Raw genomic sequence first — 57,274 nt, forward strand, 5'->3', positions numbered from 1 at the left:
GGCAGGGAGACCCCGCCCCGAGGCTCCCAGGTGTCCAGCGCGAGGCACCCCGCGCACTGCACCGAGCAGCCCTGGGTCCACACGCCGAGCCGCCGCCCCGGACCGAGCGCGGTGACCGGGAAGTGCAGCCGGTTGACGGCCAGCGGGGCGCCCGTCAGCTCCATACCGGTCTCCAGTCGTCCTCCGGGAACAGGTCGACCAGGGTGATCCGGGCGCCCTCCGCGCGCGGTGTGTCGAACAGCTCGCGGCTCAGCGGATTGACGACCGCGCTCTCCACCAGGTTGAGGACGCCGCGCGCCCCGAGTCCGAGGTTGCTCGCGGCGGCGTCGCGCAGGCTGTCGCGCGCGTCGGCGCCGACGACCAACTCGGCTTTGTGCACGGCTCGTACGCGCGCCGCGACGGAGGCGAGGGACCGGTCCAGGACCTCGACGGCGGCCTGCTCGTCGATGAAGCCGAGGGTCACGTAGTTGTCGCCGAGCCGGTTGCGCAGCTCGGGACGGCCGATGTCCTGGTCGAAGAACTTCTCGTAGGCGCCGCGGAAATGGGCGAAGTAGCCCGAGGGGTCGTCGGTGAACTGCTTCAGCAGCTCCTCGGCGCGGTGCGCGGACGCCGCCGGGTCGTTCTTCTTGTCCTCCTCGGACACCTGGGTGCCGATGTTGGAGGTGAAGATGATGAAGCACTCGGAGAAGTAGACGGTGCCGCCCCGGCTGTCGGTGAGCCGTCCCTCGTCCAGGATCTGGAGGAAGAGGTCGAGGATGCGCTCGTGCGCCTTCTCGATCTCGTCGAAGAGCAGCACACAGGCGGGCTGCGCCCGTACGGCGTTGGTGAGTTCACCGCCGGAGTCGTAGCCCACATAGCCGGGCGGGGCGCCGATGAGGCGCTGGCGGCTCTCGTCGACGCGGAACTCCGACATGTCGAAGCGCACCGGCTGCGCCTCCTCCCCGAGCAGCAACTTCGTGACCGAGCGCGCCAGTTCGGTCTTGCCGACACCGGTCGGACCGGCGAGGAAGAGCACCCCGCGCGGGCGGTTGCGGGCCGCCGAGGACTGGGCGCCGCTCATGCCGACCGCCGCGCGCGTCAGAATGTCCACCGTCCTGCCCACCGCCGAGGGCTGCCCGAGCACGTGGTGGGCCAGGTACTTCTCGGCACCGGCGAGCCGCCTGCGCACGGTGTCGCCCGCCCACGGGTCGTCGGTGATGCCGACCCGCACCAGCCGGGCCGCGTCGGAGAAGACGGTCGGTCCCGGCGGCAGCGTGGCCGCGGTCAGCACCGTCGTGCGCACCTGGCGCCCGGTGAGCCCGTCGGTGGCTCCGGCGACCGACTCCAGCTCCTCCTGCCGCGCCTCGGCGCCGAACGCGGAGCGGATGAAGCGGGCAGCGAGCTGGGTGCGCAGCTCCAGGTTGGGGCGCAGCAGCCGGATCACCCGCACCGAGTCGCCGGACACCGGGAAGGCCGGGGCGAGTTGGTCCTGCTGCTCGCACACCCAGATCAGGGTGAGCCCGAAGGTCTCGTGCTCGGGACGCCCCGGCATCGCGACCATCGGAGCGGCGTGCCCCAGCGCCTCGATCGCGGTGAACAGCGCGCGGTCGGCGCGCAGTACGGCGTCGCCGGGCAGGGTGCGGGCGGCGTACGGCACCACGAGCGCGACGGGCACGGTCAGTCCCTCGGCGCCGCTGTACAGCTCGTGCAGCGCCACCAGCAGCTCGCGCAGCAGGTCGGAGTCGAACTCCGCGCCGGAGTAGCGGTCGACGAGCGCGGCGATCCGCCTGTTCTCCTCCGCCTCGGGGTCCTGCGGCGAGTCCAGCCGGTAGAGGCCGCGCAGCGGGTCGAGGACCAGCAGGGCGGCGTACCCCCGGGCGCGGCACACCTCCCACAGCACCTCCGGCACCCGCAGCAGGCGCACCCGGCCGCCGGTCACGGGGACCTGGTGGCGGTCGCGGACGTTGCCGGTGAGCAGCAGGTGCGGGGCCAGGGACAGCGAGAGGTCGACCTCGCGCATCCACGCCTCGGGGAGCGCGGGAGGGGTCTCGGTGCCGGTGCCGGTGCCGGTGCCGGTGCCGGTGCCGATGCCGGTTTCGGTCCCGGTCCCGGTCTCGGGGAGAGTGCTCATCGGCCACCTCGCGTCCGGTCGTCACGGTGAGCGGTCGCCTGCCGGGGCGCCTGCCGCGCCGACTGGCGGGCGCGCGCTGCCTCGGCGGCCTCGGCCTCCTCGCGGCGGGCCGCGTCGGCGGCGGTGTCCGCGCGGGTCGCGCCGGTCGTGCCGCCCGTCGCCGCGGCCATGGCGGCGAACGCCCCCGCCGGAGCCTGCTCGCGCCAGGTGGTCGCGAAGCCGCGCGCGGCGAGGCGTGCCGTCAGCTCGTCCATCTCGGCGCACATGTGCTCCTGCGCTGCCCGGTCCGCCGCCGGATCACCGCCGGGCAGCCGGACGACCTCCGCCGTCAGCGCGTCCGCGTCGTCCAGTCCGAACCGGACGGCGTGGTGCGGGAACGCCTCGGGGAGCGGGACGACGACGCTCGCGCCCTCGGCGGCGGTCGGCGCGGCAGCCGAGGCGGTCGCGGTCGCCGGAGCCGACGCGTCGGTGAGCGACCACGACGCGCCCATCGCCTCGTGCACCACCGCGATCAGCTCCGCGCGGCTCTCGGCGGCGGTGAGCCGCCCCAGCACCTCCTGGGCGATCCCCAGCACCTCGGCCAACTGCCCCGCGTCGTCCCCGCAGCCCGCCTCGCGCTCCCGCAGCACCGCCGCGTACGCGTGCGCCTTCGGGTGTACGGCCTCCTCGACCCGTTCCGCCATGAGCGCGATCCGCTCGCGCAGCAGCGCTGCCTCCTCGCGGGCCCGGGCAGCCCGGGTGGCGTCCCGGCCGGTGGCGACGAGCAGCGCGAAGGTCTCCTCGGCGCCGGGCGCCCCGGCCAGCACCGCCCGGGCTACCCCGTGCACCTCCGCAGCCCGCTCGGGCAGCGCCTCGGCCAGTTCGGCGGCGCGGGCGAGCGTGGTCGCGGCGGTGCGCTCGGCCGCCTCGGCGCGTGCCTGCCGCTCGGCCGCCTCGGTCGCGGTCCGCCGCCGCTCGTCCTCCTGCGCCCGCCACGCGGCGAGGTCGTCAGCCGCCGTGGTCCGGGGTCGGGACGCCGGGGACGGCGCTGCCTGCGCGGCCGGACGAGCGGAAGCCCGCTCCCGCGCGAACGCCAGCGCCGAGGAGTCCAGTTGCTGCTCAACGGCGGTCAAGTTCCGGCGCAGCGACTCCAGTTGCTCCGCGAGAACGCCCGAACCCTCCTCGATCCCTGGCATGACGACCAGGGGGACGGTGATCCGCACCCCGGTGACCGCCTCGGTCGCGGCGCAACGGCGGTTCAGCGTACGGACGTACGCCCGGACCTCGATGAACTCCTGCTGCAGGCGCAGACACCGGGCGCGCTCCTCCGCGGCGAGCCGCTCCCAGTCGATGATCACCGACGCGCTCATGGATTCCCCCGGATCTCGTGCCACGCACAGGTGCGGTACGCGAAGAGCACACCGTATCGGATGGAACGTCAAGATCGTTTGGTACGAAGGGATTTGGGGTGACGTGAGGGAATTCGTAGGTCATGATGGAGCGCCCGTCCTCCGTCGGCGGCCCTCGTGGCCACCGGTGAGCCGCGAGCCCCCGCCGTCACCGGGACGACGGCCCGAGAGAGCCAGGACGACCATGTACGACGCCACGCAGCCCTCCGTGAACGGTCCGGGGGACGACGACTTCGACGCCCTGTTCGCCGAGGACGCCGCCGACTACGACCTCGACGGCGCGCACTCCGACCTCGCCTCGACCTTCCCGCCCGCCGCGGGTCCCTCCCTGGCGCACGGGTACGCCTGGCGCTGCCGGGGCACGGACACCTCCGGCTGCGACCAGGCCCACAGCGGCACGGTCGACGGAACCGACACGGACATCGAGGAGTGCCCCCGGCACCACCTCAAGCTGGAGTACCGCCTGCCCTGACCGGGGCGCGACCAGGGGCACGACGAGGGGGACAGGGTGGAACTGCTCGGCAGCTTCGCGGTGGGCCGCGCCAAGGGCTGGCTCGCCCGGATCAGCGGCGGCGCCCTGGTCTTCTGGGCGATCGCGGGTCTCGCGGTGCGCTCCTGGCTCCCGCCGACGCGCGGCTGCTCCGGGGCGCGCGGCAGCGCGGACCTGTGGTGCCAGGGCAGCCGCTTCGACGTCGTCACCCTGTGCGTGTACGGCGTCCTGGCCGTCGCGGCGACGGTGGGCTCCACGCTCGTGGTGTCGGCGGCGTCGACCCCGGTGATCCGCTTCCTCGCGGGCACGACCTGGCCGGTGCGGACGTGGGCGCGGTACTGGACGGCGTGGCGGGTACGACGCCACCGGGCGCTCTTGGACGGGCTGTTGGCGGCCGACCCGGTGACCCCCGCCGTACCCGCTCAGGCAACGAGCGCCACGACCACCGGCGTTGACTCCACTCTCTCTCGACTGGCCCTGGCGCACGCACGGTCCCGGCGCCGCCGCTATCCGCGCCCCGCCTCCGTCGCCCCCACCCGGATCGGCAACAGCCTCGCCGCGATGACCGAGCGGGTGACCGCGCGGCACGGCTGGGACCTGGCCTGGTGCTGGGAGCTGATCGACCTGGCCCTGCCCGAACCGCTGGCCAAGCGGCTGCGCGGCGACTCCGACCGGCTCACCGCGCGCGGGCAGAATCTGCTGTGGGCCCTGCTGACCTGCCCGGTCGCGCTGGCGGGCGCGGGCGTGACCGTGGGGCGGGACGACGGCGGACCGCTGGTGCTCGGCGCCTTCGCGGTGGCCGCCGCTGGAGCCGCCCTCGCCGTGTTCCTCCTCTTCCGGGGGCTGTGCGCCGCCGTCGACGTGTACTGCGACAGCGTGGAGGCCGTCCTGGTCGCCGCCCGCCCCGACGTCTACCGCGCCGCGGGATGGCCCGCCCCGGCCACGCCCTCGCAGGAGCGCGTGAGCGGCGCCGAACTGAGCGGATACCTCAGCCGCCGGGGTGCCCAGGGGGCGCAGACCGCGTTCGTCGCGCCGGACCCACCCCCGGCGACGGCGTTCGCGCTCGCCCCGCTGCCGGTGCCCGACGCCGGAGCGCAGTCCTCGGGGCAGGCGCCGTGACCGACCGCCCCGCCACCGCCTCCGCCGTCAACCACACCCCGCTGGGAGGGGCGATGGCCGACGAGGACGACGCCTGGGAGGTCATGGAGATCCTGACCCGCGCGCGGACCGCCGGTCCCGACGCCCCCGGCATGGCCGCCCGGATGACGGACCTCGCGGTGCTGGTCGCCGCCGAGGTGGACCAGCACGAGCGGACCGCGCCGCTCCCGCCGCCGCTGCACCGGCTGCGCCGCGAGACCGTCGCCCTGCTGCGCCGCGCCGCCCCGGACCCCGCCGTGGAGGACCGCGTGATGCGCCAGACCTCCCTCGCCCTGCTGCTCTTCCACTCCGGCGGCGCGACCGGCGACGACACCGGGAACGGCGCGCCCATGGCCCGTATCGCCGAGTGTCTGGAGGCTCTGCGTCTGCTGGAGGACGCCTACGACTCCGTACCGCCGGAGTCCACCGCTCCGCCCGAGCCCGTGGAGATCCTGCACCTCCTCTTCCAGCTCCACGGCCGCCTGGACGATCTCCTGGACCTGGCCCAGGAGTTCCGCGCCCAGCGACCGGAGGAGCAGGAGGCGCCCCGCTCCACGGCCCTGCGCAAGCTCGCGGGCAAGATCCGGCTGCGCAGGCAGTACGTGCTCACCGAACTGCGGCGGCTGACCGCGTCCGACGACCCCGACCTCGGACTGTTCACGGCGGCGGACGTGCTCACCGAGCTGCAGCGGATGATGGAGGACACCGGGGCGATGGTCTCGGGCCGCGTCCCCGAGGTGCTGGACCGTGCGCGCCGGGTCCGCGAACAGCCCGGTCTCGACGCGGACACCGCCCGTCTCGTGCGCCTGCTGGAGTCCCGCGTCGAGCTGAAGTGGAACCTGGAGCACCGCCTGGACAGCCCCGAGGGCCGCTCCGCGCTGCTCGCGACCGTCGACTACCTGGACGGCGTGCGCGTCCGGGGCGACGAGACCGCGCTGCGCGAGTCCGTGCTGTTCGCGGAGGCCGCCATCCACGCGGTCAACGCCGGTCTGCTGGCGGTCTCCCGCACCCCGGACATCGTCGAGGCGTGCGACACCGCCGTCGCCGGACTCCCGCCGCACGACGCGGAGTACCCCGGCGCGCTGCTGGTGCGGGGTCTGGCGCGCGCCCTCCTCGTGCACTACAGCCTCTCCACCGACGCCATCGCCGGTGCCATCGAGGACGTGAGCCGGGCCCTGCCGCTCGTACCGCCCGACCATCCCGGCGTGCCCAACGCGCTGCTGGTCCTCAGCCAGTCGCTGCTGCAGCGCAGCCACACCACCGGCTCCGTCGCCGACATCCGCAAAGCCCTCGCCCTGCTCGACCGCTACGCCTCGGACACGCTCCCGGACGGCACGGCCACCGTGGTCATGCGCCTGCTCCAGGCGCTCACGCACATCGTCTTCCACCGGCGCGCGGGCAGCGAGGACGTGGACTGCGGCACCCCCATCAGCCCGGGAGCCAACCACGTCGACGTGGCGCTCCGGACGGTCCGCCGCACCATGGAGCGGGCACAACTGGAGCCGCTGGGGGAGACGCTCACCGGTGTCGCCTGCCGCATCGCCGCGCAGACCCTGGCACTGGCCGCGGAGCTGCCCGGCCGGGACAGCGCCGCCCTGGCCGCCGAGGCGCTGCCCTGGGCGGACCGCGCCTGCGCGGTCGCCCGGCCCAACTCCACCGACCGCCACCACGCCCTGCTGCTGCGTGAGTTGCTCCACATCGTCGCCGGAGACGACGCGGACGCCGCCCGGGAACGGCTGCTGTCCTACGCCGAGACCCTCACCGAGGCGGCGGACTCCACGGGCCCGGAGGCAGGGCTGGCCCAGATGCTGCGCAGCCTGATCGGTCTGGCCGGGGCGGTGGCCGCCGACTCCACCGTGGCCGAACTGCGCGCGGCCGCCGAGGCGGCCCGGCACAGCCCCCTGCGCGAACTGCGCGTCGAGGGCGCGATGCGGCTCGCCGGGGGACTGCGCAAGCGCGCCCTCAGCCAGAGCTGGACCGCCCGCATGGACGCCTTCGACGCCGCCCTGCCCGCCGGGAACCCGCCACCCGGACTCGCCCCGCTGCTCGACCAGACCCGCTCCCGCTTCGACCAGGTCCGCGCCGCGCGGATCGCCCAGCCCGACGCCGGGGGACCCGACCCCGACGCCGACTTCGAGGAGTCGCGCCGCATCGCCCTCGACTGCCTGCGCGAGCACGCCCGGACCGTCATGGGCCAGGACGACACCGCCGACGCCCTGATCATCGCGCGCGACGCCGGAGCACTGGCCCGGCGCGCGGCACGCTGGGCGGCGTACGACGGCGCCTGGGACGACGTGGTGCGCGCCCTGGAGACCGGGCGCGCCATCGTCGAGCAGACCAGGCTGCGTCCCGACACCGCCGCCCGGCTGCGCGCCCTCGGCGAGCACACGCTCGCGGACGCCTGGGAACACCGCGCCCCGTCCGCCCCCGGCGCCCTCGCCTACCGCCCCGGCGATCCCGGCCGCGGACTGAGCATCCCGGACCAGCTCACCGCGCGGGTGGCCCGGGTGCTCGACGCCGACGCCGAGGGACGCGCGCGGGACGTGCCGACCGTCGCCTCCGTCGCCGCCGCGCTGCGGACGGTCGGCGCCCACGCCCTCGTCTATCTGCTGCCCTCCCCGCCGCAGGACGGCCAGGACGCCCTGGAGCGCGGCGCCGTCCTGGTCACCCCCGACGGCACCGCCGAATGGGTCGCCCTCCCGTCCGCCCCCGGCGACGACGAGGCGCTGGCCGCCTACGTCGACGCCCTGTGCGCCCGTACCCGCCCCACCGAGGACCCCGACGAACGCGCCGCGGGCGTCGCGCGCTGGCGTACGGCGCTGGGGGACCTGTCCGAGCGGACCGGACGCAGCCAACTCACCCCGCTTCTGCAGGCGTTGAACCGGCGCTGCGGACGGCGCACCGACGGACGGCACCGGGTCGTGCTCGTACCCGTGGGCGACCTCGCCTTCGTGCCGTGGGCGGCGGCGGTCCTGGAGCGGGGCGTCCCTGCCGTGGACCGGCTGGTCATGACCACGGTCTGCGGCGCCCGCCAGCTCATCGCCGCCTCGGCTCTCCCCCCGGTCGGGTCCGCCCGGGACGCCCTCCTGGTCAACGGTCTCGGGGGCAAGGAGGCGGCGTGGGCGGCGACCCGTCTGCTGCGCGAGGGGGTCTATCCCGACGCGGTCGTGCCCGCGCGCGGGGAGGCGACCGGACCCTGGCTGCTCGGTCAACTCGCGGACGCGCGGGGGAGGTTCGGGGTCGTGGACATCGCCGCGCATCTGGCGGCGGACGTGACCGAGTCCTGGCGGGCGTACATCGCGCTGCCCGGCGGGGGGCTGCGCATCGACCGGATCGGGGCGCTGGATCTGGCCGGGGGTGGAGGCGGAGGCGGCGAGACCGGGTCCGGGTCCGGTCCCGGCACCGGTCCCGGTGCGGAGGGCGCGCGCGGTGTCTGCGTCTCGCTGGCCTGCTGCGCCAGCAACATCAGCCTCAGCCACCCGGACGAGGGCTTCACCGTCGCCTCGGCGTTCCTCGCCGCCCGCGCGAGCGCGGTCATCGCCTCGCTGTGGCCGCTGACCAACGCGACCACCGGTTTCCTGATGACCGTCTTCCACTACCACCTGAGCGTGGGCCGCGAGCCCGCCGAGGCGCTGCGCCGCGCCCAGCGCTGGATGCGCGATCCCGACCGCAGGGCACCCGGCGGCTTCCCGGAACCGCTCGCCCGCGCCTTCGAGGACCGGGTCGCCCGGGTCGAGGCGTCCCTGCGCGAGCGGGGCGACAGCATGACCGCACCGGCGCACTGGGCGGGCGTCGTCCACCTGGGGCGCTGAACACGCGCCCCGGAGAACCGGACGCCCGGACCGCCGCACGCCCCCTCGCGCGCCGGACCGGGTCGCCGCACCGGTCAGCTCGCGGCAGGTCGCAGCCGCACCGGCAGGCTCTGGTGACCGTTGCTGATCAGCGAGTGGACCGGCTTCAACTCGTGGGCGGGAACAGCCGGTTCCATGTCCGGGAAGCGCTCGAAGAGCTGCCGGAGCGCGGCGGCGATCTCCATGCGGGCCAGCGGGGCGCCGATGCAGAAGTGGACGCCGTGTCCGAAGGCGAGGTGCTCCTTGGAGAGGCGGGTCACGTCGAACTGGTCGGCGGTCGGACCGTGCCAGTCGGGGTGGCGGTTGGCCGCGGCGTAGGAGGCGAGGATCGCGTCGCCCTCCGCGATGACCTGACCGTCGGGCAGCGTGACGTCCCGGACGGCGTAGCGCAGCGGAAGGTGCTTGACCGAGGGCTCGAACCGCAGCGTCTCCTCGACCACGTCCTCCCACGTCGCGCGCCCCGCCCGCAGGTGCTCGAGCTGCTCGCGGTCGGCGAGCAGGGCGGTGACGGCCTGGTCGATGGCATTGACCGTGGTCTCGTACCCTGCGCTGATCATCAGCAGCAGGGTGTCGCGCAGCTCCTCGTCCGTCATGCCCTTGCCGTCGCCCTCCTCGTCGCGGGTGGCGATCAGCAGGGAGGTCATGTCGTCGCCGGGCTCGGCGCGCTTGGCCGCGATCAGCTCGTCCAGCGCCGCGTAGAGACCGGCCGTGTTCTTCATGGCCTCCTCGGTGGTCAGCGTGGTGTCGAAGACACCGTCCACCGTGGTGCGGAACACGGCGGTCTGGTCCACAGGCACACCCATGAGCCGCCCGATCACGGTGATCGGCAGCGGGTACGCCAACTGCTCGCGCAGGTCGGAGACTTCGTCGGCGGGCCGGGCGTCGAGAGCGTCCAGGAGATCCTTCACCGTCTCCTCGACCACCGGTTTGAGCACCGCGATGCGGCGGGCGCTGAAGGCGGGCGCGACCATGCGGCGCAGCCTGCGGTGGTCGCCGCCGTACGCGGTGAACATGTTGCTGACCGCGACCCACAGCACGAGCGGCCAGGAGGTCAGCGCGTCCTGGAAGCCGGGCCAGTGGGCGCGGGCGTCCTTGGACACGTCAGGGCTGGTCAGGAGCTGCTTGAGGAGGTCGGGGTCGGTCACGGACCACGCGGTGACACCGAGGATGTCCACCCGGGTCGCCGCACCCCGGGCGCGCAGCGCCGTCAGCTCGGCGTGGTGGTCGGCGCCGGTGGGGTCCAGGACGAGGACGGACTGCTCGGTCGCGGATATCGACTGTTCGGGCACGCGGGCTCCTTCAGCGATGGACGGGGAACAGGACGGGGAGGGCTTCCAGGGCACGGTGGAACGGACCGGGGCGCCACCGCAGATCGGACGCCGGGACGGCGAGGTCCATCTCCGGGATGGCGTCGAGGAGATGGCTCAGCGCGGTCTCCGCGATCAGATACGCGTGCGAGCGCGCCGGACAGGTGTGGGGACCGATGCTCCACGCCAGGTGGGCGCGGTTGCCGCTGACGCTCGACGCGGGCATGCCGAGGGTGAGTTCGGGGTCGTTGTTGCAGGCGGACAGCGAGATCACCACCGGCTGGTGGGCCGGGAGCAGATACCCGTCGATGTCCGTGGGGTACGGCGGATAGCTGATGCAGTAGTTCGCCATCGGCGGGTCGCTGTAGAGGACGGTGTCCAGCGCGTCGCGCAACGTCGACTGCCCGGCGTGCAGTTCGGCCGAGAAGTCGTCGTCGGTGAGGATCTTCAACTGGGTGTTGGCGATGAGGTTGGTCAGCGGCTCGATGCCCGCGCCGTAGAGGGTGACGAGCTGGTGGGCCATCTCCTCGTCGTCCAGGGCGGCTTCGTGCGCGATGAGCCGGGAGGTCACGTCGTCGCCGGGTCGTTCGCGGCGCAGTCCCACCAACTCCCCGATGGCCTGGGCGAGCAGCGCGTTGCCGTGGTCGGCGTCCTTCGCCTCGAAGATCTTCGCCATGCCGTCCGCGATGCGCGCCCCGATGTCGTCCGGGCAGCCGAGCAGCGCGCTCAGCACCCGGAAACTGATCGGCCACGCGTACTGCGTGAGCAGGTCGGCCCGCCCGGTGTCGCCGAACCCGGCGATCGCCTCCTCCGCGATCGTCTCGACCAGCGTGCGCAGTTGGTGCTGGTCCACCGCGTCCAGGCTCGCGGTGTTGGCGCCCCGGTAGCGGGCGTGCTCGGTGCCGCCGCTGCGCAGCGCGTTGGGCCGCCACTCCATCATCGGCAGCACCGGACAGGTGCGCGGCACCGCCTTCTGCCACACCCGGGGGTCGGCGGGGAAGCGCAGCGGGTCGTTGAGGATGCGGCGCGCGGCGTCGTAGCCGATCACCAGGGTGGCGGGGATGCCGGGGGACAGCTCGACGGGCACCAGCGCGCCGTACGTGGTGCGCATCCGCTCGTAGGCGGCGTGCGGATCGGCCGCGAACTCCGGTGTGTACAGCGGGACGCGGGCCGGGGCTTCGAGATCGGCGGAGGTCATCGCAGGGGCTCCAGGGACGCGGCGGGCCGGAGCCCGACCAGGTGTTCCGTGAGGGTGATCAGGGCGCGCAGGGAGGAGTCGCGGTCGCGGGCGTCGCAGCTCGTCAGCGGGGTGCCGGGGTCGAGCGCGAGTGCCTCGCGCAGCTCCGCCTCGGCGTAGGCGGGGGCGTCCGGGAAGGTGTTGATCGCCACCGCGTACGGCGTGCCCCGGTCCTCCAGGAGCCCGAGGGCGCCGTGGCTCGCGTCCAGGTCCCGGGTGTCGGCCAGCACGAGGCAGCCGAGCGCGCCCTCGGAGAGGTCCTCCCACAGCGGCTTGAAGCGCACCTGCCCCGGCAGCCCGAACAGGTACAACGCCAGGGCGCCGTCGGCCAGATGGATGCGGCCGAAGTCCATGCCGACGGTGGTGGTGGTCTTGTCCGGGGTGCCGCGCATGTCGTCGATGCCGACGCTGACCTCGGTGATGGGTTCCTCCATGCGCAGCGGACGCACCTCGGACACGCTGCCGATGAAGGTTGTCTTGCCGACCCCGAACCCGCCGGCTATCACGATCTTTGCCGACTGCGTCACCGTGTGGGGCACGTAAGTGACGGGCGGGTCAGAGGAGTTGTCGAAGTCCATGGAGCACCCTTACGAGAATGTCGTCCTGCGGCTGATCGGAGTCGGCGGCGACCGGGCTGGTCAGTCGGCCGGTGTCCATGAGGCGGGAGACGAGAATGCGGACGGTGGAGGGCGGCAGTTGCAGCGCGGCGGCGATGTCGGCCACGGCCAGACCCCCGCAGCCCGGTGAGAACAGGCTCATCACCCGGCGTTCGTCCGTGGCGAGTTCACCGGCGGAGCCGGTCGCGGCGATGACCACGCTCTCCCAGCGCACGTCGTCCCGTGGGCGGATCTGACCGCCGGTACGGACGTAGGGCCGGACCATGTCCGGGTCGCGCCGCGGCCCGCTCATGCCCCGAGACTCCCGTCGCGCTGGGGGACCGGCGTGCGCTCGCCGGTGGAGAGCTGCGTGCCCAACTGCACGGCCAGGCGCACCATGTGGTCGGTGATGAGACCGACGTCCGCCAGCGGTCCGGTCGTACAGACCATCAGCGTGGTGTTCTGCCCGGCGGCCGTCGTCAGGCAGAAGTTGTTCGCGCACTCCACGAGGTGCTGGCGCACCCCGCCCCCGCCGGTGAAGTCGTCCCACGCCTTGGCCGAGGCCCGCAGCGAGGCGGTCAGGGCGGCCAGCTTCTCGCCGCCCTCCTGGTCGATGGTGTGCGTACGTGCCTTGAGCAGGCCGTCGCCGCTCACCAGCACCGCGTACCGGACCCCCTCGACCGAGCCGAGCTGTTCGTCCAGCAGCCAGCCCAGGGAGTTGGCGTGAGTCTCCGACATGGTGTTCAACGTCCTTCTTCAGTGCGGGGGGTGCTGCTGTGGTGGTCCCGGCCGCGCCGGGTGCCCGCCATCCAGGAGGCGGCGACGCCGGGGCTGCCGGGCTGGACCGAGGGGGCGGCGGGCTGGGCGGCGGGGGCGCCCTGCGCGCCCGGCTCGGCCGAAGCAGAGGCGGAAGCGGAAGCGGAGTCGGCGCCCGAGGTCGCGGTGCGCGGGGCGCGCTTGCGGACGGTGAGACCGCTCGCCGTCGTGGCGGACGGCTCCGGCCGGGTCCGCTCCGGCGCGCTCCGCGTCTGCTGCGCGGGGAGGACGGCTTTGGTGCGGGCGGCGGCGCGTGCCTGTGCCGTCCTGACCGACTCGGGGCTGGTCAGCAGGTTCTGCGGGAGCACGATGACGGCACGGGTGCCGCCGTAGATGTTCGGCGTGGTGATGTCGACGCGGAAGCCGTAGTCCTTGGCCAGCGCGGCGGCCACGCGGAGCCCGGTCTGCGGGTAGGCGCCGAGCGCGGTGATGTCGTCGCGCTGCTCGCCGGAGAGCACCTTGCGGGCCCACAGCACCCGCTCGTCGTCCATGCGCAGTCCGGCGTCGTCGACGATGAGGAAGGCCGCGTTGTGGCCGTGGTCGAGGGTGACGTGCACGCGTGCGGCGGGCGGCGAGTAGCGCAGGGCGTTGCTGAGCAGCACGGAGAGGGTGTGGATCACGGCTTCGACGGCGCGGCTCTCGACCGCGAGCGTCTCCATCTCCGGGTGCTGGACCCGCTCGTACCCCTCGACGCGGCCCATGGCGGCGCGCACGATGTCGGTGAGGGTGGTCGCCCGCCAGCGGGCGGAGAGCTTGTCCCCGGCGAGGACGGAGAAGCCGGAGGCGATGAGCAGCATCTGCTGGGAGAGATGGTCGATCTCGTTGAGCGTGGCGTACGCCTCGTCGGAGATGTGCACCTTGCGCACCCCGGCGCTGACCGACCGGCTCAGGTTCTTCGCCCGCTGCACCAGGCTGGAGGCGAACGCGCGCACGGTGGCGCGGGCGACGTCGACCGACTCCCGCCGTGCGTCCGCGACTTGGGCGTCCGCCGCCTGCTGGATCTCGGCGGCGCGCTGCTCGGACCGCTCCTCCGCGCGCCGTTCAAGGAGCGCCACGACGTTACGGGTCTCCTCGCTCAGCCCGGACAGCGCGTGGGCGAGCGGGGTGCCGGCGAGCTGCGGCGGCAGGACGGGCGCGGGGACCGGCTCGGTCGTGGGGGAGGCGACCGCGGCGGTGACCCTCCCGACGAACTGCTCGGCGGCGCGGAGCTGTTGGGACAGGGTCTCGGCGCGCTCCTGGTGCTGCTCGGCGCGCCGCCGCTGACGTGCGGCGACCCGCGCGCAGTACGCCACCGCGGCGGCGCCGACCGCCACGAGCGCCAGGAACAGGATCAGTTCGGTCATCGGGCCGTCCTCGCGACGATGGTGCGGGGGGAGTCGGTGGCGAGCCGGACGCGATGGCGGGACGGAGTTCCCGCGTCGTCGGTCGACGGCATCGCCGCGTCCCGTAACCCGGCGGTCGATCCGTGCGCCTCCGGTGGCGCCGACGAGGCGCGAGCGGTACGGGCTGCCCGTAAGAGACGCATGACTGAACTCCTGCTGGGGATCGGCCGGGTCGCGCTGCGGGGCGCGCGTGTGCGACGGACCGGAGCGTGTGGTGGCGGCGTCGAGCGAACCGGGATGTCCAGCGGGGCCGTACCGTGCGGAGCCCACTGACGTGGTCCGCGCCCGCGTGTCGCGTCCGGGGCGGATCGTCGGTGCGGGCGGCGGTCGGGCCGTAAGTCGCGCGCTGGAGCAAGACGTTGGTCCTGGGGCGCCCCTCCCGGTCCGCCGCGGCGTGCTGCCGCGCATCGCCGGCAGCTCTTTGACGATGGTGAGAATACGGTCCGTAACGTAGTCCTCGCAACGCCGAACGAAAGTACGGATATGCGTGATCTCGCGTACCCCGTGCGGTACTTGAAGCAGACGCCGCCAGGCCGAATACCGCACCCCCGGCGCTCCCGCGCGGCCGCGCGAGGGGGCCGGGAGGGGGTGCCGGGGGCTGAGGCGATCCGGTGAAGATTTCGACACGTCTGTGAATGCGGGAACCGTCGGAGGCTCCTCGGATCACCCGTTCGCGCGGCTCACCACGGCAGCACCCCCGCCGCGTTCTGGAACGTCCCCGTCGGTCCGTCCGGACCCACGCACGCCAGGCGGACGACGACCTCGGCGCCCTCCTCGACGGTCTGGGTGCCGGTGTGGTGGTTGAGGTCGGTGGCGGTGAAACCGGGGTCGGCGGCGTTGATCCGGATGCCGTCGAACGCCTTGGCGTACTGCACGGTGAGCATGTTCAGGGCGGCCTTGGACGCCGGGTAGGCAAGGCTCGGGTAGAAGTGCTCGAAAGCCGCGGGGTCGGCCAGAGCCGGGGTGCGCGCGAGACCGCTGCTGACGTTGACCACGACCGGGTGGTCCGAGCGCAGTAGCAGGGGCAGGAAGGCGTGCAGGGTGCGCACGGCGCCGAAGACGTTCGTCTCGAAGACCGTCCGTACGTCGTCCGCGGTGGTCTCGGCGGCCAGGACGAAGCCGCCGTCGGGGTGGCGCGGCTCGACGCCGGCGTTGTTGACCAGCACGTCCAGTCCGCCCTCCGCCTCGATCGTCTTCACCGCGGCGGCCACGGAGGCGTCGTCGGTGACGTCGAGCGGGACGAAGCGGGCGCCCAGCTCCTCGGCGGCGCGCCGCCCCCGCTCGGGGTCGCGGGCGCCGATGTGAACGGTGTGTCCGGCGGCGAGCAGACGGCGGGCGGTCTCGCGGCCGATGCCCTTGTTGGCTCCGGTGATCAGTGTTCTCGTCATGACTCCAGCCTGCGCCGGACGCCCGCCACCAGCCAGAAGACCGCTTTTCCTGGGACCGGCGGTACCAGGCACGCACCGCCGCGCGGCGGCACACTGGGGGCATGACGACCACGGACCTGGGCGACGCGATCCGCCGCTGGCGGGACCGGCTGGCCCCCGGCGACGTGGGGCTGCCCGCCGGGGGACGCAGACGGGCGACCGGGCTGCGGCGCGAGGAGCTGGCGCAGCTCGCGGGGATCTCCGTCGACTACGTGACCCGCCTGGAGCAGGGCCGGGCGAGCAACCCCTCCTCGCAGGTCGTGCGGGCGCTGACCCGCGCGCTGCGGCTCTCGGCGGAGGAGCGGGACCACCTCCACCGCCTCGCCGGACTGGCGCCGCCCGGACCGAGGACGGTGCCCGTCTTCATCCCGCCCAGCGTGCACCGCCTGCTCGACCGGCTGGCCCACACCCCGGTCGCCGTCCACGACGCCACCTGGACCCTGCTCGCCGCCAACCCGCCCTACGGCGCCCTGATGGGTGACTCCACGCGGTGGCGCGGTCGCGAACTCAACGGCGTGTGGCGGCACTTCCTCGGTCCTGGCGCACCCGTCACCTACACCCCGGAGGCACGCGCCGCCTTCGAGTCCGCCCTCGTCGCCGACCTCCGCACGGCCGCCGCCCGCTATCCGGCCGACCGCGACCTGCGCGCCCTCGTCACCGAACTGCGGGACGGCAGCCCGGAGTTCGCCCGGCTGTGGGACTCGGGCACGGTCGGCGTCCATGAAGCCGCCCGCAAGACCATCGACCATCCGGCGGTCGGACCGGTCACCCTCGACTGCGACATCCTCGCGGTCGCGGGCAGCGACCTGCGGATCATGGTCTACACGGCGGAACCCGGCACGGAGGACGCCGAACGACTCGCGCTGCTCATGGTGTGGGGCACGCAGCGGGTGGAGACTCAGCCCGGCGCCACCGGATAGCGGTACACCGGCGGCAGACACGGCAGCAGCCCCGGCCACACCGTGTCGATCACATGCGCGCTCGGGGTGAAGAGCGGCGCGGGCAGCACGGGCAGGTCGGCGGGGTCGTGCCACTGCCAGCGGTCGATCAAGTGCGGTTCCCTGACCTCCGGTTCGCCGGTGAAGGCGTGCACTCGGACGGCGGCGGTCAGCCGGGGCAGCCCGTGGACGGAGTCCATCAGCAGGGCCAGGGTCCGCGTCGTGTCCGCGTCGGCCCGCAGACCCGTCTCCTCCGCCAACTCCCGTACGCCCGCCGCCGTGAAGTCCTCACCCGGGTCGTTCTTGCCGCCCGGCAGCTCCCAGACCTCACGCTTCCTCGACCAGCCGAGCAGCACCCGGCCCGCCGCGTCGGTCACGACGACCCCCGCGCCGGTGAGCGCGTGCGGCGAGGGACGCCCCTTGTCTGCGTACGGGACCCGCTCGGTCTCTGCCACGTTCTCACCGCTCCTTCTGCCACGCCCGGACCCCCAGTCTGCCCCGTCCCGCCAAGATCCGGTCCCAGGGTCACGGCTCCGTCACGACCGACGACACCGACCGCCCGGACGGGAACCCCGGGACCCGCCGCACCCGTCGGGTCGGTCAGCAGCCCCCGACACCCGCCAGGAGACACCATGCTCGACCGACTGCCCCGCACGACGGCGCTCCTCGCGGGTCTGGTGCTCGCCGGAGGTGCGGTCGCCTGCGACCCGGAGGGTCTGCACTCCGCCGAGCACGCGGGTCCGTTCCCGCACGAGTCGCCGTCGGACTCCGCCGACGTCAGCCTGGAAGAGGCGTTGTCCGACTACGGTGTCCGCCTCCCGGAAGGCGCCGAGGACATCACCTACGGCGCCCGCAAGGCGTTGGACGGATACCCGTTCAACGCTCAGTTCTCCATGCCGTGCGACGGTGTTCCGGCGTTCGTCCGGGACAACCGGCTCGTGGCTGGAGGGAAGAAGACCCCCGACGACGTACTGACGGACGTCATGGACGCGGGGTTCACTCCGGGCGCGGGACCCGCCTACACGCGGGCGAAGGATTCGAAGCTGCCCGGGATCGGCGTGGCGGTCTTCGAACAGCCCGGGTCGTGCAGGGTGTTCCTCGGCGCCTGACCTCACCGAGACCCGCCCCGCGACGCCGGTCACTCCTTCTGCCACGCCCGGACCCCCAGTCTGCCCGTCGTGCCCAGGTCCAGTTCCGGGGTCACCATGACGGGCGCGGCGCCCGCCTTGGCGCGGACGCGGAGGTAGGGGGCGTTCACGGGGGTGCCGACGGTCTGCACGGTGTTGCGTCAGGCGATGCCCGCGAGGGCGCGTTCGCCGGGGCGCAGGGTGACGGGGCGGACGACGTCGGGGTTGCCGTCGAGGCGGGCGACCTCGTCGCCGGGCACGAGGCGGATCCCCTGGACCACCCGGTGGTCGGCGTCGAGGAGCTGGAGCCGGGGACGGCCGTCCAGTGTGTACGGGACCTTGCCGCAGTTCTCCAGGTGCAGCCCCGTCACGCGCAGCCCCATCGCCGCGTCCCCCTGGTCGGCCCACACCCGCACCCCGGACGCCGGACACGGCCCGCTCTCGGACGGCGCCTCGGCGGTGGGGACGCTGCGCACGGACGTGATCGACGCGTTCGGCCCGCCCACCGCCTCGCCGACACTCCGGCGCATCGCGACCGTCCCGCGCAGGGTCCCGCCCGCCCGGACCGGACCGACGACCCGGACCGCCCCGGTGTATCCGGAGGCGTCGAGGACGATCGTGTACGTCATGTCCCGCGCGCCGGGGTTGGTCACCGAGAACGCCGCGGTCAGCCCGTTCGCCCGGCAGACGCCGTGCCGGTCGACGGCGCCGGAATACAGCCCGGTGATCCGCACCCCGTCCCGCTCGCTGTTCGTGGCCGAGGGCACCGGGCTGGGCGTACCCGGCGGGCGCGGTGCGTCCGCGGTCGTCGTGGGCCGGGTGAGCGGGGGCGTACTGCCGGGGGTGGGCGTGGCCGAGGGACACGACGACGGTCCGGCGCCGCCCCCGCCGTCCGCCCGAGGGACCGCCTGCTGGGTACCGCATCCGGCGAGGACGACAGCCGCCGCCACGGCGAGCGTACCGACGGCGGTCCGGTCGGCAAATGATCTGCGCATCAGGCGAGTTGACCAGCGCCGGACCTCCCCGGCTGTGGCGGAAGCCACTCCTCCGGTCACGGCTCTGTCACAGGCGCGCCGCGCTCACCCCGATCCCCGCGAAGGCGTCCCGCACCGCCGACAGACTCGCCTCCCGCTCCGCCTCGGACATCCGGGCCGGGGCGTAGGTGACGACCGGGGGCAGCGGCTCGTAGCCGACGAACTCCAGCATTCCCCGGTGGACATGGAAGAGGAACTGGTCCAGCGCGCCGAACGCCCCGCCCGCTGCGAACGCCTCCTCGGGACCGCCCGTCGTGATCAGCGCCATCGCCCGCCTACCGTGCAGCGCGGCTCGGTCGAACAGCCCGAACTCCCCGCCGAACACCGCCCCCATGACGAACACCCGGTCGATCCAGCCCTTGAGGATCGCGGGCATCGAGAACCACCACAACGGGAAGGACAGGACGAGCAGTTCGGCCGACAGCACGGCGTCCAGGTGCGCGCGCACCTCCGCGGACAGGGTGCCTTCCCGTACGGCCCTCATCTGCTCGGCCTGCGGTTTGAACGGGCCCTCGAACGGCGGGAATTCACCGCGGTCGAGCACGGGGTTCCAGCCGTCGGCGTAGAGGTCGAGGACCCGCACGGAGTGACCGGAGCGGCGCAACTCCTCGACAGCCGCCCGCATTTGAGAAGAGGCGAACGAGTCGGGCTCCGGGTGCGCGTGCACGACGAGGGCGGACGGCTGGGCGTCCGTGGCGGGGTCCACGGTGGGCATGGTGTCCATACCGCCGATCGTATCGCAATATTCCGATGTGTCGATGTGAAGCCGTGGTGTGGAGCCGCGAACCCGCCGAGCCGTGGGTGGCCGGACGGCGAGCGACCGCTCAGATCAGCCCGCCCACCGCCTCCGACAGCCGCCGCAGCCGCTCCTCGTCCCGCCGGTAGTGGGTCCACTTGCCGACCCGCGTCGAGCGGACGAGCCCCGCCCGCTCCAGGGTCGCCATGTACGAGGACACGGTCGACTGGGCCAGCCCGCTCTTGGCCTGGATGTGGCTGACGCACACGCCCACGGTGTCGCGGTCCGCGATCGGCTCGTACGCCGCGAACTCCGCGTCCGGGTCCCGCAGCCAGCGCATGATCTGGAGCCGGACCGGGTTGGCCAGCGCCTTGAACGCCTCCAGCGTCTCCGAGGTGTCCGCCGCTTGCTCGGTCCGCGCCCCGCCCTCGTCGTTCCTGCTCATGTCCACCCAGGGTCCTGTCCGGTCGTCATCACGTCGACATACCAAAATATCTCGATGGATGAGAACCGGGTCAGGACTCCCGCCCCCGCATCCCGTCCTCGAACGCCCGCAGGATCCGCTCCGCCGCCAGCGTCGCCGTCAATGTCCCCTCCCGTACCCGCTGTTCCAGCTCCGGCGCGGTCTCCCGGACCGCCGGGTCCGAGCGCAGGCGGCCCAGGAGTTCGTCGCGGACCATGGTCCAGGTCCAGCCGACCTGCTGGTCACGGCGCTTGGCGGTGAGCCGGCCCGTGGAGTCCAGCAGGGTGCGGTGCTGTTCGAGGCGCTCCCACACCGTGTCGAGCCCCACGCCCTCGCGCGCGCTGCAGTGCAGCACCGGCGGAGTCCAGAACGCGTCCTTGCCGTGCATCAGCCGCAGCGCGCCCGCGAGTTCACGCGCGGCGGTCTTCGCGTCCCGCTCGTGCGGACCGTCCGCCTTGTTGACGGCGATCACGTCCGCCAGCTCCAGGACGCCCTTCTTGATGCCCTGGAGCTGGTCGCCGGTGCGGGCGAGGGTGAGGAGCAGGAAGGAGTCGACCATGTCGGCGACCGCGGTCTCCGACTGACCGACGCCGACGGTCTCGACCAGGATCACGTCGTAGCCCGCCGCCTCCATGACGATCATGGACTCCCGGGTCGCCTTGGCCACCCCGCCGAGCGTGCCCGCGCTGGGGGAGGGGCGCACGAAGGCGTCCGGGTCGACGGCCAGCCGCTCCATGCGGGTCTTGTCGCCCAGGATCGAGCCGCCGGTGCGCGTCGAGGACGGGTCCACGGCGAGCACCGCCACCCGGTGCCCCAGCGAGGTCAGCATGGTGCCGAACGCGTCGATGAACGTGGACTTGCCCACGCCCGGCACCCCGCTCACCCCGATCCGCCGCGCCCGCCCGCTGTGCGGCAGCAGCTCGGTCAGCAACTCCTGCGCCAGCGCCCGGTGTTGCGGTCGGGTGGACTCGACGAGCGTGATGGCGCGCGCCACCACGGCACGCTTCCCGTCGAGCACACCCTTGACATAGGCGTCGAGATCCATCGCGGCCATCGGCGCTACAGATCGTGGCCGAGATCGGCGGCGAGCCGCTTCACCAGGTCGTGCGCCGCGTCCGGGATGACCGTGCCCGGCGGGAACACCGCCGTCGCGCCCATCTCCAGCAGCGTCGGCACGTCCTGCGGCGGGATCACCCCGCCCACCACGATCATGATGTCCTCCCGGCCCTCCTCGGCCAGCTTCTCCTTCAGCGCCGGGACCAGCGTGAGGTGACCCGCGGCCAGCGAGGACACCCCGACCACGTGCACGTCCGCCTCGACCGCCTGCCGGGCGACCTCCTCGGGCGTCTGGAACAGCGGACCGACGTCCACGTCGAAGCCCAGGTCGGCGAAGGCGGTCGCGATCACCTTCTGCCCCCGGTCGTGCCCGTCCTGCCCCATCTTGGCGACCAGGATGCGCGGCCTGCGGCCCTCCGCCTCCTCGAACGCGTCCACCAGGGCACGGGTGCGGTCCACGGAGGGCGACTCCCCGGCTTCGTTGCGGTACACACCGGAGATCGTACGGATCTGCCCCGCGTGCCGCCCGTACACCTTCTCCAGAGCGTCGGAGATCTCGCCCACCGTCGCCTTCGCGCGCGCCGCGTTCACGGCCAGCTCCAGCAGGTTGCCCTCGCCGTCCGCCGCCCGGGTCAGCGCGTCGAGCGCGTCCCGGCACGCGACGTCGTCCCGCTCCGCGCGCAGCCGCCGCAGCTTCTCGATCTGCTGGGTGCGCACCGAGGAGTTGTCGACCTTGAGGACTTCGATCTGCTCGTCGGAGTCCACCCGGTACTTGTTCACGCCGATCACCGGCTGACGCCCCGAGTCGATCCGCGCCTGGGTCCGCGCCGCCGCCTCCTCCACGCGCAGCTTCGGGATGCCTGCGTCGATGGCCTGCGCCATGCCGCCCGCCGCCTCGACCTCCTGGATGTGCTGCCACGCCTTGCGCGCGAGGTCGTACGTCAGCCGCTCCACGTACGCGCTGCCGCCCCACGGGTCGATCACCCGCGTGGTGCCGGACTCCTGCTGGATCAGCAACTGCGTGTTGCGGGCGATCCGCGCCGAGAAGTCGGTCGGCAACGCCAGTGCCTCGTCCAGGGCGTTGGTGTGCAGCGACTGGGTGTGCCCCTGGGTCGCCGCCATCGCCTCGACACACGTCCGCGTGACGTTGTTGAACACGTCCTGCGCGGTCAGCGACCAGCCCGAGGTCTGCGAATGGGTGCGCAGCGAAAGCGACTTGGCGTTCTGCGGATCGAACTGCCTGACCAGCTTGGCCCACAGCAGCCGGGCGGCGCGCAACTTGGCGATCTCCATGAAGAAGTTCATGCCGATCGCCCAGAAGAACGACAGCCGGGGCGCGAACGCGTCGACGTCCAGACCCGCTTCACGCCCCGCGCGGATGTACTCCACGCCATCCGCGAGCGTGTACGCCAGCTCCAGATCGGCGGTCGCACCCGCCTCCTGGATGTGATAGCCGGAGATGGAGATGGAGTTGTAGCGCGGCATCCGCTGCGAGGTGTACGCGAAGATGTCGGAGATGATCCGCATCGACGGCTTCGGCGGATAGATGTAGGTGTTGCGGACCATGAACTCCTTGAGGATGTCGTTCTGGATGGTCCCGGCCAACTTCTCGGGCGGTACGCCCTGTTCCTCCGCCGCCACGATGTAGAGCGCGAGCACCGGCAGCACGGCGCCGTTCATCGTCATCGACACGGTCATCCGGTCCAGCGGAATCCCGTCGAACAACTGCCGCATGTCCAGGATCGAGTCGATGGCCACCCCCGCCATGCCGACGTCACCGGTTACGCGCGGATGGTCGCTGTCGTAACCCCGGTGCGTGGGCAGGTCGAAGGCGACCGACAGACCCTTCTGCCCCGCCGCGAGGTTGCGCCGGTAGAACGCGTTGGACTCCTCGGCGGTGGAGAAACCCGCGTACTGCCGGATGGTCCAGGGCTGGTTGACGTACATCGTCGGGTAAGGACCGCGCAGATACGGCGCGATGCCCGGGTACGTCTCCAGGAAGTCCAGGCCCTCCAGGTCCCGCCCGGTGTACAGCGCCTTCACCCCGATGCCCTCGGGGGTCTCCCACACCGGCTCGGCGCCCCCGGTCGCCCGCTCGACGGCGGCACGCCACTCCTCGGCGCCACCGTCCACGGCCGGGGTGCCCAGCTCGATCCCGGAGAAGTCGGGGATTCCCATCAGGACACTCCCATGCGGTCGAGAGTCGCGGACAGTACGGCGACGGCGTCGCAGCCCGCGAAGACGTAACTGTCGACGCCCGTGTATGCGGCGGGGCGTCCGGCCAGGGCCACATGACGGGCGCCCGCCGTACGCAGCGCCTCGGCGGCTCGCTCGGCCTCCTCCGCGTACCGGCTGTCGCTGGAGCACAGGACGGCTTCGGTGGCGCCGCTGTCCTCGAACTTCCCGGCGGTGACCGGTTCGATGCCGCCCGCCTGGAAGAGGTTGGCGGCGAAGGAGGCGCGCGCGGAGTGCTCGGCGGCGGGACCGAGCGTGGCGAGGTAGACGCGGGGGCGGCTGCCGGTGGCGGCGAGGTGGGCGTCGGAGCGGGTCCGCAGCGCCTCGTACGCCTCGTCCCGGCGCACGCGCGGCAGACCGCCGGAGCGCGGCTCGGGGGCGGGCTCGCGGACGACCGGCTTCTCGGCCAGGAACGGGAACTCGCTGACACCGGTGATGGGTTCGCGCCGCTTGGCCAGCTTCGCGGACCGCTCCCGCCAGGTCTTCGCCAGGTCCTCGCGGAGCCTGCCCGAGCGCAACACGGCCGCCTGGCCGCCGTCCTGCTCGATGGAGCGGAAGAACTCCCAAGCAGCCTCGGCGAGTTCGGCGGTCAGCCGCTCCACGTACCAGGAACCGCCCGCCGGGTCGATCACCCGGGCCAGATGGGACTCCTCCAACAGGATCGTGGAGGTGTTGCGCGCGATACGGCGGGCGAACGCGTCCGGGAGACCCAGGGCGTGGTCGAAGGGCAGCACGGTCACCGAGTCGGCGCCGCCGACCCCGGCCGCCAGCGTGGCGACCGTGGTGCGCAGCATGTTCACCCAGGGGTCGCGCCGGGACATCATCACCGGCGAGGTCACCACGTGCTGGGTCTGCGCGCCCGGCGCCCCGCACACCTCCGCGACCCGCGCCCACAGCCGACGCGCGGCACGCAGCTTGGCGACGGTCAGGAACTGGTCGGCGGTGGCGGCGTACCGGAACTCCAGTTGCGCGGCTGCCTGTTCGACGCTCAGCCCGGCCTCGGTCAGCTCCCGCAGATACGCCACGGCGGTGGCCAGCGACGCACCCAGCTCCTGTGCCGCCGAGCCGCCCGCCTCGTGGTACGGCAGCGCGTCCACGGTGAGCGTGCGCAGCCCCGGATACGTCTCGGCCACCTGCTTGGCCAGCGCGGCCACGGGGGCGAAGTCCAGCGGAGTGCCGGTGCGCGCCTCGTGGCCCAGCGGGTCGGCGCCGAGGCTGCCGCGTACCGCCTCGGGGGCGACGCCCCGCTCCTCGTACAGCCGCAGCAGCGCCGCCGCGGCGGTCTCGGTGTCGGCGCCCGCGTCCAGCACGACGGGCGCGAGGTCCAGATAGACGCCGTCGAGCGCCCGGCCGAGGTCCGCGACGGGGATGCCGCCCTCGCCGAGCACCAGCCAGAGCGAGGTGACGCCGTTCTCCAGATCGGCCAGGACGGTGCCGTCGCCGAGCGCCGCGTGCCGCTGCCGTACGTCCCAGCCGCCCGCGGTGCTGCCCTCGGGCCTGCCCCCGCGTGTGAACGGGGCGAAGCCCGGCAGACCGGGGTCGGGGGCGGCGTCGCGCGCGGTGTACAGGGGCCGGGTGCGCAGCCCGTCCTCCAGCGTCGTGGACAGGGCGTCCTCCGCCGCGCCGCCGGAGACTTCCTTGCCGGACTTGCGCAGTACACCCTCGACCAGGCGTTGCCACTGCTCGTGCGTCGCGTCAGGGAACTCGGCGGCCAGGGAGAGCCCGTCGTCAGGCAGGACCGTCATGCTCGGATGTTAGGACAGGGGGCTCAGATGGCAGCAGAAGGCCGGGCTGTGACGTTTCCCTCGTTGCGGTTGTGATCCGGGCCTCTGGACGGGCCATGTGACGCCGTGCGCACGGCTGATGGGACCGTGAGCGGACATGCGGAGGGTCGCACAGTGTGTCGCTGTTGGGCTGAACGGGTGACTTGGCGTAAGAATTGGCAGGTGCAGGCATCGCAAGCGAGTCAGGTCAGGGGGAGCCGGTGAGCCGTTACGACGTCACCGATGAACAGTGGGAAGGGCTCGCCCAGGTCGTGCCGCTGCGGGGCAGGGACGCGTGGCCGTCCGCGGTGAACCACCGCTCGCTGCCGGAGGCCGACACCGAGACCCGCCGCCGGTTCGTCGTCCTGAGGGTCAATGTGTTCGCGGACGCGCGCGACGTGGCCGAGACCCTGATGGCCGGGATCCCGGTGCTCCTCGACCTCTCCAGCGCGGAGACCGAGGTCGCCAAGCGCGTCCTCGACTTCAGCACCGGCGTCGTCTTCGGTCTGGCCAGCGGGATGCACCGGGTGGACCGGAACGTCTTCCTGCTGACGCCGCCCGGGACCGAGGTCAGCGGGCTGATGGGCATGGAGGCGTCGGGCGGCTGAGGAGCGGCTGAGGAGCCGTCATGGCCTTGCGTACGTGCCGCTCGTAGGGTCGTAGGACTTGGACCGGGCGGACGGTGTGCCCCGTTTTGACCCGGTCGCCCGATCGTAGGAAGGTCCGCGGGGCAAAACGGTTCGCCGGTCCGGGGCGGTCCTACGGTCCGGGTATGTCCGTGCCTTCCCTGACCGCCGAGCCGTCCGCCGCGGGCTCCGGCGAGCCGTTCGCCGCGACCTCCGGTGAGTCGTTCGCCGCGACTTCGACCGAGCCGTTCGCCGCGCCGTCCGTCGCGACTTCCGCGGAGCGCGCCGCCGGGTCCGCCGCACCGGCGGACCCCGCCGTCGGCGCCCTCACCGACGTCCGCGCCCGGATCACCGAGCTGCGGCTGTCCGCCTTCGCCGGGCACCGCAGGGCCGCGTTCCCGCTCGGCGCCGTCACCCTGTTCGCCGGGCCCAGCGGCACGGGCAAGTCCACCGCCCTCGCGGCCTTCGAGGCGCTGGCCCGGCTCGGCGGCGGCGCGCGCCTCGCCGACGTGTTCCCGGACCCGCTCGCCTGGGTGCCGGAGCGGGCGCGCCCGGACGGCGAGGGCAGGCGCGGCTTCCGCATCGGCTGTACGGCGGACGGGGTCGCCGGACCGGTGCTCCTCGACGTCGCGGTCCAGGTCGAGCCGCAGCTCAGGATCGTGGGGGAGCGGCTGACGGCGGGCGGGGTGGTCCTGCTGGAGACGGCGCTGCGCGATCCGGCGCGCCGGGCGGTGCAGGCAGCCTGGCACACGGCGGGCACCGCCCCGGTGACCCGCGCCCCGCTCCCCGACGACCGCCTGGGCACCCCGCTGCTGCCGCTGCGCGTGGCCGGGGCGACCGACGGACAGCGCCGGGTGCTGGCGGCGGCCGAGCAGATGGTGGTGGCGCTGCGCTCGGTCTTCCCCTGCGACCCGCGCCCGGAGTTCATGCGGGTGCCCGTCCCCACCGGGTCGGGACGGCTGCTGCCGGGGTGCGACAACCTGGCCGACGTCGTAGCCCGCACCCGCACCGAATGCGGACGGCGGCACGCCCTGCTGGTCGAGACGGTGCGCGCGGGCTGCGCGGGCCCGGTCGCGGACCTGCTGGCGGAACGGCTCCCGGACGGCACGGTACGGGCGCTGCTCGACCGGGGCGACGGCCACCGCACCGACCTGGCCCGGCTCGGCGAGGGCGAGCTGCGCTACATCGCCCTCGCCCTGGTGCTGATGACCGGGCCGGGCGTGCTCGACGTGGACGCGCCGGGGGAGGTGCCCGACGCGCTGCGCACCCTCACCGTGCTGGCCGACGGCTTCGACCGCTGCCTCGACCCCGCCCGGCGCCGCGAACTCCTCGCCCTCGCGGCCCGGATGGGCGAGCGCGGTCATGTCCGCTGCGTGGGGGCGGTGAACGACGCGTCCTGGGCCTCGGGGACACCGGGCGTCACGGTGGTACACCTGGGGGCGTGACCGAACGCCCCGATCTCCCCGGACTCCAGCGCAGGCTGGCCGAGTTCGCCGCCGCGCGCGACTGGCAGCCGTACCACACCCCCAAGAACCTCGTCTCCGCGCTCAGTGTCGAGGCGTCCGAACTGCTGGAGATCTTCCAGTGGCTGACGCCCGAGGAGTCGTCCCGGGTGATGGCGGACCCGGACACCGCGCACCGGGTCACCGACGAGGTGGCCGACGTGCTCGCCTATCTCCTCCAGTTGTGCGAGGTGCTCGGCGTCGACCCGCTCACCGCGCTCGCGGCCAAGATCGAGCGGAACGAGAAGCGGTTTCCGGTGGGAGGCGACGGAGGAGCCGCGTGAGGTGGGCGGGGGAGGGGCGACAATCGCTCAATAACCGGACTATCAGACTCCGTTATCACTCTATGGAGTCAATTTCCCTGCCGATTCCGAATTGTTGTCCACAGATTTCCACCTTCCTCTGGCTTTTCGCACCAAGCGCCCTCACTCTGGGTAGTGAACAGAAAGAGTGCGGACAGATGTACGGCGGCTTCGGCGGACCGGGGGCAGCGGATGGATGCGGTGCGGCTCATCGAGACGAGCAGGCGTGCCCTGGCGGCGGAAGCCGAGGCACCCGAGGGCATGGTGGAGGTGTGGCAGGCACAGGCGCTGGCCCAGGCGATAGGCAGCCGCCTCGCGGTCTCCGGTCCGCCGGAGCTGCGCGGCGAGGCGCTCGGGCTGACCGAGCTGGCGGGCCGGGGCTGCGGCGTCCTCGACCCTCCCGAGCTGGAGTTAGGCGACCTGCGCGCCGCCCAGCTCACCGAACTGGCCGACGCCCGCCAGACCCTGCTGTGCCTGTGCGGACTCCTCGGCGAGGTGGGTATCGCCCTGGTCGGCATGGCCAGCGCGGCGGCGGACGAGACGACGTACTGGCAGTGCATGGAGGCCATCGACGCGGCCGACGAGTCCCGCGACCGGGTCCTGGAGATGCTGCGCAAGCTCGCGGCACGGGAGGAGATGGTGCATGAGAGAGAGGCGGGCTGAGCGGCGTTGCCGCTGGTAGGGCGCGCGGGTGTTGCAGGATGGATGTATGGACCTTCGAATCTTCACCGAGCCCCAGCAGGGGGCCACCTACGACACCTTGCTGACCGTGGCGAAGGCCACCGAGGACCTCGGTTTCGACGCCTTCTTCCGCTCCGACCACTACCTCCGCATGGGCAACGTCAGCGGTCTGCCCGGTCCCACCGACGCCTGGATCACCCTGGCGGGTCTCGCCCGCGAGACCCGGCGCATCCGCCTCGGCACGCTCATGACGGCCGGCACCTTCCGGCTGCCCGGCGTGCTCGCCATCCAGGTCGCGCAGGTGGACCAGATGTCCGACGGCCGGGTCGAACTCGGTCTGGGCGCGGGCTGGTTCGAGGAGGAGCACAAGGCGTACGGCATCCCGTTCCCCCAGGACAAGTTCGCCCGTCTGGAGGAGCAGCTCGAGATCGTCACCGGGCTGTGGGCGACCGAGACCGGCAAGACCTACGACTTCCACGGCAAGTACTACGACCTCACCGAGTCGCCCGCGCTGCCCAAGCCCGCCCAGTCCAAGGTGCCGGTGATCATCGGCGGTCACGGCGCGAAGCGCACCCCGCGTCTCGCGGCACGCTATGCGGACGAGTTCAACATCCCCTTCGCGTCCGTCGAGGACTCCGCCCGCCAGTTCGGGCGGGTCCGCGCCGCCGCCGAGGAGGAGGGGCGCGCGCCCGACTCGCTCGTCTACTCCAACGCGCTCGTGGTGTGCGTCGGGCGCGACGACCAGGAGGTCGCCCGCCGCGCCGCCGCCATCGGGCGCGAGCCCGACGAGCTGAAGGACAACGGTCTGGCGGGCACCCCGGCCGAGGTCGTCGAGAAGATCGGCCGCTACGCCGAGGTGGGCTCCGAGCGGATCTACCTCCAGCTCCTCGACCTGACCGACCTCGACCAGTTGGAGCTGATCTCCGCCGAGGTCATGCCGCAGCTCTCGTAAACCCCTCCCCGAGGGCGACTGTGACGGTCCTGTGACCGGAACTGTGGCTTCCATCACGGTCCTTGACGGGCCGTGATGGTGGTCTCGGGCGATGGAAGCGCTGAGTTCGATCGTCTTCGCCCTGCTGCTGTTCCCCGCCGTCATCGGCGCCTTCGTCTGGTGCGTCGTCCTGCTCGGCAAGATCCTTTCCGTCGCGCTTCCGGGACGCCGCCCCGACTGGCGGTACAGCCTGCTGCGCTGGGGAGCGTGGATGGCGGGGGCGGCGGCGCTGATCCTCTACCTCCTGGGCGCCGGAAGCGTCGCGATGTCCGTGAACGAGTCCTCCCACGGCGCGGACTCCACCCCCGCCCAGGAGTGCCGGGACGACTACTCGATGGATCGGCTCACGGGGCAGCGAGGCTCCTACTTCCCCCTCGGCTTCGACTGCGTCCTCGACGACGGCAGCACCGGCCCGAGCACGAACGCCTACTTCTGGCTCAACACCTCCGTCGCCGTCTCCGCGCTGACCGCCTTCGGACTGGTCATCACCATGGGCGGGATCAGCGAACACAGAGCCCGCGTCGCCCTGCGAAAACCACTGGTCACCACGGCGGACAATCCACCAGACTCGGACACGTGTTCCTGACGATCTCCACGCGCGGCACCGCCGCCACCCCGGCCACCGACCTCGGGTATCTGCTGCACAAGCACCCCGACCACGCCCAGACGTTCGCCACGTCCCACGGCACGGCGCACGTCTTCTACCCCCAGGCGGACGCCGAGCGCTGCACGGCGGCGCTGCTGCTGGAGATCGATCCCGTCGCGCTGGTCCGCAGGGGCAAGGGGAAGGGCCGGGGCGGCGCGCCCGACACCGCGCTCGCGCAGTACGTCAACGACCGTCCCTACGCGGCTTCCTCGCTGCTCGCGGTCGCGCTCAGCGCGGTCTTCTCCAGCGCCATGCGCGGTGTCTGCAAGGCGCGCCCGGAGCGCGCCGCCGCCCCGCTGCCGCTGCGCGTCGAGGTGCCCGCGCTGCCCGCCCGGGGCGGTCCGGAGCTGGTACGACGCCTCTTCGAGCCGCTCGGCTGGACCGTCGGCGTCGACCCCGTCGCGCTGGACGTGAAGTTCCCGGAGTGGGGCGACTCGCGCTACGTCCGGCTCGTCCTGGAGTCCGACACCCTCACCCTGGCCGAGGCGCTGCGCCATCTGTACGTCCTGCTCCCGGTCCTGGACGACGCCAAGCACTACTGGGCCTCCGCCGACGAGGTGGACAAGCTGCTGCGCGCCGGTGAGGGCTGGCTGCCGGACCACCCCGAGCAGAAGCTCATCACCAGCCGCTACCTCTCCCGCCGCTGGTCCCTGACCCGCCAGGCGATGGAGCGCCTGGAGCTGGCCCGCCTCGCCGAGGCGGACGACAGCGAGGTCGAGGACATCGACAACGCGGTGGCACAGGAGACCCCGGAGACGGAGGAGACCGGGACCGCCGACGACACCGGCACCGGCAGCACCGACACCGGCACCCCCGCCGCCGAAGCCACCCGGACCGCCGAAGCGCCCCAGAGCGCCGAAGCCCTCCCGACCGCCGAAGGCACCCCCGCCGGCTCCAAGCCCCTCCCGCTCGCCGTCCACCGCCGCGAGGCGATCCTCGCCGCTCTCCACGACTCCGGCGCCGCCCGCGTCCTCGACCTCGGCTGCGGCGAGGGCACCCTGCTGCGCGCGCTGCTCCAGGACACGCGGTTCACCGAGATCGTCGGCATGGACGTCTCCGTCCGTGCCCTCGCCATCGCCGCGCGCAGGCTGAAGCTGGACCGCATGGGCGAGCGCCAGGCGTCCCGGATCACCCTGCTCCAGGGCTCGCTGGCCTACACCGACAAGCGGCTCGCGGGGTACGACGCCGCCGTGCTCAGCGAGGTGATCGAACACCTCGACCTGCCCCGGCTGCCCGCGCTGGAGTACGCGGTCTTCGGCGCCGCCCGACCGCGCACGGTGGTCGTGACGACCCCGAACGTCGAGTACAACGTCCGCTGGGAGTCGCTGCCCGCCGGACACGTCCGGCACGGCGACCACCGCTTCGAGTGGACCCGCGCCGAGTTCCGCGCCTGGGCGGAGGACACGGCTCAACGGCACGGCTACAGCGTCGAGTTCCGTGCCGTCGGACCCGACGACCCCGAGGTGGGACCGCCCACCCAGATGGCCGTGTTCCACCGGCACACCACCCCGCAGGAAGAGAAGAAGGAGGCGAAGGCGGCATGACCGAGAACAGCGAGGGGCGCGTGCTGCCCGTCACCGACCTCTCCCTGGTGGTACTCGTCGGCGCCTCCGGCTCCGGCAAGTCCACCTTCGCCAAGCGGCACTTCAAGCCCACCGAGGTGATCTCCTCCGACTTCTGCCGGGGACTGGTCTCCGACGACGAGAACGACCAGAGCGCCACCCGCGACGCCTTCGACGTCCTGCACTACATCGCGGGCAAGCGGCTCGCGGCAGGACGCCGCACCGTCGTCGACGCCACCAGCGTGCAGCAGGACGCCCGCCGTCAACTGATCGACCTGGCAAGGCAGTACGACGTGCTGCCCATCGCCATCGTGCTCGACGTACCCGAGGAGGTGTGCGCCGAGCGCAACGCCGCCCGGCCCGACCGCGCCGACATGCCCCGCCTGGTCGTCCAGCGGCACACCCGCGAACTGCGCCGCTCGCTGCGGCACTTGGAGCGCGAGGGCTTCCGCAAGGTGCATGTGCTGCGCGGCGTCCAGGAGGTCGAGCACGCCACCGTCGTCACCGAGAAGCGCTTCAACGACCTGCGCCACCTCACCGGGCCGTTCGACATCATCGGCGACATCCACGGCTGCTCGTCCGAACTGGAGTCGCTGCTGGCCACGTTGGGCTACGAGGACGGGGTGCACCCCGAGGGGCGTACCGCCGTGTTCGTCGGTGACCTGGTCGACCGGGGACCGGACTCGCCGGGCGTGCTGCGCCGGGTGATGGGCATGGTCGGCGCGGGCAGCGCGCTGTGCGTGCCGGGCAACCACGAGAACAAGTACGGCCGTCACCTCAAGGGCCGCAAGGTCCAGCACACGCACGGTCTCGCCGAGACCATCGCCCAGATGGAGGGCGAGAGCGAGGAGTTCAAGGACGAGGTACGCCGCTTCCTGGACGGACTGGTCAGCCACTACGTCCTCGACGGCGGTCGGCTGGTCGTCTGCCACGCGGGTCTGCCGGAGAAGTACCACGGCCGCACCTCGGGCCGCGTCCGCTCGCACGCCCTGTACGGCGACACCACCGGCGAGACCGACGAGTTCGGGCTGCCCGTGCGCTACCCGTGGGCCGAGGACTACCGGGGCCGCGCCGCCGTGGTCTACGGCCACACCCCGGTCCCCGAAGCCACGTGGCTCAACAACACCCTCTGCCTGGACACCGGCGCCGTCTTCGGCGGCAAGCTCACCGCGCTGCGCTGGCCGGAGCGCGAGGTGGTGGACGTACCCGCCGAGCGGGTCTGGTACGAACCGGCCAAGCCGCTGCGCACCGAGGCGCCCGGCGGTCGCGACGGCCGTCCGCTGGACCTCGCCGACGTGCGCGGACGCGGTGGCGTGGAGACGCGGTACCAGGGCCGGGTCGCGGTCCGCGAGGAGAACGCGGCCGCCGCCCTGGAGGTGATGAGCCGCTTCGCGGTCGACCCGCGTCTGCTGCCGTACCTCCCGCCCACCATGGCGCCCACCCCGACCTCGCGGGAGGAGGGGTACCTGGAGCACCCGGTGGAGGCGTTCGCGCAGTACGCGCGGGACGGGGTCGCGCGGGTCGTGTGCGAGGAGAAGCACATGGGCTCGCGGGCGGTCGCCCTGGTCTGCCGGGACGCGGACGCCGCGCGCGAGCGGTTCGGCGTCGAGGACGGACGCACCGGCTCGCTCTACACCCGCACCGGGCGCCCCTTCTTCGACGACGGGAAGGTGACCGAGGAGATCCTCGGCAGGCTCCGCTCGGCGGTCACACAGGCGGGTCTGTGGGACGAACTCGCCACCGACTGGCTCCTGCTGGACGCCGAACTGATGCCGTGGTCGCTGAAGGCGGGCGGACTGCTGCGCCGCCAGTACGCGGCCGTGGGCGCCGCCTCCGGGGCGGTGTTCCCGGACGCGCTCGCCGCCCTGGAGTCCGCCGCCGCGCGCGGTGCCGAGGTGGCGGACCTGCTGGAGCGGCAGCGGGAACGCGCCGTGGACGCCGCCGCGTTCACCGACGCCTACCGCCGCTACTGCTGGACCACCGACGGACTCGAGGGCGTCCGCCTGGCGCCCTTCCAGTTGCTCGCGGTGCAGGGGCGCAGCCTCGCCGGACTCCCGCACGACGAGCAACTTGCCCTGCTCGACCGGCTGGTGGAGCACGACTCCGCCGGGCTGCTCCAGACCACCCGGCGCCTCTACGTCGACACCGGCGACCCCGAGTCGGTGCGCGCGGGCGTCGACTGGTGGCTGGAGATGACCGGGCGGGGCGGCGAGGGCATGGTCGTCAAGCCGCTCGGCGCCCTGGTCCGCGACGACAAGGGACGCCTGGTGCAGCCCGGCGTCAAGTGCCGGGGGCGGGAGTACCTGCGGATCATCTACGGTCCGGAGTACACCCGCCCGGACAACCTCGCCCGCCTCCGGCAGCGCTTCCTGAACCACAAGCGCTCCCTCGCGGTCCGCGAGTACGCCCTCGGTCTGGAGGCGCTGGACCGCCTCGCCGACGGCGAGCCGCTGTGGCGGGTGCACGAGGCGGTCTTCGGGGTGCTCGCGCTGGAGTCGGAACCGGTGGACCCGCGCCTGTGACCGACCGGTCCCCCGGCGCGGGCCCGCCGACCGGCGACCGAACCGACCGGCGACCAAGCCGGGCGGCGACCGAGCCGGGCGGTCTACCCGTGCCAGGGACCGGTCACCGCGAACGTGGTGCCGGGCGTGTAGCAGTTGACGTACATCGTCTCCCCGTCCGGGGAGAAGGTGACGCCCGCGAACTCGCCCCACTCCGGCTTCTCGGGCGTGCCGATGTTCTGCTTGCCCCGGGCCATCGCGTAGACCTCGCCGCCCCGGGTGACGCCGAAGACGTGCTGGGCGCCGTTGCCGTCCTCGCACACCATCAGACCGCCGCTCGGGGCGAGGCAGATGTTGTCCGGGGACTCGCCGGGCAACCGCACGTCCGTGTCCGGGCCGAAGACGATCACCAGGGTGAGGCGGCGCCGGTGCGGGTCGTAGCGCCAGATCTGGCCGTAGTGGTCGGCGGCGGAGCCCTCCGCGCTGTGGGCGAAGGACGACACGAAGTAGACGCAGGTGCCGCCCCAGTAGCAGCCCTCCAGCTTCTGGGCGTGCGTGATGCCGCCGGAGCCGTAGTCCTGGAGCCGGGTCGGGGTGGCGGTGGCCAGCGGGTCGGGGACGTCCACCCACTCGATGCCGTCGAAGCTCGCCCCCGTCTCCTGGACGGTCGACAGATCGGGCACCCCGGGCACCCGCATCGCCTGGAGCCTTCCGCCCGCGCGCAGCGAGCCCACCCCGCCGAGCGGTTTGCGCGGCAGGAAGCGGTAGAAGAGACCGAAGGGCTTGAGGAAGGCGTCCTCCGTCTCGTAGACGACGCCGGAGCGCGGGTCGATCGCGATCGCCTCGTGCTGGAAGCGGCCCATCGCGGTCAGTGGGACGGCGCCGGTGCGGTGCGGGTCGGTGGGGTGGACCTCGAAGATGAAGCCGTGGTCCTTGGTGTGGCCGTTGTCGCCCGCCCGGTCCTCGGTCTCCTCGCAGGTCAGCCAGGTGCCCCAGGGGGTACGGCCGCCCGCGCAGTTCACGGCCGTACCGGCGATGGCCACCCGCTCCGACAGCACCCGGCCCTGGGAGTCCAGCTCCAGCGCCGTACAGCCGCCGTGGCCCTCCGGGTCGTAGGTGAGTCCCTCGACGGCGGGCACGCGGATCTTCGCGGTCGGGCGGTTCTCGTGGTTGCGCACGAGGTGGGTGCGCCCGCCCCGACCCGAGAAGGCGGCCATGCCGTCGTGGTTGGAGGGCACCGGACCCTCGCCGGAGCGCAGCGGGGCGCCCTCGCGGGAGAGCACCCGGTAGCGGAAGCCCTTCGGCAGGTCCAGCAGCCCTTCGGGGTCGGGGACGAGCGGGCCGTAACCGGTGCGACCCAGTGAGCGCGCGGCGGCGGTGCCCGCGAAGAGTTCGGAGAGCGCACCGGTGAAGACGATGCCCGCCCCCACCGCGCTCGCGGAGGCCAGGACCTGACGTCGTGATGCGGACATGCGGCGGCAACCTTCCCGTTGGCGGACAGGAGCTGTGCGTCGCCTGTGTCTACCACCGCGCACGGATCACCGGAACCACGCGTGCGCCACCTGTCACTCTCCGAGCACATGCCACGCCGTACCCCGCCGGTTCCCGTCGCCCGGCGCGACCCACGGTGAAAACCGGGGGCACGCAAACGGTCGGGAAGCGCGTGAACCCGGTCGCGGACGGCCAGGATGAAGGCATGGCATTCCACGTCGATTCCGAGGCCGGACGGCTGCGCCGGGTGATCCTCCACCGCCCCGACCTCGAACTGAAACGGCTCACCCCGAGCAACAAGGACGCCCTGCTCTTCGACGACGTGCTGTGGGTGCGCCGGGCGCGCGCCGAGCACGACGGGTTCGCCGACGTGCTGCGCGACCGCGGGGTGGAGGTCCATCTCTTCGGCGACCTGCTCACCGAGACCCTCGCGGTCCCCGAGGCGCGCTCCCTGGTCCTGGACCGGGTCTTCGACGAGAAGGAGTACGGTCCGCTCGCCACCGACCATCTGCGCGCCGCCTTCGACGGGATGGCGCCCGACGCGCTGGCCGAGGCGCTGGTCGGGGGCATGACGAAGCGGGAGTTCCTGGAGGCGCACGCGGAGCCCACCTCGGTCCGCTTCCACGTCATGGACCTGGACGACTTCCTGCTCGGTCCGCTGCCCAACCACCTCTTCACCCGCGACACCTCGGCGTGGATCTACGACGGTGTCTCCATCAACGCCATGCGCTGGCCCGCCCGGCAGCGCGAGACCGTGCACTTCGAGGCGATCTACCGGCACCACCCGCTCTTCCGCGACGAGACCTTCCACATCTGGTCGCGCGGACAGGCCGACTACCCCTCCACCATCGAGGGCGGCGACGTGCTGGTGATCGGCAACGGCGCGGTCCTCATCGGCATGAGCGAGCGCACCACCCCGCAGGCCGTGGAGATGCTCGCGCACAAGCTGTTCGCGGCGGGCTCCGCGCGCACCATCGTGGCGCTCGACATGCCCAAGCGGCGCGCCTTCATGCACCTCGACACCGTGATGACCATGGTCGACGGCGACACCTTCACCCAGTACGCCGGACTCGGCATGCTCCGCTCGTACACCATCGAGCCGGGCGTGGGCGACAAGGAACTGAAGGTCACCGACCACCCGCCGGAGCACATGCACCGGGCCATCGCCGCCGCCCTCGGGCTCGGCGAGATCCGCGTGCTCACCGCCACCCAGGACGTGCACGCCGCCGAGCGCGAGCAGTGGGACGACGGCTGCAACGTCCTCGCCGTCGAACCCGGCGTCGTCGTCGCCTACGAGCGCAACGCCACCACCAACACGCATCTGCGCAAGCAGGGCATCGAGGTCATCGAGATCCCGGGCAGCGAACTGGGGCGGGGGAGAGGCGGACCGCGCTGCATGAGCTGTCCGGTGGAGCGCGAGGCGGTGTGAGGCGAGGCGGTGTGGGACGGGGCGGCATCGGCGGACCGCTGTGAGACTCCGCATAATCATGCTGCGAAATGAATAGCCATGCCGTGCTTCGTATAGAATTACCGCAGCCCCCGTCCCCGGACCCCTGGAGCGCCCCCATGGCGACAGTCCCGACCGCCCTCGCCGGCCGCCACTTCCTCAAGGAGATCGACTTCTCCGCCGAGGAGTTCCGCGGTCTGGTCGAGCTGGCCGCGGAGCTGAAGGCCGCCAAGCGCGCCGGGACCGAGACACGGCACCTGACCGGCAGGAACATCGCGCTGATCTTCGAGAAGACCTCGACCCGCACCCGCTGCGCGTTCGAGGTCGCCGCCGCCGACCAGGGCGCCCACACCACCTACCTCGACCCGGCGGGCTCCCAGATCGGGCACAAGGAGTCCGTGAAGGACACCGCCCGCGTCCTGGGGCGGATGTACGACGCGATCGAGTACCGGGGTCACGGTCAGGGCGTCGTCGAGGAGCTGGCCGCCCACGCGGGCGTGCCCGTCTACAACGGGCTGACCGACGAGTGGCACCCCACCCAGATGCTCGCCGACGTGCTCACCATGACCGAGCACAGCGACAAGCCCCTGGACGGGATCGCCTTCGCCTACCTCGGCGACGCCCGCTACAACATGGGCAACTCCTACCTGGTCACCGGCGCCCTGCTCGGCATGGACGTGCGGATCGTCGCCCCCCGGGTGCTGTGGCCGGACGAGACGATCGTCGCCCTCGCCCGGCAGCTCGCCGAAGCCTCCGGCGCCCGCGTCACCCTCACCGAGGACGTGAAGGAGGGTGTGCGCGGCGCCGACTTCGTCGCCACCGACGTCTGGGTCTCCATGGGCGAGCCCAAGGAGGTCTGGGACGAGCGGATCGCGCTGCTCGGACCGTACGCCGTCACCATGGACGTGCTGCGCGCGACGGGCAACCCGGACGTGAAGTTCCTGCACTGCCTGCCCGCCTTCCACGACCTCGGCACCACCGTCGGCCGCGAGATCCACGAACGGCACGGACTGACCGAGCTGGAAGTCAGCGACGAGGTCTTCGAGTCGGCGCACTCGGTCGTCTTCGACGAGGCCGAGAACCGCATGCACACCATCAAGGCGGTGCTGGTGGCGACGCTCGGCGATATCTCACAAACCCTTGCGTGACCCGCCTCACCTGGCCTTATCCTGACCGACGGCCTGGCCCCACCCCCGCCGCGCCGACGCAGCGGCCTCACCCGGGCCGTCCGCACCACCCAGAAACGAGCACCACCCCTATGCCCGCTCCCCGCATCAAGTCCCCGCACCTGCTCGTCGCCGAATCCGGCGCCGACCGCGAGGGCCACGGTCTGAAGCGCACCATGGGCCTCTTCCAGCTCATCTGCTTCGGCGTCGGCGCCATCGTCGGTACCGGCATCTTCGTCGGCCTCTCCTCCTCCGTCGCGCAGGCCGGACCCGCCGTCGTCGTCTCGTACATCCTCGCCGCGATCACCTGCGTGTTCACCGCCTTCTCCTTCGCGGAGCTGGGCGGCGCGATACCGGTCTCCGGCTCCTCGTACTCCTTCGCCTACGCCGGTCTCGGCGAGACCACCGCCTTCCTGGTCGGCTGGTGCCTGCTCCTGGAGTACGGCATCTCCATCTCGGCCGTCGCGGTCGGCTGGAGCGAGTACGTCAACGAACTCCTGCACAGCCTCACCGGCTGGCAGATCCCGGACGCGCTGTCCGCCGGACCCGGCGACGGCGGCATCGTGAACCTGCCCGCCGTCATCGTCATCGCCATGGCATCCGTGCTGCTGGTGCGCGGCGTGCGCGAGAGCGCGCGGGCGACCGCCGCCATGGCCGCGGTCAAGCTGGTCATCCTGCTCGCGTTCTGCGCCATCGGCTACAGCGCCTTCAAGCACGGCAACCTCACGCCGTTCTCCCCGGCGGGGCTCGGCGGCATCGGCGCGGGCACCACCGCCGCGTTCTTCTCCTACATCGGCTTCGACGCGATCACCACCGCCGGTGAGGAGGCGAAGAACCCGCGCCGGGACATCCCCGTGGCGATCCTCGTCTGCATGGGTCTGGTCACGCTGCTGTACTGCGCGGTCGCGCTCGCCGCGATCGGCGCCATCGGCGGCAAGGAGGTCGGCAGCCGCTCCGCCGCGCTGTCCTACGTCGTCAACCAGGTCACCGGCTCCGCCATCGGCGGCGGGGTCATCGCCTTCGGCGCGGTCGTCGCCATCGCCTCCGTGGTCCTCGCCGTGATGTACGGCCAGACCCGCATCCTGCTGTCGATGTCCCGCGACGGACTGGTCCCGCGCGTCTTCGAGAAGGTCTCCCCGAAGACCTCCACGCCGGTCGCGGGCACGCTGATCGTCGCCGCCGTCTTCGCGATCCCGGCCGCCTTCGCCTCGCTGGACGCCACGGTGAACCTGTGCACCATCGGCACGCTGGCCATCATGGCCGTCGTCAACATCGCGGTGATCGCGCTGCGCCGCCGCCAGCCGGACCTCAAGCGCGGTTTCCGGGTGCCGCTGTACCCGGTCGCCCCGCTGCTGGGCGTCGCCTTCTGCCTCTACCTGATGTACGAGACGGGCTGGCGGACCTGGGCGCAGTTCGCGGTGTTCCTCGCGGTGGGCCTGGGCGTGTACTTCGCCTACGGGCGCCGGCACTCGCTGATGGCCAAGGGCGCGGGCGCCGAGGGCGCCGAGGCTGCTGAAGTCACGCCGAGCGCCGCTGAGCGGGAACCACAGGCAGTCTGAACCAGACCGCCTTGCCCGACGAGGTGAGGCGGTGACCGCAGGACGAACTGAGGGCGCGGATCAGCAACAGACCGCGCCCTCCCTCCTGCCAGGGGTCGGGCTCCTCGATCACGGGACGCGTCAGATGACCCGGCGGCGCCGGGTCCGGGTCGTGCACCTCGACCTGGCAGCCGCTCGGCCGCAGCTCCACGACCAGCTCGATCGGTCCGCTGCCCGCGGTGTGCTCCACCGCGTTGGCGACCAGCTCGGCCGTGAGCAGCTCCGCGGTGTCGCAGTCGGCCGTGTGCTCCACCCCGGCCAGCGCCGACCGCACCAGCGCGCGCGCCACCGGCACCGCCGCGGCGGTGTGCGGCAGCGCGATGCGCCAGGAGGCCGATTCGGTGGGGCGTTCGTGCAAGGCGAGTAGTCCGTTCATGGAGCAGGCTGTCCTGCTTTCGACTGTAGGAAATGGTACGGGCCCGCCCTCACGGACGACCGGGCGCCGCCGGACGGTCCCCGAGGGCCCCGCCACGCCGCCGTCTACCCGCCCGGGAACCCCGCCGCACCCGCCCGTGCCAGCCGTTACGGCGTTGTCGAACCCCGGTGACACGTGTGACGGGACCGGGTTCGAGGGACGATCCGGCCACACGCACGTGACGACATTCACAAACGATCCGGGGGCGGGCGAGGTCACTTCCGTACACGCGCGCGCACGAGGCGTGGGCGCGGTCACTCCACGCGGACGGGGGCTCACACCCCGGCGCGGACGGCTTCCCCCGCACCTGCCGGGCTCACACGCCGGGCTCACACCTCGGGCTCACACGCCGGGCTCACACTCCGGCGAACTCCGCCCCCGCGTCGCGCAGCCGCTCTCGCAAGGCGCCGAAGACCTCCGCCGAGGCGGTGCCGGGCCAGTCGGCGGGCAGCAGCCGGGCGGGCAGCCCCGGGTCGGCGTAGGGGAGGTGCCGGAAGGCGTCCAGGGCGAGCAGATAGTCGCGGTAGGCGTCCTCGGGCGGGGTGTCCGCACGCCGCCGCCAGGACCGCAGCACGGGCGCGTGGGCGTCCAGGAACCGCTCGTGCTCCTTGGCGATCGCCGCGAGGTCCCACCAGCGGGCGACCGCCTCCGCGGTCGGCGCGAAGCCGAGGTGATCACCCCGGAACAGATCGACGTACGGGTCGAGACCCAGGCGGCTCAGCACGTGCCGGGTCTCCCCGTACAGCCGCGCCGGGGCCACCCACACCCCGGGTGCCGCCGTGCCGAAGCCGAGGGCTGCCAGCCGCGAGCGCAGCACGTGCCGCTTCTGCCGCTCCGACTCGGGCACGGAGAACACCGCGAGCACCCAGCCCGCGTCCTCGGCGGACCCCGCGGCGCGGGTACGGCTCTCGCTGTCCTGGAGCAACTGACGTGCCTCGGCGGAGAGTTCGTACCCGGCGGCACCCTCGGCGGTACGGGCGGGCAGCAGCAGACCGCGGCGCTTGAGCCGGGACACCGAGGAGCGCACCGACGGGGCGTCGACGCCGACCGCGGCCAGCAGCCGGATCAGTTCCGCGACGGGCATCGGACCCGGCAGAAAGCGGCCGTACGCGCCGTAGAGCGTGACGATGAGAGACCTGGGGGCGTGCTGCTCGGACACGTTGATCATTTTAGATCTTCGACATCAGTGCTGGTCACCACCGGTGTGACGGGTGGCTGGTACGCCCGGCCCAGTGACGTGCCACCGCTCGGGTGATGATCGCGCCCGGTCCCGGGGACGCCCGGCGGCGAGGGGAAGTCCCACCCCAGGAACCATCCCCTCGCACCCCTGTAACCCCGACCGGGAGGCACCCCCATGTCCGTACGCCCCGCCCTCGCCGCCGTCCTCGGCGCCGCCGCGCTGCTGTGCGCGCTCGCCGCACCGGCCGCCGTCGCCGCCCCGTCCGAGAGCGTCACCGTCGACCCGGTCGCCGTGATCGAGGAGGACGGCACCGTGACCCTCTCCGGCACCTACCGCTGCCTGCCCGCCACCGGTCCCGTCTTCGTCAGCTCCTCCGTCGACCAGGACGACTCCCGCGTCAAGTACGGCATCGGGGGCACCCGCGCCACCTGCGACGGCACCCGGCACCACTGGACCAACTCCGGCCAGGTCCCGGACGACGCGCTGCGCGCCGGTCCCGCCCATGTGGAGGCGACGGTGACCGAGCTGCACCCCGCGGGCATCGCCTTCCTGCCGGTGTTCCACGCGACGGGCGAACGGGACGTGACGATGGTCGAGGACTGACCCCGCGCCTCCGCCGACCCGGTGCCGCCGCGCCTCCGCCGACCCGGTGACCCCGGGTCGGCTCGCGTCCCGGCTGCGCGGGCGGCGTCTTCCCGATCAGGACACGCCGCTTTCGCCGCTCGCGGTCTGTTGCGAACATGCCAGCACGGCTACGGTTTACCCGCGTCCACCAGCCCTCCCCCACGAGGAGTCGATGCGCCGTGCCCGTCCTGAGACGAACCCTCACCCGAGTCCTGGCCGCCATGATCCCTGCCCTGGCGACCACCACGCTCCTCCAGGCACCCGCCCACGCCGTCGTCGTACCGGAGCACGCGATCATCACGTGCCAGAGCGCCAGCTTCTACGCCAACTACGACAGCGCGTCCGGACCCGTCGGCCTCGTCCGCACCCTGTCCTACGGCGACAAGGTCGGCCACACCCCCGGCGCCCACCCCGTCTACAACGGCTGGGCCGCCACCTTCGACTTCGGCCCCAACGACTGGGGCTACGTCCGCATCGAATGCATCGGCGGATACAACTCGTGGTGAGCCGGAACCCAGGAGGAACCAGCATGTCCGTACGCCGTCGCGCCGCCGCCCTCACGGCGGCCGCCGCCACCGCCCTGCTCCTGGCCACCGTCCCCGCCGTCGCCGCCAACGGCACCGTCGGCACCCGCGAAACGGTCTGCGCCCAGGACCTCTTCGTCCGCACCGACCCCGGCGGCGCCTGGATGGGCACCTTGAGCAAGGGTCAGACCTTCCTGGTGGAGAGCAAGCAGTCGGGGTGGGCGTACGGGTTCGCCTACGGCGACATCAACCGGCACGGGTGGGTGCAGGACGGCTGGTTCTGCTGACCCGGTTCGGAGGCGACGGGGCGCACGGTGATCCGCGAGTGCCGAGGGGCGCTCGCCCTCACTTCGCGCCCTTTTCCTCCCTCCCGGACCATTGCTAGCCTCCCGCCACGGCACACACGACCGGCGGGCTGACGGGGGCGTCATGGACGTACGGCTGGACGCGGAGGGTCTTGAAGCTGCGGACCAACTCCGTTCCCTGCACGAGTGGCTGAGCGACGACCAGTCGCTGCGGGGTCGCCTCGGGCTGCGCGAGCGTCCGCCGGACCCCGGGACCCTCGGACCGGTGCTGGAGGCGGTCGTGGTGGCGCTCGGACCCGGGGGCGCGGCGACCGCGCTGGCCACCGGGGTCATCGCCTGGCTGCGCAGCAGGCGCGGTGAGGTGCGGATGAAGGTGACCCTGGAGGACGGCCGCTCGCTGGAGCTGACCGCCAAGCGCGTGGCCGCCCTGGACGCCACCGCGCTGCGGCAGCAGGCAGCCGCCCTCGCCGCCCTGCTGAACGGTGACGGAACCGCCGCGCCCGACGGGGACGACCCGCGTCGTACCCCGGCGCCCGGCTCGGACCGCCCGGGCGGTGACGCGGCGCCCGGCTCGGACCGCCCGGGCGGGAGCGCGGGCCGCGAGCTGCCGTGAGCGATCTGACGGGTCCCGGCGTCCGGATCCTGCTCCTCGCGACCGCCGAGCACGACGGCCCGACCCTGCCCGCCGTGCCGTCCGTCGCCCCCACGCACCGCGCCCTGCGCACCGCCCTGATCGAACGCTGCGCGGTGCCGTCCGACCGGGTCCGGTGCGAACTCGACCCGCCCGACGCCCGGTTCATGGCCCAGGCGGTCGCCGAGGAGGCGCAGCGGGCGGACAGCGTCCTGCTCGTGCACTTCGTCGGACACGGACTGCTGGACGCCGACGGCGAGTTGTACCTCGCCGCCCGCGCCACCGACCGGCTCACCCCGGGACTCGCCGCCCATCAGGCGCTGTCCTTCGCCGCGTTGCGCCAAGCCCTCACCGCGAGCCGTGCCGCGTCCGTCGTCCTGCTCCTCGACTGCTGCTTCTCCGGCCGCCCGGTGCTCGGACACGGCGGCTCCGTACCGGCGTTCAGCGCGGAGTCCACCCCGGGTCTGTACTTCATCGGCTCCGCCGAGCAACTCGCCCTCGCCGCACCCGAGTCCACGCACACCGCGTTCACCGGCGCGCTCGTCGACGTACTGAACGACGGCGATCCGCGCGGACCGCACCCGATGACCCTGGACTCGGTGTACGACGCGGTCTTCCGCACCCTGCGCGAACGCCAACTCCCGCTGCCGCGACGGCAGTCCGAAGGCAGGTCGGGCAGCCTGGTCCTCGCGCCCAACCCGGCGGTGGTCCCGCCCGAGGGAGAACCGAAGCCTCCGGTCGCGCCCGCCCCGGGTCGCTCTCCCTACCCCGGTCTGTTCCCGTTCGCCCCGGACGACGCGCGGCTGTTCCACGGGCGGGAGCGGATGGTCGCGCGGCTGCTCGACGCGCTCCGCGAGGAGGACGAGGAGGTGGAGCCCCGCCCGCCAGGTCCCCGGATCCTCGTCGGCGCCTCCGGATCGGGCAAGACCTCGCTGCTCAACGCCGGTCTTCTGCGCGGCATCCGGGACGGGAAGCTGCCCGGTCCGACCGCCCGGACCGTGGTGCGGATGACCCCCGGCGCGACCCCGCTGCGACGACTCGCGGAGCGGTTCTCCGTACCGCCGGACGGTCTCGGGGCGCTGCGCACGTACCCCGAGCGGGCCGCCGCCGACCTGCTCGACCGGATGCCCGGCGGACCGGACGGCTCGCACGTGGTCCTGCTCGTCGACCAGTTGGAGGAGCTGTTCACGCTCAGCGACGACGATGACGCCCCCGAACGGACCGCGTTCCTGCGGGTGTTGAACGCCCTCGCCGCCCGTGCCGCCCTGGTCGTCCTCGCCCTGCGCGCGGACTTCTACGGCCGGGCCGCCACCGAGCCCGAACTCCTCTCCACCCTGCGCGACCGCGCCGTCCTGGTGGAACCGATGACCACCGCCGAGCTGCGGTCCGCGATCGAGGAACCTGCCGCTCGCGCAGGTCTCCGACTGGACGACGGACTCGCCGAGTTGATCCTGCACGAGTTCGGCGCGATGAGCGGCGAGGAGCCCGCCGCCGGTGCGCTGCCCCTGCTGTCCCACGCCCTGTGGGAGACCTGGCGCAAGCGCGAGGGCACCCGGCTGACCTTCACGGGCTACCGCGCGACCGGGGGCATCTCCGGTGCCCTCGCCCAGACCGCCGACACGATCTACGACGAGCTGGACACCGAGGGACGGACGGTTCTCCAGCACCTGCTCACCCGGCTGGTCCGGGTCGGTGACGGCGACTCCCCGGACACCGCCCGGTCGGTGGACCGTACCGCCCTGGTCCACGGGCTGCCCGAGAAACCGGCCCGGCGGGTGATCGAACGGCTCACCGCCGCCCGGCTGCTCACCCACGAACAGGACACCACCCGGCTCAGCCACGAGGCGCTGATCCGTGGCTGGCCGGAGCTGCGGGGCTGGGTGGACGCCGACCGCGCCTGGCTGCGGCTGCGCCAGCAGCTCACCGACGACGCCACCACCTGGAACCGCTCCGGGCGCGACCCCTCCCTGCTCTACCGGGGCAACCGGCTGGCCGGTCTGCGCGAGCAACTGGACAGCGCGCCCGAGGGCACCCGGGACCTGGACCCGCTGCCCGCCGCGTTCAAGGACGCGTCAACCCACCTGGAACGACGGGGTGTTCGCCGCCGACAGGCAGCCGTCGCCCTCCTCGCCGCGTTCTTCCTGCTCGCCACCACCGGGCTGATCGGCTCGCTCGTCTTCCAGCGGCAGGCGGAACAGGCGCACCGGCGCGACCTCGCCCGCTATCTCGCGGCCGAGGCCGAGAACCTGCGCACCACCCAGCCGGGGCTGGCGAAACAGCTCAGCCTGCTGTCGTTCCAGATGAACAAGGACGCCGGGCGCGCCGCCCTCCTGGACAGCCGAAGCGCCCCCGGTCTGATCAACGGCGGACAGCCCGCGACCGACCTCGCCGCCGGTGCGGACGGCAGGACGCTCGCGATCTCGTCCGGGGACGCGATCGTGCTGCGCACCGAGGACGGCCCGGCGCGGATCACGGCGCGATCGGCCGGTTCCGTCGCCGTCAGCCGGGACGGCCGCACGCTGGCCGCCGTCACCTATCCGCACAACGGCTCGGGACCCGCGACGGTACGGCTGTGGGACCTCACGCATCCGGCGAAACCCCGGCCGACGGCGTCCCTGAAGGCGGACGGTCCGGTCGGCACGCTCGCCTTCGGCGCCGACGGCAAGGTGCTGTACGGCGGTGCCGGAGCCGGGCGGGTCCTGCGCTGGAACCTCGGCGCCCAAGCCGCGCCCACCGCACTGCCCGCGCTGGACGCCCGGTCCGGCACGATCGACTCGCTGGCCACCTCCCCGCGCCGGGACCTGCTGGCCGCGATGACCACGGACGGCCGGATCACGGTGTGGAAGGTCGCCGACGCGACGCGTCCCGAGCGGGTGAGCACGCTCGGCGGCGCGCCGTACGCGACGTCCGCGCCCGGCACGCTGCACCGGGTCGCGTTCGACCGGACGGGGAAGTTGCTGGCGGCGCCGGTCACCGTGAAGACCGAGTACGGACTGGGGCTGTGGCGCCTCGACGACCCGGGAAAGCCCCGGCGCGTCCGGGGCGGGGCCGACGAGACCTACCGGTCCGGCAACTGCATCAGCGATCCGACGTCCCTGGCGTTCAGCCCGGACCGGGACCAGGTGGTGGGCGCGTGCGACGGATGGCACGCCTGGGCGTACAGCGCGGACTCCCTCGACCACACGGTCGTGGCCGGTGTGTCGGTCTCGCCGCCGACCGGGTTCCAGCCGACCGGGACGATCCTGTTCGACCCCGGCAGGTCCCGGCGGCTGATGCTGTCCACCGACCACGGCGTGCTCGTCTGGTACCTCTCCAACCTCATGCAACCGGGCGCCGACGCGACGCTGCCGCTGACGCCCGGAACCGGCGGCCAGATGGACTACCGCAGGTCCGGACAGCGGCAGTTGATCGCCTGGGAAGGCGTGGGAGTCAACTACCTCGTCGACGTGACCGACCTGAACAAGCGGCGCCTCCTGGCGGTCACCCGCGCCCCCGACATGTTCACCGGCGAGGACATCGCACTGAGCCCCGACGGAAGACTGCTCGCCGATGTCGAGGTGTACAAGAAGGGCAGGACGGAGTACGTCGGCGTACGACTGCGGGACACCACCCGCCCGAACGCCCCCCTGCTGAGCACCATCGGCGACGAACTGCACAACGGCGTCCAGGTGATCGCCTTCAGCCCCACCGAGCCGTTGCTCGCGATATCCGACGCGAACGGCTACGTGGAAAGGAACAGGACGCCGCCCACCGTCCGGCTCTTCGACATCAAGGACCCACGGCACCCCCGTCAGGTCGGCACCATCCCCTCCGGCTCCGTGGAGCTGGCGTTCTCTCCCGACGGCAGGACACTGCTCGCCCCCGACTGGGCCGTGCCCGACAAGACGACCGGCAGAACAGCCTGGTCCCGGCTGGACAGTTGGGACGTCACCGACCCGGCCCGTCCGACGCGACGGTGGACACGCCGCCTGCCCGCGGGCAGCAGCTCCATGGACCTGGCCTTCCGTCCCGACGGCAAGCTGCTCGCCCTCTACCTCCACGACGGCACCCTGACCCTGTGGCCCGTCACCCACGACCGCCTCGCGGCCACGCCCGTGGCCACCCGGCAGATCGGACAGTCCCGCAGCCCCCTGTCCTTCAGCCCCGACGGCACCCGCCTCGCACTGATCTCGACCCTCATCTCCACGGGCGACGACTACACCCGCCCCGAGATCTGGGACCTACGCGACCCCAAGAACCCCTCCCGGGAGTCGTATCTGGCCGAGGACTCCCCCGGGGAGCTGTACTCGGTCCTCTTCAGCCCCGACGGGCAGCGGCTCGCCGCGGTGCGCGGCTCCCACACGGGCGGGGTCGACCTGTGGAGCATCACCCCCGGGCGCCTCGTCGACGACCTGTGCCACTCGGTCGGTGACCCGATCAGCGGGAAGCAGTGGCGGGAGTACCTGCCGGGCAGGTCGTACGCCCCTCCCTGCGGAACCGGCGGCTAGCGCGGCGCTTGGCGGGATTCCGGCGGCGGGACCCGCTGCCCCGCCTGGCACACTGATGCGCATGTCCCAAGGCATCAGGGTCGGGCTGCTCGGAGCAGCCGCCATCGCGCCGAGCGCACTGATCAAGCCCGCCCGCCTGACCCCGCGCGTCACGGTGACCGCGGTCGCCGCCCGCGACCGCCGACGCGCCGAGAAGTTCGCCCGCACCCACGGCATCCCCGTCGTGCACACCGGCTACGACGCGCTCCTCGCCGACCCCGAAGTGGACGCCGTCTACGTCCCGTTGCCCAACGGGCTGCACGCGGAGTGGACGCTGAAAGCACTGCGCGCGGGCAAGCACGTCCTGTGCGAGAAGCCCCTGACCGCCAACCGCGCCGAGGCGGAACGCGTCGCGGCGGCCGCCGAGGAGGCGTACGCGCGCAGCGGGCTGGTGGTGATGGAAGCCTTCCACTACCGCCACCACCCGCTCGCCGCGCGCATGCGGCAGATCGTGGAAAGCGGTGAACTGGGCGAACTGCGCCACGTCGAGGCTCAAGTCTGCTTCCCCCTGCCCCGGTTCGGCGACATCCGCTACGACTACGCCCTGGCGGGCGGCGCCACCATGGACGCCGGCTGTTACGCGGTCCACGTCGCCCGTCTCCTCGGCGGAGACACCCCGGCCGTCACGGGCGCCCGGATGCTGACTCTGCGCAAGGACCCCCGTATCGACCGCGCGATGACCGCCGACCTGGCCTTCCCGGGCGGAGCGACCGGTCAGGTCCGGACGTCCATGTGGTCGCGCCGCCTGCTGTCGATCCGGGCGCGCGCCCTCGGCTCCGCCGGTGAACTCCACGTCACCAACTTCGTGATGCCCCAGCTCTACCACCAACTCACCCTCCGCACACCGAACTCCGAGGGCCGCCGCGTGATCCGCCGCGAGCGCCTCCGCCCCAACCCCTCCAGCTACGCCTGCCAGTTGGAGGCGTTCACCTCGGCGGTCCTGGACAACGGCCCGATCCTCACCTCACCGGCGGACGCCGTTGCGAACATGGGCGTCCTGGACGAGATCTACCGGTCCGCCGGGCTTCCGCTCCGGGGCGAGCGAGAGGACGGGTAAGGGCGCCGACGGGTCGACAAACGGAGGTCGGCTCGTTTCTTGCCGCACGTGCCATCCCCGTTTCTGGCCGACCATCATGAAGCCGAAGGAGTACGTCGGGTGCCCCTGCTCAGCGCCGACCCCGCCGCGTTCCCCGTCGATCCCCCCCCCCCGCCGACACGACCGACCCCGCGGTCGTCGCGGCCCACGACTGGGCGGCGTTCAGCGCGTTGACCGAGATGACCGACCACTGGGCGCGCCCTGGCTGGAGTGACGGCAGCCGCGCGTACTACTGGATGCTGACCTTCCCGGGCGACCAGCCGCTCAAGGACCTCGCACGGCACTGCCAGGAATCGCTGGCGCCCCTCGGACTCGACCCGGTCCCGCTGGACGCACTCCACATCACCCTCGCCGACATCGGCAGCCCGGACACGGTCACGCCCGACCAGTTGGACAGCCTGGCCCAGGAGTCCGAGCCGTTGTCGCCCCCGGCGTTCTCCCTGCGCGCCACCCCACTGACGGGCTCCCGCGGCGCCGTCCGCCTCTCCCTGACCCCCTGGCCCCCCTCTGCTCCGCCTGCACCGCGCCCTCTCCGAAGCCGGTGCCACCGTCGCCCTCCCCCCGAAGAAGCCCACCTCCGCCTTCCGCCCCCACCTGAGCCTCGCCTACAACAACCACCCACGCCCCGCCGCCCCCGTCGTCCACGCGATCTCGCCTCTCCGCACCCTCCCGCCTGTCGAACTCCACGTATCGGCTCCCTTCCGCCCCGCAATGAAGCGGGGCGGAAGGGAGCCGAACGGCATTCGTCGCTCTAGATGTCCCGGAAGATCTCGATCTGCGCCCCGATCGAGTTCAGCCGTTCCGCGAGGTCCTCGTACCCGCGGTTGATGACGTACACGTTGCGGAGGACGGACGTGCCCTCCGCCGCCATCATCGCCAGGAGGACGACGACCGCGGGGCGGAGTGCGGGCGGGCACATCATCTCGGCGGCGCGCCAGCGGGTGGGGCCCTCGACCAGGACGCGGTGGGGGTCGAGGAGTTGGAGGCGGCCGCCGAGGCGGTTGAGGTCGGTGAGGTAGATCGCGCGGTTGTCGTAGACCCAGTCGTGGATCAGGGTCTTGCCCTGGGCGACGGCGGCGATGGCGGCGAAGAACGGGACGTTGTCGATGTTGAGGCCGGGGAACGGCATCGGGTGGATCTTGTCGATCGGCGCCTCCAGCTTGGAGGGGCGGACCGTGAGGTCGACCAGGCGGGTACGGCCGTTGTCGGCGAAGTACTCGCGGCTGCGGTCGTGGTCGAGACCCATCTCCTCCAGGACCGCCAGCTCGATCTCCAGGAACTCGATCGGCACCCGGCGGACCGTCAGCTCCGACTCCGTCACCACGGCGGCGGCGACCAGGCTCATCGCCTCGACCGGGTCCTCGGAGGGGGAGTAGTCGACATCGATGTCGATGTTCGGGACGCCGTGCACGGTGAGGGTGGTGGTGCCGATGCCCTCGACCCGTACGCCCAGAGCCTCCAGGAAGAAGCACAGGTCCTGGACCATGTAGTTGGAGGAGGCGTTGCGGATGACGGTCACGCCGTCGTGGCGGGCGGCAGCCAGCAGCGCGTTCTCGGTCACGGTGTCGCCGCGCTCGGTCAGGACGATCGGGCGGTCGGGGCGGACGGTGCGGTCCACCACGGCGTGGTACTGCCCCTCGGTCGCCGCGATGTCCAGACCGAAGCGGCGCAGCGCGATCATGTGCGGCTCGATGGTGCGGGTGCCGAGGTCGCAGCCGCCCGCGTACGGCAGCATGAAGCGGTCCATGCGGTGCAGCAGCGGGCCGAGGAACATGATGATCGAGCGGGTGCGGACGGCCGCCTCCGCGTCGATCGCGTCCATCTCCAGTTGGGCCGGGGGGACGAGTTCGAGGTCGACGCCGTCGTTGATCCAGCGGGTGCGCACGCCGATGGAGTTGAGCACCTCCAGGAGGCGGTACACCTCCTCGATGCGGGCGACCCGGCGCAGGACGGTACGGCCCTTGTTCAGCAGGGACGCGCACAGCAGGGCGACGCAGGCGTTCTTGCTCGTCTTGACGTCGATGGCGCCGGACAGGCGGCGACCGCCGACGACGCGCAGGTGCATCGGACCCGCGTAGCCCAGCGACACGATCTCGCTGTCCAGGGCTTCCCCGATGCGGGCGATCATCTCAAGGCTGATGTTCTGGTTCCCGCGCTCGATGCGGTTGACCGCGCTCTGACTGGTGCCGAGAGCGTCCGCGAGCTGGGTCTGAGTCCAGCCGCGGTGCTGCCGGGCGTCACGGATGAGCTTGCCGATGCGTGCGAGGTAGTCGTCTGACATGAGGTTGAGGCTATCTCAGATATGAGATGGCGCCCCCTCCGGGGGGTCCATTCGGGTGATGCCGGGTCAGTGGCGCTTCGTCGTCGTCCTGCGCCAGCCGAACGGACCGGGCAGATCCATCGAGGTCGTACGGCGTCCGGTGCTGCTGTGGGTGTGGCGGGGCCCGTGCTTGCCGCCGCCGGTCGTGATGGACCACGAGTGGCGGTTGATGTTCAGTCGGACGCCGGGCAGGATGCGGAAGCTCTTGCGGAACGTGAGGCCCACGGTTGTCTCCTCCGATTGTCGGCGCGGCGGGGCGCCGCTCAACTCGGATACCCCCGAACGGGTTACTGATGGCCGCGGGTCGGCTTTCGCTTCGCCCGGCGAAGTGCCCGCCGCTGCTTGCCCGGCAGCGTTCCGGACAATTCGCCCACTCGGGACGCGTGGTGACCGCCCGCCTCCGTACCTCCCGGGCACCACCAGGTGACCGCCTCCGCGTCGGACCGCACATGCGTGCCCAGCTTGTGCGCCGGGCACACCGGCCACACCTGCCAGGACATCTCCATCACCGTCTCCTGAGCGGCGTCGGCGACCAGGGTGAGCAGGTCCGCGGGGTCCGTCGGCTCCGGTACGCCGGAGTCGTCCGTCGGGTCCGGGGGGTGCACGGCGTTCCCCTGCCAGCGGCCGTCCGGCAGCGCCACGTAGACCCGCTCGGGTGTCCCTGCCCCATCGGCGGGCTCCACCATCAGCACCAGCGGCGGGTGTCCGGGCAACGTCGCCACGAGGTCCCGGTTCACCACCTCCAGCGCCCTCTCGAACCCCGGCCACGCACCGGGCTCCGCCCGCCGGGGCTCGGGGGCGTGAAAGGCGCCGGGCGGTACGCCGTGGGGGAGCGGGTGGTGCGAGAAGTGGCTCACCGGGGGATGGTCGCACCGGGTGCGGGCACCGGGCGAGGAAAATTCACCGGGACGGCGGTGTCGCGGGGAGGGTTGGGTGTGCCTGTCGAGGCGTGGACGGCGCTGTGCCTCCCGGGCTGCGTGACGGTGCGTGTCGGCGGTCACGCGCAGATTGGCGTGATACCGCGTCACCTCCTCGGGGCCCTGACGCACTCGACGCCTTTGCGGTGTCGCGCCTGCGCTAGGTTGCCCGCCATGACCGATCTGGGACCTGTCGCCTGGCCACCCGTCCCGACAAGGACCGAACGGCTTGTACTCCGCGAGTCCGAGGCTCGGGACCGTGCGGCGTTCATCGAACTGTCCGCTTCGCCGGAGGTGCGTACCTATCTCGGTGGCCCTCGGCCCCGTGACGAGCTTGAACGTGCCGTGCCTGCACTGCCGGGGCGGCGCCCTGGCCTCTTCGTGGTCGATCTCGACGGGGCGATGATCGGAGTGATCTCGCTCGACCGGCGGGGCGCGGAGCGTCCGGGGCATGTCCGGCCGGATGCCGGGGAGGCTGAGCTCAGCTATGTGTTCCTGCCGGAGGCGTGGGGGCGTGGGTATGCCGCCGAGGCGTGCACGGCGGTGCTCGGCTGGTTCGCCGACGCGATTCCCGGTGAGCCGGTGGTGCTCTGCACTCAGACTGCCAACGTCCCCTCGATGCGCCTCGCGGCGAAGCTGGGGTTCATCGAGGTGGAACGGTTCGAGGAGTGGGGTGCCGAGCAGTGGTTCGGCATGTGGTCCCCGGTCGCGGTGTCCGGTTGAGCCGGTCTGGCGGCCGCCGGGGGCGCGTCGGCGGACGAAGCTCGGTGAGGGCGGTCACGCCGGGCCCGGGCATGACCATCCAGCCCCCATGTACTAGAGTTATCTCGACATCGAGATATCTGCCGAGGCGCACCGCAGCAGCCGTACCGGTAAGGGTTACCTAACTTAGCCTTACCTTAGCGGATTGGCCAGACCGGCGTGGCGGCAGGATGCGGTGGAACGCGCACATCAATGAAGGAGACTGTCGTGTCGGCGAACAGCTTCGACGCCCGCAGCACGCTGCAGGTGGGCGACGAGTCGTACGAGATCTTCCGGCTGGACAAGGTCGAGGGCTCGGCCCGCCTGCCGTACAGCCTGAAGGTCCTGCTGGAGAACCTGCTCCGCACGGAGGACGGCGCGAACATCACCGCCGACCACATCCGCGCCCTCGGCGGCTGGGACTCGCAGGCTCAGCCCAGCCAGGAGATCCAGTTCACGCCGGCCCGCGTGATCATGCAGGACTTCACCGGCGTCCCCTGTGTCGTGGACCTCGCGACCATGCGTGAGGCCGTCGCGGCGCTCGGCGGCGACCCGGCGAAGATCAACCCGCTCTCCCCGGCCGAGATGGTCATCGACCACTCCGTCATCGCCGACAAGTTCGGCACCAACGACGCGTTCAAGCAGAACGTCGACCTGGAGTACGGCCGCAACAAGGAGCGCTACCAGTTCCTGCGCTGGGGCCAGACCGCGTTCGACGACTTCAAGGTCGTCCCGCCGGGCACCGGCATCGTCCACCAGGTGAATATCGAGCACCTGGCCCGCGTCGTCATGGTCCGCGACGGCAAGGCGTACCCCGACACCCTGGTCGGCACCGACTCGCACACCACCATGGTCAACGGCCTCGGTGTTCTGGGCTGGGGCGTCGGCGGCATCGAGGCCGAGGCCGCGATGCTCGGCCAGCCGGTCTCCATGCTGATCCCGCGCGTCGTCGGCTTCAAGCTCACCGGTGAGCTGACCCCCGGCACCACCGCCACCGACCTCGTCCTCACGATCACCGAGATGCTCCGCCAGCACGGCGTCGTCGGCAAGTTCGTCGAGTTCTACGGCGAGGGCGTGGCGGCCACGAGCCTCGCCAACCGCGCCACCATCGGCAACATGTCGCCGGAGTTCGGCTCCACCGCCGCGATCTTCCCGATCGACGACGAGACCCTGAACTACCTCAAGCTCACCGGCCGCAGCGAGCAGCAGGTCGCGCTGGTCGAGGCGTACGCCAAGGAGCAGGGTCTCTGGCTGGACCCGAAGGCCGAGCCCGACTTCTCCGAGAAGCTGGAGCTGGACCTCTCCACGGTTGTCCCCTCCATCGCCGGTCCGAAGCGCCCGCAGGACCGCATCGTCCTCGCGAACGCCGCCGAGCAGTTCAAGTCGGACGTCCTCAACTACGTCGACGTCGTGGACGAGGCGGGCAAGGAGTCCTTCCCCGCCTCCGACTCTCCGGCGGTCGCCCCCAACGGCACCCCGTCGAACCCGGTCACCGTGACCGCCCCCGACGGCACCACCTACGAGCTGGACCACGGTGCGGTGACGGTCGCGGCCATCACCTCCTGCACCAACACCTCCAACCCGTACGTCATGGTCGCCGCGGCGCTCGTCGCCAAGAAGGCCGTGGAGAAGGGTCTGACCCGCAAGCCGTGGGTCAAGACCACCCTCGCCCCGGGCTCCAAGGTCGTCACCGACTACTTCGAGAAGGCGGGTCTGACGCCGTACCTCGACAAGGTCGGCTTCAACCTGGTCGGTTACGGCTGCACCACCTGCATCGGCAACTCCGGCCCGCTGCCGGAGGAGGTCTCCAAGGCGGTCAACGACCACGACCTCGCGGTCACCTCGGTCCTCTCGGGCAACCGGAACTTCGAGGGCCGGATCAACCCCGACGTCAAGATGAACTACCTGGCCTCCCCGCCGCTGGTGGTCGCGTACGCCATCGCGGGCTCCATGAAGGTGGACATCACCAAGGACGCCCTCGGCATCGACCAGGACGGCAACCCGGTCTTCCTCAAGGACATCTGGCCCTCCGAGGCCGAGGTCAACGAGGTCGTCGCGAACGCCATCGGCGAGGACATGTTCGCCAAGTCCTACGAGGACGTCTTCGCGGGCGACGCCCAGTGGCAGGCGCTGTCGATCCCGACCGGCAACACCTTCGAGTGGGACGCGGAGTCGACCTACGTCCGCAAGCCCCCGTACTTCGAGGGCATGCAGACGGAGCCGTCCCCGGTCAGCGACATCACCGGCGCCCGGGTGCTCGCCAAGCTGGGCGACTCGGTCACCACCGACCACATCTCCCCGGCCGGTGCCATCAAGGCGGACACCCCGGCGGGCAAGTACCTCACCGAGCACGGTGTGGAGCGTCGTGACTTCAACTCCTACGGCTCGCGCCGTGGCAACCACGAGGTCATGATCCGCGGCACCTTCGCCAACATCCGCCTGCGCAACCAGATCGCGCCGGGCACCGAGGGCGGCTACACCCGCGACTTCACGCAGGAGGGCGCGCCGGTCTCCTTCATCTACGACGCCTCGCGCAACTACATCGACCAGGGCATCCCGCTGGTCGTGCTCGCGGGCAAGGAGTACGGCTCCGGCTCGTCCCGCGACTGGGCCGCCAAGGGCACCGCGCTCCTCGGCGTCAAGGCCGTCATCGCCGAGTCCTACGAGCGCATCCACCGCTCGAACCTCATCGGCATGGGCGTGCTCCCGCTCCAGTTCCCGGAGGGCGCCACCGCCGCCTCCCTCGGTCTGACCGGCGAGGAGACCTTCTCCTTCACCGGCGTCGAGGAGCTGAACAACGGCACCACCCCGCGCACGGTCAAGGTCACCACCGACACCGGCGTGGAGTTCGACGCGGTCGTCCGCATCGACACCCCCGGCGAGGCGGACTACTACCGCAACGGCGGCATCATGCAGTACGTGCTGCGCAACCTGATCGCCAAGTAAGCGGTCCGGAAACGCGGTTGAAGGGCCGTATCCCCTCGGGGGTACGGCCCTTCGTCGTGTACGGAGTACTCACCGTCTCACCGTCGCGCCGGAGACGGCCCTGGTCCCGCAGGACTCCCACGTTCGCGGACGTCTCCGTCGCCCTGCTGCTCTTCGCGGTGGAGGCGCTGGTGCTCTGGGGAGCCGTCCTCGGGTACGGACTGCAGTCCTGGGGTGCGCAAGGGGAGCGGTCGGAGATCGACGCCGCCGCGCTCGCGGAGATCGGCCGGCTGCGCGGCGCGGCCGTCGTCGTGACCGTCTGCACCGTACTCGCGCTGCTCTCCCGCGCGCCCTGGACCGTCGCCTCGCAGGTGATCGTGGCGCTGGCGGTGGGGGCGCTGCTCGCGCAGGTTCAGCGTGACTACGACCGGAGCCATCCGGTGCCTGCGCCCACGCCGACGACACGTCATGTGCCGTGCTACAGCGGCAGCGGCACTTGTGAGTGACCCCGGCCGGAGCGTCGCTCCGGGCCGGGGAACACCGTCCGGGTCCTCAGCTTCTCCCCGTCCCGGACCGGCCGCGGGCGGCGGTCGCCGGTTCCGTGGTGAGGAACCGGGCCGCCGCCTCGCCGATCATCACCGAGGGCGCGTTGGTGTTGGCCGAGGTGATGACCGGCATGACCGAGGCGTCGGCGACTCGCAGACCCGTGATGCCGTGGACGCGGAGGCGGGCGTCGACCACGGACTCCGGTCCGCCGCCCATGGCGCAGGTGCCCGCCGTGTGCTGGTAGGGGAGGCACGCGTCCCGCAGGAACGCCCTGATCCGCCGTCCGTCCAGGGGTCCCGCCGGGGCGATACGGCGCCGGATCAGCGCGCGGTGGGCGGGCTGGTCCGCGAGGTCGAGACCCAGCTCCACCGCCGCCGACAGGGCGTCCACGTCCGCCCGTTCGGTGAGCAGGTTCGGCTGGATCTCCAGCGGACCGCCGGGATCGGCCGACAGCAGCCGGAGGTGGCCACGGCTCTCGACCCGCATCAGCCCCGGCAGGACCGAGAAGGCGTGCGGCGGGGGAGGGGGAGGGGACACCGCGCCGATCTCTGGTGTCACGTACGGCAGTTGGATGGACACGAACATCAGGTCGGGGGACGGACGGCCCGGACCGCTGGGCCAGAAGACCATGCCGCCCTCCAGATTGTGGTCCGGGGGCGGCAGCGCGCGCCGGGTCTCGAAGCACAGCCCCGCGAGCAGCGGGTGCTCCTGGAGGTTCTGTCCCACGCCGGGCAGGTCGGCCACCGCCCTGATGCCGAGCCCCGCCAGCTCGTCGGCGGGGCCGATCCCGGACAGCATCAGCAGCCGGGGACTGTCGACGGCACCCGCCGACAGCACCACCTCGCCGGTCGCGCGGACCCGGTGCACCCCGCCCTCCCGCGCGAACTCCACGCCCGTGCACCGGTTTCCGGCGAAGGT

The 57,274-nt window shown here is 72.5% G+C and carries 50 protein-coding genes and 1 pseudogene (2 of these 51 running past the window's edge); 27 read left to right on the plus strand and 24 right to left on the minus strand.

Features of this window, described 5'->3' with window-relative positions; all coding sequences use genetic code 11:
• The 3 genes in view from IF655_RS11305 to IF655_RS11315 are tightly spaced (each overlapping or abutting the next) and all read right to left on the minus strand, a layout consistent with a single transcriptional unit that may run on beyond the window.
• On the minus strand, positions 1-164 hold the beginning of the coding sequence (locus tag IF655_RS11305) for a 4Fe-4S cluster-binding domain-containing protein (RefSeq protein WP_199584070.1). It extends 574 nt beyond the left edge of the window; 164 of the gene's 738 nt are visible here — the first part of the coding sequence; its start codon is at positions 162-164; the stop codon falls past the left edge of the window.
• Positions 155-2,110, minus strand: a complete 1,956-nt coding sequence (locus IF655_RS11310; protein WP_199584072.1) for an AAA family ATPase — start codon at positions 2,108-2,110, stop codon at positions 155-157. The genes IF655_RS11305 and IF655_RS11310 overlap by 10 nt, the downstream gene beginning before the upstream one ends.
• Complete coding sequence (locus IF655_RS11315) at positions 2,107-3,459, minus strand: hypothetical protein (RefSeq protein ID WP_199584074.1); 1,353 nt, start codon at positions 3,457-3,459, stop codon at positions 2,107-2,109. The genes IF655_RS11310 and IF655_RS11315 overlap by 4 nt, the downstream gene beginning before the upstream one ends.
• A gap of 223 nt (positions 3,460-3,682) precedes the next feature.
• On the opposite strand from IF655_RS11315, the gene IF655_RS11320 reads away from it, so the two are divergent.
• From IF655_RS11320 to IF655_RS31635, 3 genes are read left to right on the plus strand one after another with little or no spacing between them, the layout of a single operon-like run.
• Positions 3,683-3,970 (plus strand): hypothetical protein, encoded by a 288-nt coding sequence (locus tag IF655_RS11320; protein WP_199584076.1) that lies wholly within the window; start codon positions 3,683-3,685, stop codon positions 3,968-3,970.
• Between the two features lie 36 nt (positions 3,971-4,006).
• Positions 4,007-5,107 carry a hypothetical protein gene (locus tag IF655_RS11325; protein ID WP_199584078.1) on the plus strand — a complete coding sequence of 367 codons (1,101 nt, stop codon included), beginning with the start codon at positions 4,007-4,009 and terminating at the stop codon, positions 5,105-5,107.
• Positions 5,104-8,937: a CHAT domain-containing protein gene (locus IF655_RS31635; protein WP_199584083.1), complete on the plus strand. Its 3,834-nt coding sequence runs from the start codon at positions 5,104-5,106 to the stop codon at positions 8,935-8,937. The genes IF655_RS11325 and IF655_RS31635 overlap by 4 nt, the downstream gene beginning before the upstream one ends.
• 74 nt (positions 8,938-9,011) lie before the next feature.
• On the opposite strand, the gene IF655_RS11335 is transcribed toward IF655_RS31635, so the two are convergent.
• From IF655_RS11335 to IF655_RS11365, 7 genes are all read right to left on the minus strand, one after another.
• Positions 9,012-10,265 carry a cytochrome P450 gene (locus IF655_RS11335; RefSeq protein WP_199584084.1) on the minus strand — a complete coding sequence of 418 codons (1,254 nt, stop codon included), beginning with the start codon at positions 10,263-10,265 and terminating at the stop codon, positions 9,012-9,014.
• A gap of 10 nt (positions 10,266-10,275) precedes the next feature.
• Entirely contained in the window at positions 10,276-11,481 is a 1,206-nt protein-coding gene (locus tag IF655_RS11340; protein ID WP_199584085.1) for a cytochrome P450, read from the minus strand.
• Positions 11,478-12,098 (minus strand): ATP/GTP-binding protein, encoded by a 621-nt coding sequence (locus IF655_RS11345; protein WP_199584086.1) that lies wholly within the window; start codon positions 12,096-12,098, stop codon positions 11,478-11,480. Before IF655_RS11345 ends, IF655_RS11340 begins: the two co-directional genes overlap by 4 nt.
• A complete protein-coding gene (locus IF655_RS11350) occupies positions 12,076-12,429 on the minus strand; it encodes a DUF742 domain-containing protein (RefSeq protein ID WP_199584087.1) in 354 nt (117 codons plus the stop codon). The genes IF655_RS11345 and IF655_RS11350 overlap by 23 nt, the downstream gene beginning before the upstream one ends.
• Complete coding sequence (locus IF655_RS11355) at positions 12,426-12,854, minus strand: roadblock/LC7 domain-containing protein (protein ID WP_199584089.1); 429 nt, start codon at positions 12,852-12,854, stop codon at positions 12,426-12,428. The genes IF655_RS11350 and IF655_RS11355 overlap by 4 nt, the downstream gene beginning before the upstream one ends.
• Before the next feature lie 5 nt (positions 12,855-12,859).
• Positions 12,860-14,275, minus strand: a complete 1,416-nt coding sequence (locus IF655_RS11360; RefSeq protein WP_199584091.1) for an ATP-binding protein — start codon at positions 14,273-14,275, stop codon at positions 12,860-12,862.
• 719 nt (positions 14,276-14,994) lie between these two features.
• Positions 14,995-15,702: an SDR family NAD(P)-dependent oxidoreductase gene (locus IF655_RS11365; RefSeq protein WP_199584098.1), complete on the minus strand. Its 708-nt coding sequence runs from the start codon at positions 15,700-15,702 to the stop codon at positions 14,995-14,997.
• Positions 15,703-15,803: 101 nt separating this feature from the next.
• On the opposite strand from IF655_RS11365, the gene IF655_RS11370 reads away from it, so the two are divergent.
• Positions 15,804-16,661 (plus strand): helix-turn-helix transcriptional regulator, encoded by an 858-nt coding sequence (locus tag IF655_RS11370; protein WP_199584100.1) that lies wholly within the window; start codon positions 15,804-15,806, stop codon positions 16,659-16,661.
• On the opposite strand, the gene IF655_RS11375 is transcribed toward IF655_RS11370, so the two are convergent.
• Complete coding sequence (locus tag IF655_RS11375; protein ID WP_199584102.1) at positions 16,640-17,134, minus strand: NUDIX hydrolase; 495 nt, start codon at positions 17,132-17,134, stop codon at positions 16,640-16,642. The genes IF655_RS11370 and IF655_RS11375 overlap by 22 nt on opposite strands.
• 177 nt (positions 17,135-17,311) lie before the next feature.
• On the opposite strand from IF655_RS11375, the gene IF655_RS11380 reads away from it, so the two are divergent.
• On the plus strand, positions 17,312-17,788 hold the full coding sequence (locus IF655_RS11380; protein ID WP_199584104.1) for a hypothetical protein: 477 nt from the start codon (positions 17,312-17,314) through the stop codon (positions 17,786-17,788).
• A 179-nt stretch (positions 17,789-17,967) separates the two neighbouring features.
• Here the strand turns inward: IF655_RS11380 and IF655_RS11385 are convergent, their stop codons facing one another.
• The 6 genes from IF655_RS11385 to IF655_RS11410 form a co-directional block, all read right to left on the minus strand.
• Positions 17,968-18,801 (minus strand): DUF4232 domain-containing protein, encoded by an 834-nt coding sequence (locus IF655_RS11385; protein WP_307814906.1) that lies wholly within the window; start codon positions 18,799-18,801, stop codon positions 17,968-17,970.
• Positions 18,802-18,868: 67 nt separating this feature from the next.
• Entirely contained in the window at positions 18,869-19,564 is a 696-nt protein-coding gene (locus tag IF655_RS11390) for an NAD(P)H-dependent oxidoreductase (RefSeq protein ID WP_242488669.1), read from the minus strand.
• 100 nt (positions 19,565-19,664) lie between these two features.
• Positions 19,665-20,021: a helix-turn-helix transcriptional regulator gene (locus tag IF655_RS11395; protein WP_199584106.1), complete on the minus strand. Its 357-nt coding sequence runs from the start codon at positions 20,019-20,021 to the stop codon at positions 19,665-19,667.
• Positions 20,022-20,091: 70 nt separating this feature from the next.
• Positions 20,092-21,093, minus strand: coding sequence for a methylmalonyl Co-A mutase-associated GTPase MeaB (gene meaB / locus IF655_RS11400; protein WP_199584107.1), 1,002 nt, complete (start codon positions 21,091-21,093; stop codon positions 20,092-20,094).
• A 5-nt stretch (positions 21,094-21,098) separates the two neighbouring features.
• Positions 21,099-23,273: a methylmalonyl-CoA mutase gene (scpA, locus tag IF655_RS11405; protein WP_199584109.1), complete on the minus strand. Its 2,175-nt coding sequence runs from the start codon at positions 23,271-23,273 to the stop codon at positions 21,099-21,101.
• Complete coding sequence (locus IF655_RS11410) at positions 23,273-25,075, minus strand: methylmalonyl-CoA mutase family protein (protein ID WP_199584111.1); 1,803 nt, start codon at positions 25,073-25,075, stop codon at positions 23,273-23,275. The genes scpA and IF655_RS11410 overlap by 1 nt, the downstream gene beginning before the upstream one ends.
• Positions 25,076-25,314: 239 nt before the next feature.
• On the opposite strand from IF655_RS11410, the gene IF655_RS11415 reads away from it, so the two are divergent.
• The 8 genes from IF655_RS11415 (at position 25,315) to IF655_RS11450 (ending at position 33,925) form a co-directional block, all read left to right on the plus strand.
• Positions 25,315-25,701, plus strand: coding sequence for a cell division protein SepF (locus tag IF655_RS11415; RefSeq protein WP_018547259.1), 387 nt, complete (start codon positions 25,315-25,317; stop codon positions 25,699-25,701).
• Positions 25,702-25,865: 164 nt separating this feature from the next.
• A complete protein-coding gene (locus IF655_RS11420) occupies positions 25,866-27,164 on the plus strand; it encodes an ATP-binding protein (RefSeq protein ID WP_199584113.1) in 1,299 nt (432 codons plus the stop codon).
• On the plus strand, positions 27,161-27,505 hold the full coding sequence (locus IF655_RS11425) for a nucleotide pyrophosphohydrolase (RefSeq protein WP_199584115.1): 345 nt from the start codon (positions 27,161-27,163) through the stop codon (positions 27,503-27,505). The genes IF655_RS11420 and IF655_RS11425 overlap by 4 nt, the downstream gene beginning before the upstream one ends.
• 210 nt (positions 27,506-27,715) lie before the next feature.
• A complete protein-coding gene (locus IF655_RS11430) occupies positions 27,716-28,186 on the plus strand; it encodes a DUF6099 family protein (protein WP_161180637.1) in 471 nt (156 codons plus the stop codon).
• A gap of 46 nt (positions 28,187-28,232) precedes the next feature.
• Positions 28,233-29,156, plus strand: coding sequence for an LLM class F420-dependent oxidoreductase (locus IF655_RS11435; RefSeq protein ID WP_199584117.1), 924 nt, complete (start codon positions 28,233-28,235; stop codon positions 29,154-29,156).
• Positions 29,157-29,247: 91 nt separating this feature from the next.
• On the plus strand, positions 29,248-29,781 hold the full coding sequence (locus tag IF655_RS11440) for a hypothetical protein (RefSeq protein WP_199584124.1): 534 nt from the start codon (positions 29,248-29,250) through the stop codon (positions 29,779-29,781).
• A complete protein-coding gene (locus tag IF655_RS11445) occupies positions 29,772-31,385 on the plus strand; it encodes a 3' terminal RNA ribose 2'-O-methyltransferase Hen1 (protein WP_199584127.1) in 1,614 nt (537 codons plus the stop codon). Before IF655_RS11440 ends, IF655_RS11445 begins: the two co-directional genes overlap by 10 nt.
• Complete coding sequence (locus IF655_RS11450) at positions 31,382-33,925, plus strand: polynucleotide kinase-phosphatase (RefSeq protein ID WP_199584130.1); 2,544 nt, start codon at positions 31,382-31,384, stop codon at positions 33,923-33,925. The genes IF655_RS11445 and IF655_RS11450 overlap by 4 nt, the downstream gene beginning before the upstream one ends.
• Before the next feature lie 83 nt (positions 33,926-34,008).
• Here the strand turns inward: IF655_RS11450 and IF655_RS11455 are convergent, their stop codons facing one another.
• Positions 34,009-35,376: an alkaline phosphatase PhoX gene (locus tag IF655_RS11455; protein ID WP_199584131.1), complete on the minus strand. Its 1,368-nt coding sequence runs from the start codon at positions 35,374-35,376 to the stop codon at positions 34,009-34,011.
• A 224-nt stretch (positions 35,377-35,600) separates the two neighbouring features.
• Between IF655_RS11455 and IF655_RS11460 the strand changes: the two genes are divergently transcribed.
• The 3 genes from IF655_RS11460 (at position 35,601) to IF655_RS11470 (ending at position 39,567) form a co-directional block, all read left to right on the plus strand.
• Positions 35,601-36,824 (plus strand): arginine deiminase, encoded by a 1,224-nt coding sequence (locus tag IF655_RS11460; protein ID WP_199584132.1) that lies wholly within the window; start codon positions 35,601-35,603, stop codon positions 36,822-36,824.
• Between the two features lie 137 nt (positions 36,825-36,961).
• The gene (argF, locus tag IF655_RS11465; protein ID WP_199584137.1) at positions 36,962-37,990 is read left to right on the plus strand and encodes an ornithine carbamoyltransferase; all 1,029 of its coding nucleotides are present in this window, start codon (positions 36,962-36,964) and stop codon (positions 37,988-37,990) included.
• Positions 37,991-38,100: 110 nt separating this feature from the next.
• A complete protein-coding gene (locus IF655_RS11470; protein WP_199584138.1) occupies positions 38,101-39,567 on the plus strand; it encodes an amino acid permease in 1,467 nt (488 codons plus the stop codon).
• Here the strand turns inward: IF655_RS11470 and IF655_RS11475 are convergent.
• Together IF655_RS11475 and IF655_RS11480 are read right to left on the minus strand one after the other, a co-directional pair.
• Positions 39,527-39,982: an ATP-binding protein gene (locus tag IF655_RS11475; RefSeq protein WP_199584139.1), complete on the minus strand. Its 456-nt coding sequence runs from the start codon at positions 39,980-39,982 to the stop codon at positions 39,527-39,529. The genes IF655_RS11470 and IF655_RS11475 overlap by 41 nt on opposite strands.
• A 394-nt stretch (positions 39,983-40,376) precedes the next feature.
• Positions 40,377-41,189, minus strand: coding sequence for a PaaX family transcriptional regulator C-terminal domain-containing protein (locus IF655_RS11480; protein ID WP_199584140.1), 813 nt, complete (start codon positions 41,187-41,189; stop codon positions 40,377-40,379).
• A gap of 186 nt (positions 41,190-41,375) precedes the next feature.
• On the opposite strand from IF655_RS11480, the gene IF655_RS11485 reads away from it, so the two are divergent.
• The 8 genes and pseudogenes from IF655_RS11485 (at position 41,376) to IF655_RS31135 (ending at position 49,735) form a co-directional block, all read left to right on the plus strand.
• Positions 41,376-41,804: a DUF6299 family protein gene (locus IF655_RS11485; protein ID WP_199584142.1), complete on the plus strand. Its 429-nt coding sequence runs from the start codon at positions 41,376-41,378 to the stop codon at positions 41,802-41,804.
• A gap of 200 nt (positions 41,805-42,004) precedes the next feature.
• A complete protein-coding gene (locus tag IF655_RS11490) occupies positions 42,005-42,331 on the plus strand; it encodes a hypothetical protein (RefSeq protein ID WP_199584144.1) in 327 nt (108 codons plus the stop codon).
• A 23-nt stretch (positions 42,332-42,354) separates the two neighbouring features.
• On the plus strand, positions 42,355-42,636 hold the full coding sequence (locus IF655_RS11495) for a hypothetical protein (RefSeq protein ID WP_199584146.1): 282 nt from the start codon (positions 42,355-42,357) through the stop codon (positions 42,634-42,636).
• Between the two features lie 142 nt (positions 42,637-42,778).
• The gene (locus IF655_RS11500; RefSeq protein WP_199584148.1) at positions 42,779-43,267 is read left to right on the plus strand and encodes a hypothetical protein; all 489 of its coding nucleotides are present in this window, start codon (positions 42,779-42,781) and stop codon (positions 43,265-43,267) included.
• A complete protein-coding gene (locus IF655_RS11505) occupies positions 43,264-47,772 on the plus strand; it encodes a caspase family protein (RefSeq protein WP_199584150.1) in 4,509 nt (1,502 codons plus the stop codon). Before IF655_RS11500 ends, IF655_RS11505 begins: the two co-directional genes overlap by 4 nt.
• A gap of 61 nt (positions 47,773-47,833) precedes the next feature.
• Positions 47,834-48,868 (plus strand): Gfo/Idh/MocA family protein, encoded by a 1,035-nt coding sequence (locus IF655_RS11510; RefSeq protein ID WP_199584152.1) that lies wholly within the window; start codon positions 47,834-47,836, stop codon positions 48,866-48,868.
• Positions 48,869-49,143: 275 nt separating this feature from the next.
• Positions 49,144-49,296: pseudogene (locus tag IF655_RS31130) on the plus strand (2'-5' RNA ligase family protein); the annotation flags it as partial.
• Between the two features lie 118 nt (positions 49,297-49,414).
• Complete coding sequence (locus IF655_RS31135) at positions 49,415-49,735, plus strand: 2'-5' RNA ligase family protein (RefSeq protein ID WP_277952672.1); 321 nt, start codon at positions 49,415-49,417, stop codon at positions 49,733-49,735.
• Here IF655_RS31135 and IF655_RS11520 read toward each other — a convergent pair.
• The 3 genes from IF655_RS11520 to IF655_RS11530 all read right to left on the minus strand — a co-directional run bounded on the left by IF655_RS11520 (position 49,659) and on the right by IF655_RS11530 (position 52,084).
• Positions 49,659-51,188, minus strand: coding sequence for a UDP-N-acetylglucosamine 1-carboxyvinyltransferase (locus IF655_RS11520; protein WP_199584154.1), 1,530 nt, complete (start codon positions 51,186-51,188; stop codon positions 49,659-49,661). The two genes, IF655_RS31135 and IF655_RS11520, sit on opposite strands and share 77 nt — an antisense overlap.
• Positions 51,189-51,254: 66 nt before the next feature.
• Positions 51,255-51,452 (minus strand): DUF4236 domain-containing protein, encoded by a 198-nt coding sequence (locus tag IF655_RS11525; RefSeq protein ID WP_199584156.1) that lies wholly within the window; start codon positions 51,450-51,452, stop codon positions 51,255-51,257.
• A gap of 62 nt (positions 51,453-51,514) precedes the next feature.
• A complete protein-coding gene (locus IF655_RS11530; protein WP_307814907.1) occupies positions 51,515-52,084 on the minus strand; it encodes a hypothetical protein in 570 nt (189 codons plus the stop codon).
• 234 nt (positions 52,085-52,318) lie between these two features.
• Between IF655_RS11530 and IF655_RS11535 the strand changes: the two genes are divergently transcribed.
• From IF655_RS11535 to IF655_RS11545, 3 genes are all read left to right on the plus strand, one after another.
• Positions 52,319-52,867: a GNAT family N-acetyltransferase gene (locus IF655_RS11535; protein ID WP_199584157.1), complete on the plus strand. Its 549-nt coding sequence runs from the start codon at positions 52,319-52,321 to the stop codon at positions 52,865-52,867.
• A gap of 246 nt (positions 52,868-53,113) precedes the next feature.
• Complete coding sequence (gene acnA / locus IF655_RS11540; protein WP_199584158.1) at positions 53,114-55,831, plus strand: aconitate hydratase AcnA; 2,718 nt, start codon at positions 53,114-53,116, stop codon at positions 55,829-55,831.
• 56 nt (positions 55,832-55,887) lie between these two features.
• A complete protein-coding gene (locus IF655_RS11545; RefSeq protein WP_199584159.1) occupies positions 55,888-56,316 on the plus strand; it encodes a DUF6234 family protein in 429 nt (142 codons plus the stop codon).
• Positions 56,317-56,362: 46 nt separating this feature from the next.
• Here the strand turns inward: IF655_RS11545 and IF655_RS11550 are convergent, their stop codons facing one another.
• A protein-coding gene (locus IF655_RS11550; protein ID WP_199584160.1) for a GMC family oxidoreductase crosses the window boundary here: on the minus strand, positions 56,363-57,274 show its 3' portion. It continues 687 nt past the right edge of the window; the window shows 912 of its 1,599 coding nt (coding positions 688-1,599); its start codon lies off the right edge, out of view; it ends in the stop codon at positions 56,363-56,365.

This window comes from Streptomyces sp. DSM 110735, assembly GCF_016482685.1.
Taxonomy (GTDB): domain Bacteria; phylum Actinomycetota; class Actinomycetes; order Streptomycetales; family Streptomycetaceae; genus Streptomyces.

Coding starts and splice junctions, on each gene's coding strand:
- IF655_RS11510 (WP_199584152.1), top strand. CDS start 47,834: ATGTCCCAAGGCATCAGGGTCGGGCTGCTCGGAGCAGCCGCCATCGCG.
- IF655_RS11355 (WP_199584089.1), bottom strand. CDS start 12,854: ATGTCGGAGACTCACGCCAACTCCCTGGGCTGGCTGCTGGACGAACAG.
- IF655_RS11520 (WP_199584154.1), bottom strand. CDS start 51,188: ATGTCAGACGACTACCTCGCACGCATCGGCAAGCTCATCCGTGACGCC.
- IF655_RS11475 (WP_199584139.1), bottom strand. CDS start 39,982: ATGAACGGACTACTCGCCTTGCACGAACGCCCCACCGAATCGGCCTCC.
- IF655_RS11420 (WP_199584113.1), top strand. CDS start 25,866: ATGTCCGTGCCTTCCCTGACCGCCGAGCCGTCCGCCGCGGGCTCCGGC.
- IF655_RS11430 (WP_161180637.1), top strand. CDS start 27,716: ATGGATGCGGTGCGGCTCATCGAGACGAGCAGGCGTGCCCTGGCGGCG.
- IF655_RS11345 (WP_199584086.1), bottom strand. CDS start 12,098: ATGGACTTCGACAACTCCTCTGACCCGCCCGTCACTTACGTGCCCCAC.
- scpA (WP_199584109.1), bottom strand. CDS start 23,273: ATGGGAATCCCCGACTTCTCCGGGATCGAGCTGGGCACCCCGGCCGTG.
- IF655_RS11470 (WP_199584138.1), top strand. CDS start 38,101: ATGCCCGCTCCCCGCATCAAGTCCCCGCACCTGCTCGTCGCCGAATCC.
- IF655_RS11385 (WP_307814906.1), bottom strand. CDS start 18,801: ATGCGCAGATCATTTGCCGACCGGACCGCCGTCGGTACGCTCGCCGTG.
- IF655_RS11350 (WP_199584087.1), bottom strand. CDS start 12,429: ATGAGCGGGCCGCGGCGCGACCCGGACATGGTCCGGCCCTACGTCCGT.
- IF655_RS11455 (WP_199584131.1), bottom strand. CDS start 35,376: ATGTCCGCATCACGACGTCAGGTCCTGGCCTCCGCGAGCGCGGTGGGG.
- IF655_RS11410 (WP_199584111.1), bottom strand. CDS start 25,075: ATGACGGTCCTGCCTGACGACGGGCTCTCCCTGGCCGCCGAGTTCCCT.
- IF655_RS11390 (WP_242488669.1), bottom strand. CDS start 19,564: ATGGACACCATGCCCACCGTGGACCCCGCCACGGACGCCCAGCCGTCC.
- IF655_RS11485 (WP_199584142.1), top strand. CDS start 41,376: ATGTCCGTACGCCCCGCCCTCGCCGCCGTCCTCGGCGCCGCCGCGCTG.
- IF655_RS11435 (WP_199584117.1), top strand. CDS start 28,233: ATGGACCTTCGAATCTTCACCGAGCCCCAGCAGGGGGCCACCTACGAC.
- IF655_RS11310 (WP_199584072.1), bottom strand. CDS start 2,110: ATGAGCACTCTCCCCGAGACCGGGACCGGGACCGAAACCGGCATCGGC.
- IF655_RS11480 (WP_199584140.1), bottom strand. CDS start 41,189: ATGATCAACGTGTCCGAGCAGCACGCCCCCAGGTCTCTCATCGTCACG.
- IF655_RS11360 (WP_199584091.1), bottom strand. CDS start 14,275: ATGACCGAACTGATCCTGTTCCTGGCGCTCGTGGCGGTCGGCGCCGCC.
- IF655_RS11535 (WP_199584157.1), top strand. CDS start 52,319: ATGACCGATCTGGGACCTGTCGCCTGGCCACCCGTCCCGACAAGGACC.
- IF655_RS11500 (WP_199584148.1), top strand. CDS start 42,779: ATGGACGTACGGCTGGACGCGGAGGGTCTTGAAGCTGCGGACCAACTC.
- IF655_RS11320 (WP_199584076.1), top strand. CDS start 3,683: ATGTACGACGCCACGCAGCCCTCCGTGAACGGTCCGGGGGACGACGAC.
- IF655_RS11315 (WP_199584074.1), bottom strand. CDS start 3,459: ATGAGCGCGTCGGTGATCATCGACTGGGAGCGGCTCGCCGCGGAGGAG.
- IF655_RS11365 (WP_199584098.1), bottom strand. CDS start 15,702: ATGACGAGAACACTGATCACCGGAGCCAACAAGGGCATCGGCCGCGAG.
- IF655_RS11340 (WP_199584085.1), bottom strand. CDS start 11,481: ATGACCTCCGCCGATCTCGAAGCCCCGGCCCGCGTCCCGCTGTACACA.
- IF655_RS11495 (WP_199584146.1), top strand. CDS start 42,355: ATGTCCGTACGCCGTCGCGCCGCCGCCCTCACGGCGGCCGCCGCCACC.
- meaB (WP_199584107.1), bottom strand. CDS start 21,093: ATGGCCGCGATGGATCTCGACGCCTATGTCAAGGGTGTGCTCGACGGG.
- argF (WP_199584137.1), top strand. CDS start 36,962: ATGGCGACAGTCCCGACCGCCCTCGCCGGCCGCCACTTCCTCAAGGAG.
- IF655_RS11460 (WP_199584132.1), top strand. CDS start 35,601: ATGGCATTCCACGTCGATTCCGAGGCCGGACGGCTGCGCCGGGTGATC.
- IF655_RS11440 (WP_199584124.1), top strand. CDS start 29,248: ATGGAAGCGCTGAGTTCGATCGTCTTCGCCCTGCTGCTGTTCCCCGCC.
- IF655_RS11450 (WP_199584130.1), top strand. CDS start 31,382: ATGACCGAGAACAGCGAGGGGCGCGTGCTGCCCGTCACCGACCTCTCC.
- IF655_RS11380 (WP_199584104.1), top strand. CDS start 17,312: ATGCTCGACCGACTGCCCCGCACGACGGCGCTCCTCGCGGGTCTGGTG.
- IF655_RS11395 (WP_199584106.1), bottom strand. CDS start 20,021: ATGAGCAGGAACGACGAGGGCGGGGCGCGGACCGAGCAAGCGGCGGAC.
- IF655_RS11370 (WP_199584100.1), top strand. CDS start 15,804: ATGACGACCACGGACCTGGGCGACGCGATCCGCCGCTGGCGGGACCGG.